General features: G+C 67.6%; 48 protein-coding genes (1 of these 48 running past the window's edge). 14 read left to right on the top strand and 34 right to left on the bottom strand.

Going from position 1 to position 57671, the window contains the following annotated elements; translation table 11 throughout:
* From AC07WJ_RS22420 to AC07WJ_RS22385, 8 genes are all read right to left on the bottom strand, one after another.
* Positions 1-420, bottom strand: partial view of a RidA family protein gene (locus tag AC07WJ_RS22420; protein ID WP_494936880.1) — the 5' portion only. 42 nt of this gene lie to the left of the window's left edge; 420 of the gene's 462 nt are visible here — the first part of the coding sequence; its start codon is at positions 418-420; the stop codon falls past the left edge of the window.
* A gap of 46 nt (positions 421-466) precedes the next feature.
* On the bottom strand, positions 467-1549 hold the full coding sequence (locus AC07WJ_RS22415; protein WP_494936879.1) for a D-TA family PLP-dependent enzyme: 1083 nt from the start codon (positions 1547-1549) through the stop codon (positions 467-469).
* A gap of 21 nt (positions 1550-1570) precedes the next feature.
* Complete coding sequence (locus AC07WJ_RS22410) at positions 1571-2275, bottom strand: ABC transporter ATP-binding protein (RefSeq protein ID WP_494936878.1); 705 nt, start codon at positions 2273-2275, stop codon at positions 1571-1573.
* Between the two features lie 3 nt (positions 2276-2278).
* On the bottom strand, positions 2279-2788 hold the full coding sequence (locus AC07WJ_RS22405; RefSeq protein ID WP_494936877.1) for a MarR family winged helix-turn-helix transcriptional regulator: 510 nt from the start codon (positions 2786-2788) through the stop codon (positions 2279-2281).
* Positions 2785-3540 carry an ABC transporter ATP-binding protein gene (locus AC07WJ_RS22400; protein ID WP_494936876.1) on the bottom strand — a complete coding sequence of 252 codons (756 nt, stop codon included), beginning with the start codon at positions 3538-3540 and terminating at the stop codon, positions 2785-2787. The genes AC07WJ_RS22405 and AC07WJ_RS22400 overlap by 4 nt, the downstream gene beginning before the upstream one ends.
* A complete protein-coding gene (locus tag AC07WJ_RS22395; protein WP_494936875.1) occupies positions 3540-4526 on the bottom strand; it encodes a branched-chain amino acid ABC transporter permease in 987 nt (328 codons plus the stop codon). The genes AC07WJ_RS22400 and AC07WJ_RS22395 overlap by 1 nt, the downstream gene beginning before the upstream one ends.
* A gap of 3 nt (positions 4527-4529) precedes the next feature.
* A complete protein-coding gene (locus AC07WJ_RS22390; protein ID WP_494936874.1) occupies positions 4530-5453 on the bottom strand; it encodes a branched-chain amino acid ABC transporter permease in 924 nt (307 codons plus the stop codon).
* Positions 5454-5858: 405 nt separating this feature from the next.
* Positions 5859-7034, bottom strand: a complete 1176-nt coding sequence (locus AC07WJ_RS22385; protein ID WP_494936873.1) for an ABC transporter substrate-binding protein — start codon at positions 7032-7034, stop codon at positions 5859-5861.
* A gap of 140 nt (positions 7035-7174) precedes the next feature.
* On the opposite strand from AC07WJ_RS22385, the gene AC07WJ_RS22380 reads away from it, so the two are divergent.
* Complete coding sequence (locus AC07WJ_RS22380) at positions 7175-7771, top strand: DNA-3-methyladenine glycosylase I (protein ID WP_494936872.1); 597 nt, start codon at positions 7175-7177, stop codon at positions 7769-7771.
* Between the two features lie 8 nt (positions 7772-7779).
* On the opposite strand, the gene AC07WJ_RS22375 is transcribed toward AC07WJ_RS22380, so the two are convergent.
* The gene (locus AC07WJ_RS22375) at positions 7780-9342 is read right to left on the bottom strand and encodes a GMC family oxidoreductase (protein ID WP_494936871.1); all 1563 of its coding nucleotides are present in this window, start codon (positions 9340-9342) and stop codon (positions 7780-7782) included.
* A 193-nt stretch (positions 9343-9535) separates the two neighbouring features.
* On the opposite strand from AC07WJ_RS22375, the gene AC07WJ_RS22370 reads away from it, so the two are divergent.
* Positions 9536-11122, top strand: coding sequence for an ABC transporter substrate-binding protein (locus AC07WJ_RS22370; protein ID WP_494936870.1), 1587 nt, complete (start codon positions 9536-9538; stop codon positions 11120-11122).
* Between the two features lie 35 nt (positions 11123-11157).
* Here AC07WJ_RS22370 and AC07WJ_RS22365 read toward each other — a convergent pair whose 3' ends face one another.
* Together AC07WJ_RS22365 and AC07WJ_RS22360 are read right to left on the bottom strand one after the other, a co-directional pair.
* A complete protein-coding gene (locus AC07WJ_RS22365; RefSeq protein WP_494936869.1) occupies positions 11158-12120 on the bottom strand; it encodes an acetyltransferase domain-containing protein in 963 nt (320 codons plus the stop codon).
* Between the two features lie 75 nt (positions 12121-12195).
* Positions 12196-12954: a helix-turn-helix domain-containing protein gene (locus tag AC07WJ_RS22360; RefSeq protein WP_494936868.1), complete on the bottom strand. Its 759-nt coding sequence runs from the start codon at positions 12952-12954 to the stop codon at positions 12196-12198.
* A gap of 177 nt (positions 12955-13131) precedes the next feature.
* Here AC07WJ_RS22360 and AC07WJ_RS22355 point away from each other — a divergent pair, with 177 nt between their 5' ends.
* The 5 genes from AC07WJ_RS22355 to AC07WJ_RS22335 all read left to right on the top strand — a co-directional run bounded on the left by AC07WJ_RS22355 (position 13132) and on the right by AC07WJ_RS22335 (position 20178).
* Positions 13132-15303, top strand: a complete 2172-nt coding sequence (locus AC07WJ_RS22355) for a marine proteobacterial sortase target protein (protein WP_494936867.1) — start codon at positions 13132-13134, stop codon at positions 15301-15303.
* Positions 15300-15908 carry a class GN sortase gene (locus AC07WJ_RS22350; protein WP_494936866.1) on the top strand — a complete coding sequence of 203 codons (609 nt, stop codon included), beginning with the start codon at positions 15300-15302 and terminating at the stop codon, positions 15906-15908. The genes AC07WJ_RS22355 and AC07WJ_RS22350 overlap by 4 nt, the downstream gene beginning before the upstream one ends.
* Positions 15909-15985: 77 nt before the next feature.
* A complete protein-coding gene (locus tag AC07WJ_RS22345; protein WP_494936865.1) occupies positions 15986-16615 on the top strand; it encodes an HD domain-containing protein in 630 nt (209 codons plus the stop codon).
* An 87-nt stretch (positions 16616-16702) separates the two neighbouring features.
* Positions 16703-17227, top strand: coding sequence for a tyrosine phosphatase family protein (locus tag AC07WJ_RS22340; RefSeq protein ID WP_494936864.1), 525 nt, complete (start codon positions 16703-16705; stop codon positions 17225-17227).
* Between the two features lie 131 nt (positions 17228-17358).
* A complete protein-coding gene (locus AC07WJ_RS22335; protein WP_494936863.1) occupies positions 17359-20178 on the top strand; it encodes a DUF2339 domain-containing protein in 2820 nt (939 codons plus the stop codon).
* A gap of 28 nt (positions 20179-20206) precedes the next feature.
* On the opposite strand, the gene AC07WJ_RS22330 is transcribed toward AC07WJ_RS22335, so the two are convergent.
* Positions 20207-21208: a WD40 repeat domain-containing protein gene (locus AC07WJ_RS22330; protein WP_494936862.1), complete on the bottom strand. Its 1002-nt coding sequence runs from the start codon at positions 21206-21208 to the stop codon at positions 20207-20209.
* A 144-nt stretch (positions 21209-21352) separates the two neighbouring features.
* Here AC07WJ_RS22330 and AC07WJ_RS22325 point away from each other — a divergent pair, with 144 nt between their 5' ends.
* Complete coding sequence (locus AC07WJ_RS22325) at positions 21353-21979, top strand: histidine phosphatase family protein (RefSeq protein ID WP_494936861.1); 627 nt, start codon at positions 21353-21355, stop codon at positions 21977-21979.
* Here AC07WJ_RS22325 and AC07WJ_RS22320 read toward each other — a convergent pair.
* The 16 genes from AC07WJ_RS22320 to AC07WJ_RS22245 form a co-directional block, all read right to left on the bottom strand.
* Positions 21972-23105 (bottom strand): CaiB/BaiF CoA transferase family protein, encoded by a 1134-nt coding sequence (locus AC07WJ_RS22320; protein WP_494936860.1) that lies wholly within the window; start codon positions 23103-23105, stop codon positions 21972-21974. The genes AC07WJ_RS22325 and AC07WJ_RS22320 overlap by 8 nt on opposite strands.
* 6 nt (positions 23106-23111) lie before the next feature.
* Positions 23112-23597: a GNAT family N-acetyltransferase gene (locus tag AC07WJ_RS22315; RefSeq protein WP_494936859.1), complete on the bottom strand. Its 486-nt coding sequence runs from the start codon at positions 23595-23597 to the stop codon at positions 23112-23114.
* Positions 23579-24160: an amino acid synthesis family protein gene (locus AC07WJ_RS22310; RefSeq protein ID WP_494936858.1), complete on the bottom strand. Its 582-nt coding sequence runs from the start codon at positions 24158-24160 to the stop codon at positions 23579-23581. Before AC07WJ_RS22310 ends, AC07WJ_RS22315 begins: the two co-directional genes overlap by 19 nt.
* The gene (locus AC07WJ_RS22305) at positions 24157-25023 is read right to left on the bottom strand and encodes a UPF0280 family protein (protein ID WP_494936857.1); all 867 of its coding nucleotides are present in this window, start codon (positions 25021-25023) and stop codon (positions 24157-24159) included. The genes AC07WJ_RS22310 and AC07WJ_RS22305 overlap by 4 nt, the downstream gene beginning before the upstream one ends.
* A 4-nt stretch (positions 25024-25027) precedes the next feature.
* Positions 25028-25495, bottom strand: coding sequence for a MarR family winged helix-turn-helix transcriptional regulator (locus AC07WJ_RS22300; protein WP_494936856.1), 468 nt, complete (start codon positions 25493-25495; stop codon positions 25028-25030).
* Positions 25492-27000 carry a 6-hydroxynicotinate reductase gene (locus AC07WJ_RS22295; protein ID WP_494936855.1) on the bottom strand — a complete coding sequence of 503 codons (1509 nt, stop codon included), beginning with the start codon at positions 26998-27000 and terminating at the stop codon, positions 25492-25494. The genes AC07WJ_RS22300 and AC07WJ_RS22295 overlap by 4 nt, the downstream gene beginning before the upstream one ends.
* A 388-nt stretch (positions 27001-27388) precedes the next feature.
* On the bottom strand, positions 27389-30142 hold the full coding sequence (locus tag AC07WJ_RS22290) for a molybdopterin-dependent oxidoreductase (RefSeq protein ID WP_494936854.1): 2754 nt from the start codon (positions 30140-30142) through the stop codon (positions 27389-27391).
* Positions 30142-31008 carry an FAD binding domain-containing protein gene (locus AC07WJ_RS22285; protein WP_494936853.1) on the bottom strand — a complete coding sequence of 289 codons (867 nt, stop codon included), beginning with the start codon at positions 31006-31008 and terminating at the stop codon, positions 30142-30144. The genes AC07WJ_RS22290 and AC07WJ_RS22285 overlap by 1 nt, the downstream gene beginning before the upstream one ends.
* Positions 31008-32723 carry a hydantoinase B/oxoprolinase family protein gene (locus AC07WJ_RS22280; RefSeq protein WP_494936852.1) on the bottom strand — a complete coding sequence of 572 codons (1716 nt, stop codon included), beginning with the start codon at positions 32721-32723 and terminating at the stop codon, positions 31008-31010. The genes AC07WJ_RS22285 and AC07WJ_RS22280 overlap by 1 nt, the downstream gene beginning before the upstream one ends.
* Positions 32724-32865: 142 nt before the next feature.
* The gene (locus AC07WJ_RS22275; RefSeq protein WP_494936851.1) at positions 32866-34905 is read right to left on the bottom strand and encodes a hydantoinase/oxoprolinase family protein; all 2040 of its coding nucleotides are present in this window, start codon (positions 34903-34905) and stop codon (positions 32866-32868) included.
* Between the two features lie 93 nt (positions 34906-34998).
* Positions 34999-35736, bottom strand: a complete 738-nt coding sequence (locus tag AC07WJ_RS22270) for an ABC transporter ATP-binding protein (protein ID WP_494936850.1) — start codon at positions 35734-35736, stop codon at positions 34999-35001.
* A complete protein-coding gene (locus AC07WJ_RS22265; RefSeq protein WP_494936849.1) occupies positions 35736-36554 on the bottom strand; it encodes an ABC transporter ATP-binding protein in 819 nt (272 codons plus the stop codon). Before AC07WJ_RS22265 ends, AC07WJ_RS22270 begins: the two co-directional genes overlap by 1 nt.
* Positions 36551-38425 carry an ABC transporter permease gene (locus AC07WJ_RS22260; protein WP_494936848.1) on the bottom strand — a complete coding sequence of 625 codons (1875 nt, stop codon included), beginning with the start codon at positions 38423-38425 and terminating at the stop codon, positions 36551-36553. Before AC07WJ_RS22260 ends, AC07WJ_RS22265 begins: the two co-directional genes overlap by 4 nt.
* A 109-nt stretch (positions 38426-38534) precedes the next feature.
* Positions 38535-39761, bottom strand: coding sequence for an ABC transporter substrate-binding protein (locus AC07WJ_RS22255; protein WP_494936847.1), 1227 nt, complete (start codon positions 39759-39761; stop codon positions 38535-38537).
* A 207-nt stretch (positions 39762-39968) separates the two neighbouring features.
* Positions 39969-40979: an asparaginase gene (locus tag AC07WJ_RS22250; RefSeq protein ID WP_494936846.1), complete on the bottom strand. Its 1011-nt coding sequence runs from the start codon at positions 40977-40979 to the stop codon at positions 39969-39971.
* 99 nt (positions 40980-41078) lie between these two features.
* The gene (locus tag AC07WJ_RS22245) at positions 41079-41336 is read right to left on the bottom strand and encodes a DUF6356 family protein (protein WP_494936845.1); all 258 of its coding nucleotides are present in this window, start codon (positions 41334-41336) and stop codon (positions 41079-41081) included.
* 127 nt (positions 41337-41463) lie between these two features.
* Here AC07WJ_RS22245 and AC07WJ_RS22240 point away from each other — a divergent pair, with 127 nt between their 5' ends.
* On the top strand, positions 41464-41943 hold the full coding sequence (locus tag AC07WJ_RS22240; protein WP_494936844.1) for an Lrp/AsnC family transcriptional regulator: 480 nt from the start codon (positions 41464-41466) through the stop codon (positions 41941-41943).
* Positions 41944-41945: 2 nt separating this feature from the next.
* On the opposite strand, the gene AC07WJ_RS22235 is transcribed toward AC07WJ_RS22240, so the two are convergent.
* From AC07WJ_RS22235 to AC07WJ_RS22210, 6 genes are all read right to left on the bottom strand, one after another.
* Positions 41946-42857, bottom strand: coding sequence for an MBL fold metallo-hydrolase (locus AC07WJ_RS22235; protein ID WP_494936843.1), 912 nt, complete (start codon positions 42855-42857; stop codon positions 41946-41948).
* Between the two features lie 114 nt (positions 42858-42971).
* Complete coding sequence (locus AC07WJ_RS22230; protein ID WP_494936842.1) at positions 42972-43883, bottom strand: FkbM family methyltransferase; 912 nt, start codon at positions 43881-43883, stop codon at positions 42972-42974.
* A gap of 77 nt (positions 43884-43960) precedes the next feature.
* The gene (locus AC07WJ_RS22225; protein ID WP_494936841.1) at positions 43961-45379 is read right to left on the bottom strand and encodes a protein adenylyltransferase SelO family protein; all 1419 of its coding nucleotides are present in this window, start codon (positions 45377-45379) and stop codon (positions 43961-43963) included.
* A 31-nt stretch (positions 45380-45410) separates the two neighbouring features.
* On the bottom strand, positions 45411-46418 hold the full coding sequence (locus AC07WJ_RS22220) for an LLM class flavin-dependent oxidoreductase (RefSeq protein WP_494937218.1): 1008 nt from the start codon (positions 46416-46418) through the stop codon (positions 45411-45413).
* 127 nt (positions 46419-46545) lie between these two features.
* On the bottom strand, positions 46546-47223 hold the full coding sequence (locus tag AC07WJ_RS22215; RefSeq protein WP_494936840.1) for a GntR family transcriptional regulator: 678 nt from the start codon (positions 47221-47223) through the stop codon (positions 46546-46548).
* Position 47224: 1 nt separating this feature from the next.
* On the bottom strand, positions 47225-48430 hold the full coding sequence (locus AC07WJ_RS22210; protein ID WP_494936839.1) for a pyridoxal-phosphate-dependent aminotransferase family protein: 1206 nt from the start codon (positions 48428-48430) through the stop codon (positions 47225-47227).
* A gap of 170 nt (positions 48431-48600) precedes the next feature.
* On the opposite strand from AC07WJ_RS22210, the gene AC07WJ_RS22205 reads away from it, so the two are divergent.
* The 5 genes from AC07WJ_RS22205 (at position 48601) to AC07WJ_RS22185 (ending at position 57475) form a co-directional block, all read left to right on the top strand.
* On the top strand, positions 48601-51555 hold the full coding sequence (locus AC07WJ_RS22205) for an FAD-binding and (Fe-S)-binding domain-containing protein (RefSeq protein ID WP_494936838.1): 2955 nt from the start codon (positions 48601-48603) through the stop codon (positions 51553-51555).
* 90 nt (positions 51556-51645) lie between these two features.
* Positions 51646-53721 (top strand): ABC transporter ATP-binding protein, encoded by a 2076-nt coding sequence (locus tag AC07WJ_RS22200; RefSeq protein WP_494936837.1) that lies wholly within the window; start codon positions 51646-51648, stop codon positions 53719-53721.
* A gap of 86 nt (positions 53722-53807) precedes the next feature.
* Positions 53808-55397: an ABC transporter substrate-binding protein gene (locus tag AC07WJ_RS22195; RefSeq protein ID WP_494936836.1), complete on the top strand. Its 1590-nt coding sequence runs from the start codon at positions 53808-53810 to the stop codon at positions 55395-55397.
* A 234-nt stretch (positions 55398-55631) separates the two neighbouring features.
* The gene (locus AC07WJ_RS22190) at positions 55632-56591 is read left to right on the top strand and encodes an ABC transporter permease (RefSeq protein ID WP_494936835.1); all 960 of its coding nucleotides are present in this window, start codon (positions 55632-55634) and stop codon (positions 56589-56591) included.
* The gene (locus AC07WJ_RS22185; RefSeq protein WP_494936834.1) at positions 56591-57475 is read left to right on the top strand and encodes an ABC transporter permease; all 885 of its coding nucleotides are present in this window, start codon (positions 56591-56593) and stop codon (positions 57473-57475) included. The genes AC07WJ_RS22190 and AC07WJ_RS22185 overlap by 1 nt, the downstream gene beginning before the upstream one ends.
* The last annotated feature ends 196 nt before the right edge of the window (positions 57476-57671 follow it).

The raw sequence follows: 57671 nt of genomic DNA, 5'->3' as shown, positions 1-57671 counted from the left end.
GCCCATGGGCAGCGAACCCATGCCGACCGCCGAGCGGGCGTGCCGGCCACGATCGCCGAGGACCGCGACGATCAGGTCGGAAAAGCCGTTGATGACGCGCGGGTGGTCGCCGAAATCGGAGACGGCGTTGACCATGCCGAGCACCTTGACGAATTCCACCTTGCTCAGGTCGCCGCCGGCCGCCGCCTTGGCCGAGGCCAGGATCTGCAGGCCGACCAGCTTGGCGTGCTCATAAGCGGTCTCGACGGTGACATCGGCGCCGACCTTGCCGGTGGCGAAGGCGCCATCGGCCTTGCGCGGCCCCTGACCGGCGAGATAGGCGATGTCGCCGACCCGCTTCCACGGCACGTAATTGCCCGCCGGCGACGGCACCGGCGGCAGTTCGAGACCCATCTTGGCGAGCTTGTCTTCGGGCGTCATTGGCGGCTCCTGAATGTCGAATGCGAACTGTGGCGCGAAGCGCCGCTCATCTCAACTTGCCACGGGCGGCGACCGGCAGGATGCCGACGATCTCGTCGCCACGCACCATCACCACCTCGTCGACCATATTGACCACCACGCAGACGTGGTTCGGCACGATGCGCACGACATCACCGACCTTCGGCCGCTCGTTGCAGCGGGTCAGGTCCAGCATGCCATGTTCCTCGGCGAAGCGGGCGATCTTGGCCTCCGGATGCTCCAGGATCAGGCCGAAGCCTTCGAGGCCACCGCCCGGATCCGCCGTGAGCGTCTTGGATCCGGCATCCAGGATGCCGCGATCGGCCGCCGCCCGGCTCACCACCGTCGAATAGACCTGCAGCGCGCAATCGTCCCAGCTCGCAACCCCCGCGGCGACCTGCATGCGGTCATTGTAGATATAGGTGCCCGGCCGGTGTTCGGTCGCGCCCTTCAGCTTGCCGACATTCGGCATGTTGGGCGAGCCGCCGGTCGAGACGATGGTCGGCTCCAACCCGAGGGCACGCACGCCTGCCAGCGCCTCGTCGTAGAAGCGCTGCGCCTCCGCCCAGCCATCCTCGGTCGGGTAGAACATGAAACCCTTGAAGGCGATGCCGGGGGAGGCGGCGATCTGCTTTGCCAGCGCGATGGCTTCGCCCGGCGTTTCGACGCCGGCACGCTTGCGCCCCGTGTCGCATTCGATCACCACGCCGAGGTCGCGGCCGGCCAGGGCGCCGGCCTGCGGCAGGCCGGCAATGACCACCGGATTGTCGGCGGCGACCGTCACCTCGGCCTTGCCGAGTAGCGCGCCGAGACGGGCCATCTTCTCCTCGCCGATCAGATTGTAGCTGATCAGGATGTCGTCGATGCCGGCTGCCGCCATGATCTCGGCCTCGCCGATCTTCTGGCAGGTAATGCCCTTGGCGCCGGCGGCGACCTGCAGCCTGGCGAGCTCGGGGCTCTTGTGCGTCTTGATGTGTGGGCGGTTGTTCACCCCGGCGGCGTCGCAGGCGGCCTGGACGCGCGCGATATTGCGCTCCACCCGGTCCATGTCGATGACCACGGCTGGTGTTCCGTAGTCGCGGGCGATCTTGGCGGCGAGCGGCGTGGTCATCACAGGTCCTCGATGCGGCGTTCAGACGTGCAGGTAGCGGTCCTTGAGGTCGGGGCTCGCGACGAAGGCGGCGCTCGACCCCTCCCAGACGATCCGGCCCTTTTCCAGGATCAGGTGCCGGTCGGCCAGTTTGACCAGAGCATCGACATTCTTGTCGATCACCAGGATCGATTGGCCGTCCTGCTTCAGGCGCTTGAGGCAGGCCCAGATCTCGGCGCGGATGACTGGCGCCAGGCCCTCTGTCGCCTCGTCGAGCACCAGCAGCTTCGGATTGGTCATCAGCGCCCGGCCGATGGCGAGCATCTGCTGTTCGCCGCCGGAGAGCTGGTTGCCCATGTTGCGGCGCCGTTCCTTGAGGCGCGGGAAGAATTCATAGACCCGCTCGAGCGTCCAGGCCGCCGGCCCCTTGGCGTCGCGCTTGGCCGAGGTGGCAATCAGGTTCTCCTCGACATCCAGGTTCGGGAAGATCTGCCGTCCTTCCGGCACCAGGCCGAGGCCCGCTTGCGCCACCCGGTAAGGTGGGCGTCCGGCCAGCGCCAGCCCGTCGACCGCGATGGCGCCGCCGCGCGGCTTCAACAGCCCGAAGATCGAGCGGATGGTGGTGGTCTTGCCCATGCCGTTGCGGCCGAGCAGGGTCACCACCTCGCCATTGGCGACGCTCAGCGACACGCCGAACAGCACCTGCACGTCGCCATAACCGGCTTCCAGATTGGTGACGCTGAGCATGGCCTACTCCGCCGCTTCGACGCGCTGCGCCAGCGCACGCGCGACCGACGCCTTGGTGCGGCCGAGCAGGCTCATCAGCACGTCGCGTTCGCCCGGTTGCAGGTCACCCAGCAGCTCGGTCATCCAGGTGCCGTGCTCGCGTGCCATGCGGGAAAAATCGGCATGGCCTTTTTCGGTCATCACGATCCGCTGCGCCCGCCGGTCGGTGGCGTCGCGGCGGCGCTCGATATAGCCTTGCTCGGCGATCCGGTCGACCAGGCCGGTGACATTGCCGTTGGTCACCATCATGCGCCGGGAGATGTCGCCGAGCGTCAGGCCGTCGGGCGACTTGTCGAGCTGGGCGAGCAGGTCGAAGCGCGGCAGGGTGATGGCGAAGCGGTCCATCAGCCGGCGGCGGATCTCGCGCTCGATCAGATTGGTGCAGGTCAGGAGGCGCAGCCAGAGCCTGAGCTCCGGACGGGCGTCGCGCGGCTGATGGGCGAGCCGGCTTTCGGCGTCGAGCGGTTCGTTCATGCGAACTCCTCCTCGCCGAGATAGGCCTCGCGGACGGCCGGATCGGCCCTGACCGCCTCGGGCGGCCCCGAGGCGATGAGCCGGCCATAGACCAGCACCGAAATGCGGTCGGCGAGGCGAAACACCGCGTTCATGTCGTGCTCGACCAGCACGATCGGATAGCGCCCCTTCAGGGCCAGCAGCAGCTCCACCATGCCCTCGGTTTCCTCGCGGCCCATGCCGGCCATGGGTTCGTCGAGCAGCAGCAGCCTGGGCCGCGCGACCAGTGCCATGGCGAGCTCCAGCTGGCGCTTTTCGCCATGCGACAGGCTTGCCGCCAGCACGCGTGCGCGCGCGCCGAGGCCGACCTGGTCGAGCGCCGCCATGGCGTCGTCATTCAGGGCGCGTTCGGCCGCGACCCGTCCGAAGAAGCGGAACGACGAACCAGCATGGGCCTGGGCCGATGTCGCGACATTGTCGATGACGCTGAAGGCCGGCAGCACCTGGGTGATCTGGAACGAGCGCGTCAGGCCTCTCAGGGCCCGGGCATGAATGGGCAGCCGGGTGATGTCCTCGCCGGCGAAGGTGACGCTGCCGGCATTCAGCGCTATCTCGCCGGTGATCTCGCCGATCAGCGTGGTCTTGCCGGCGCCGTTGGGGCCGATAATGGCGTGGAACTCGCCGTCGGCGATGTCGAGCGACACGTCGTCGGTGACGACGAGAGCGCCGAAAGCCTTGCGCAATCCCTTCAGCGACAGGATGGGGGTGCTCATCAGCGGCCCCCCCGGTCGATCAGCCGGATGATGCCGCCGCGGGCGAAGATCGCCACCAGCACCACCAGCGGCCCGAAGATCACCTTCCAGTGCTGGGTCAGCTCGGCGAGCCATTCCTCGACCAGGATGATGCCGATGGCGCCGATGATCGCGCCATGCAGCGAGCCGGTGCCGCCCAGAACGACCATGGCGATGAGCTCGCCGGAACGCGGCCATGTCATGTAGGCGGGCGCGACGAACAGGCCGAGATTGGCGAACAGGGCGCCCGCCAGCGCGCAGATCGCGCCGGATATGACATAGGCCGTCAGCCGGTAGCGGAACGGATCGAAGCCCAGCGCCCGCATGCGCCGCTCGTTCTCCTTGGCACCCCTGAGCACGCGGCCGAAGCGTGATCCGACCAGCGTCCTGAGCATGAGGTAGCAGGCGGCGAGCAGGCCCAGCACGACGAAATAGAAGCTGGTGTCGTTCTGGAGGAGACGCGCGCCGGCGACCACATTGCGCTGCGCCATGCGGAGGCCGTCATCGCCGCCATAGGCCGAAAGCGAAGTGGCGGTGAAGAAGGCCATCTGGCCGAAGGCCAGCGTGATCATGATGAAATAGACGCCGCGGGTCTTCAGCGAGATGGCACCGGTCACCAGCGCGAACAGCGCGCCGGCGGCGACGGCGGCGGGAAAGGCGATCAGGGCCTCGTTGGTGCCATGGAACATCAGGATGGCGGCGGCATAGCCGCCGAGGCCCAGGAAGGCGGCATGGCCGAAGGAGATGAGGGCGCCGTAGCCGAGGATCAGGTCGAGGGACAGGGCGGCGATGCCGAAGATCATGGCGCGGGTGATCAGCGACAGGGTGTAGCGGTCGCCCGGAAAGAACAGGGGCATGACGGCGAGGCCGGCGAACAGGATCAGCGGGATGGCCAGCCGTTTCCAGTCGGAGCCAAGCACCGGGCTGGTCGTGGTCGCGGGTGAGGCGAGGGGCGAGGCGTCGGTCATGGCTCAGCCCTTCGCCGGGAACAGGCCGGTCGGCCGGAAGAACAGCACCGCCGCCATCAGGATATAGATCGACATGGAGGCGATCGCCGGCCCGATGGTGCGGGCATCCGACGACGACAGCCCGGCCATGCGCAGCAGGTCGACCGAAAACGAGCGCAGCAGCGTGTCGGTCAGCCCGACGATCAGCGCGCCGATGAAGGCTCCCCGGATCGAGCCGATGCCGCCGATGACGATGACCACGTAGGCGAGGATCAGGAGATTGTCGCCCATGCCCGGTTCGACCGACAGGACCGGGGCGGCCATGCAGCCGGCAAAGCCGGCCAGCATGGCGCCGAAGCCGAAGACGATCATGAACAGGCGGCGGATGTCGACGCCGAGCGCCGAGACCATCGGCGCATTGGTGGCGCCGGCGCGGATCAGCATGCCGACGCGCGTCTTGGCGACCACCAGGTAGAGCCCGAGCGCCACCGCCAGGCCGGACAGGATGATGGCGATCCGCCAGACCGGATAGAGCACGCCGTCGGCAATGGCGATGGAACCGGACAGCATGTCCGGCACCGGCACCTGCAGCGGCGCGGCGCCCCAGACGATCTTCACGCCCTCGTTGAGGAACAGGATGACGCCGAAGGTGGCGAGCACCTGTTCCAGGTGATCGCGGTCATAGAGATGGCGCATGACCAGCACTTCGAGCAGCAGGCCGAAGGCCAGCGCCGAAATCAGTGCCAGGACGAGGCCAATGAGGAAGTTGCCGGTCCAGGCGACGAACATGGCGGCGAGATAGGCGCCGAGCATGTATTGGACGCCATGGGCGAGATTGATGAAGTCCATCACGCCGAACACCAGCGTCAGGCCGGCGGCGATCAGGAACAGCAGCACCCCGAGCTGCAGCCCGTTCAATGTCTGGATGATGAGAAGCGTCGAGGACATAGGCCGCCGTTGATCGATCCTCTCCCATGGGGAGAGGGTGGGGGGGCATAGCGAGGAGCGAACGCATCTCGCGTTCGCTCGATGCCACGAGCCGCCGGGTGAGGGGCGTGAGCCCCGAGATCATGCACTGACGTCACCCCCGGCGAGCGAAGCGAGGGAAGGGGGTCCAGGGATTGCAGGGCTTGGTCCTTCAGCGCCTCGAAATCCCGTCGCTGGCGTGCACTGGGAGCGCCGATGAAGCGGCCCCTGGACCCCCCTTCCCCTCGGCTTCGCCTCGGCCGGGGGTGACGTAGAGGTTCTCGTGTCTTGGTTCGCGACGCGGACAAGAGCGTCTCTATCGGCGTATGACGCCCACGCCTCAAACCGAACGCGGCCCCACCACGAAGGCGAGGCCGCGAAACGTCCTCACCAGCGCATCGGGCATTCCTGGGCGTAGACGTCGGTGTAGTTGGTGAAGATCCGCTCGACGATCTCGGTCTGGAACTTGCCGTCCGGGCGCTTGGCGGCGCGCACGGTGTAGAAGTCCTGGATCGGATAGTGATTGTTGGCGAAGCGGAAATTGCCGCGCAGCGAGACGAAGTCGGCCTTGCGCAGCGCGGTGCGGACGGCGTCGCGATTGCTCAGGTTGCCGTTGACGGCGCGCACGGCGCTGTCGATCAGCATGGCCGAGTCATAGGCCTGCATAGCGTAGGAGCCGGGCACGTAGCCGAAGGCCGCCTCGAAATCCGCGACGAACTTCTTGTTCTGCGGATTATCCATATTGGGCGCCCAGGTCATGCCGCCGATCATGCCGACAGCGGCATCCTGCTGGGCCGGCAGGGTCGATTCATCGACCGTGAAGGCCGACAGGAAGGGGATACGATCGACCAAGCCGGCCTGGCGGTACTGGCGGACCAGGTTCACGCCCATGCCGCCCGGCATGAAGGTGAACATGCCATCGGGCCTGGACGAGCCGATGCGGGCGAGCTCCGCGGCGAAGTCGAGATGGCCGAGCGGAGTGAACGCTTCGTCGACGATCTCGCCGCGGAAATGGCGCTTGAAGCCGGCCATGGCATCGCGGCCGGCCTGATAGTTCGGCGTCAGCAGGAACACCCGGCGCATGTTGCGGGCTTGGGCATAGGCGCCCAGCACCTCGTGAACCTGGTCGTTCTGGTAGGAGGTGACGAACATGTTCTCGTGGCAGGCCTTGCCGGCATAGCTCGACGGGCCGGCATTGGCGCTGATCAGGAAGGCGCGCGAATTGACCACCGGCGCCTGGATCGCCTGCAGCACGTTGGAGAAGATCGGCCCGACGACGAAATCGACCTTGTCGCGGTCGAGAAGGCCCTGGACGCGCTGGATCGCCACATCCGGCTTCTGCTCATCGTCGACGACGATGACCTGGACCTCGCGGCCGCCCATCTTGCCGCCGAGCTGGCGGATCGCCAGCTGGAAGCCGTCGCGGGCATGCTGGCCGAGCACGGCCGAGGGGCCGGACAGGGTTTCGATGACGCCGATGCGGATCGGCTCCTGGGCTTGAGACGCCGTGGCGGCCAGAGCCAAGGCCAGGCCGGCGGCCAGCGTCGACAGAACGCGCTTCATGAAAATCTCCCCACCCGTGCGCCGCCCCGGGCTTGTCCGTGGTCGCGGCCGATGCGAAGGCATTATTACGCCGGAATTTTCGCGAACAACCCCGGCAGCAAAAAATATTTTAAGTCTAAAGCAATTCGCGGAGACGGCCGATGCTCATCACCGATCACCCCGACGGCAAGCCACGCTGCGCCTGGCCGGGTTACGACCCGCTTTATGTCGCCTATCACGACACCGACTGGGGCGTGCCGGAGCGGGACGACCGGGCGCTGTTCGAGAAGCTGATCCTCGACGGCTTCCAGGCAGGCCTGTCCTGGATCACCATTCTCAGGAAGCGGGAGCACTTCCGTAAGGTGTTCGACGGCTTCCGGCCAGAGCTGATCGTGCACTACGGGCCGGAGAAAATCGAGGCGCTGATGGCCGACCCGGGCATCATCCGCAACCGCGCCAAGATCGTCGGCACGGTGAAATCGGCCGGCGTCTATCTCGACATGCGCGACAAGGGGCAGAGCTTTTCGAACTATCTCTGGGATTTCGTCGACGGCCGGCCGATCCAGCCCCGGATGAGCGAGCGCGCGCAGGTGCCGACCGAGACCGAGGTCGCCCGCAAGATGTCGAAAGAGCTGAAGGCCAAGGGTTTCACCTTTGTCGGTCCGACCATCGTCTACGCCTTCATGCAGGCCGTCGGCATGACCAACGACCACATGGTCGGCTGTTTCCGCCATGACGAGGTGGCGGCCCTGGCCTGAGCGGCGGTTCAGGCGCCGGCGCGCAGCCGGTCGGCCATCTTCTCGGCGATCATCACGGTGGTGAGGTGGGTGTTGGCGCGCACCACCTCCGGCATGATCGAGGCGTCGATGACGCTGAGACCCGAGCAGCCGATCACCCGGCAATCCGGATCGACCACCGAGCGCGGATCGTCGGCGGCGCCCATGCGGCAGGTACCGCTGGCATGCTGGGCGTCGGAGCACTCGTCGAACATCCAGTCGTCGAGTTCTCGGGGATCGAGCTCATCCTCGATCGATCGGCCGGTCGAGCCATATTCGACCCGCGAGGCGATGCCGGCCACGCTGGCGTGCAGCCCGAGCGCGCGCAGCCGGCGAACCCCGTCGCGCATCCGGATCAGATCGCGTTCGTCCGACAGCATGCGCTCGTCGACTTCGGGGTCGATGGTCGGATCGGTGGTGGTGATGCGCACGCGCCCCTGGCTGAACGCCTGGTAGACCGAGACGACCAGGCGGCCACGCGAGACGTCGCCGCCGCCGAGCGACACCAGATTGCCGGCGATGACGATCATGTCGTTGTCGCCGGCACCGCCAAGGCCGGACGAATAGCGCAGGCAGCAATTGGTGTGGCGGTGCATCATCGTGCCGACCCGCGCGTTCTCCCTGAGATGCAGGAAAAGCGGCATCATCGGATGGTCGAGCAGGTTCTCGCCGACCGGCAGATCGGCGATGACAGGCAAGCCGAGCGACGCCAGCAAGGTGGCCGGGCCGATGCCGGAGCGCTGCAGGATGGCCGGGGAATGGATCGCTCCGGCCGAGAGGATGACGCCACGTGTGGCGCGCGGGCTGAAATCCTGGCCGCCGACGCGCAGATGCACGCCGCTGGCATGGGGCCTGTTGCCCTCGACCTGCAGCCTGGAAACCAGGGCATTGCCCACGATCGTCAGGTTGGCGCGGCCGCGGGCCGGCTCCAGATAACCGTCATTGGTAGAGACGCGCGCACCCGCGCGGCTGTTGATGGCATAAGGCGATGCGCCGGTTCCCACGGGCGCATTGTGATCCTCGCACCAGCCGTAACCCAGGCCTTCGGCCGCCTGTTTCAGCGCGACATCGACGGTGCCCCAGTCGGCCACCGGCGCGCGATAGACCGGGATCGGGCCGTCGCTGCCGTGATAGGGCGCGTCGCCGAAATTGACGTCGGTTTCCAGCCTGTTGAAGAAGGGCAGCACGTCCGGCCAGCCCCACCCGGTGCAGCCGGCCTGACGCCAGCGTTCGAAATCGTCGGGAACGCCGCGAATGGCGATCTGACCGTTGATGGTGGAGCTGCCGCCCATGGCCCGCCCACGCCAGAGCAGTTTCGGCTCCTGCCGCTCGGTGCGGCGCGCCATCAGATTGGGCCACCGGTAGTCGTCGTCGCCGATGGCGCGCATCGGATTGGGGATGCGGATATGCTCGGGTGTCTCGGCGGAGCGGAAATCGCGTCCCGCCTCGACCAGCAGCACCCTGAGCCTGGGATCCTCGCTCAACCGGGCCGCCAGCACCGCACCGGCGGAGCCGGCGCCAACGACGATATAGTCATAGTCCCGATCGATCATGCGCTGCCCCATTGTCCGGCATGCCCCGGAGGACAGCCGCGTCGACCCGACGACGGCGAAGCCTAGCGGTTCGCCGAATTCAGGAGCTATGCAATTCAGCCGGGACGTCCGCGCTCGCAGCGACCATGGTGCCGCCCGCCGGCCGCCACTAGCCTCGACCGCCATGAGTGTCGCAGGCAGTGGGGGCCGTCCGATGAACCGTCGTGAACTTCTGAAGGTGGCCGGCGCTGCCGCGACAATTGGCGCCCTAGGCGCGCCGGGCATCGTGCTGGCCCAGAACCAGCGCGTGCTGAAATTCGTGCCGCACGCCGACCTTGCCGTGCTCGATCCGGTCTTCTCGCCGGCCTATGTCACGCGCCACCACGCCTATCTGGTTTTCGACACGCTGTTCGGCATGGACGCCAACCTGCGCCCGGTGCTGCAGATGGCGGAGAGCGCCGGTGCCGAGAACGACGGCAAGATCTGGACGATCAAGCTGCGCTCCGGCCTGAAGTTCCACGACGGCTCGCCGGTGCTCGCCCGCGACTGCGTGGCCAGCATCCGGCGCTGGGCCCTGCGCGACGGCTTCGGACAGGTGCTGATGTCGGTGACCGATGAACTGTCGGCGGCCGACGACCGGACCATTCGCTTCCGCCTGAAGACGCCGTTCCCGCTGCTGCCCAACGCGCTGGGCAAGGTGCCGTCCTTCATGCCGGCGATCATGCCCGAGCGCCTGGCCAAGGCCGAGCCGACGACGCAGGTGACCGAAATGGTCGGCAGTGGCCCCTATCGTTTCAAGCTGGACGAGCGCGTGCCGGGCGCGCGCGTCGTCTATGAACGTTTCGCCGACTACGTGCCGCGGGCCGACGGCGTGTCCGGCTGGACCGGCGGGCCGAAGACCGCGCATTTCGACCGCGTCGAGTGGGTCGTCATCCCGGACGCTTCGACCGCCGCCGGCGCCTTGCAGAGCGGCGAGGTCGATTGGTGGGAATATCCGCTGCACGACCTGCTGCCGATGCTGAAGCGCAATCGCAATGTACGGGTCGAGACGTCTGAGCCGACCGGCATGATCCCGACGCTACGCTTCAACACGGTGATCAAGCCGTTCGACAATCCGGCCATCCGCCGTGCGCTGCTGGGCGCGGTCGATCAGGAAGAATTCATGCGCGCGCAGGTCGGCAGCGACGCCAGCATGTTCCGCACCGGCGTCGGCGTGTTCTGTCCGGGAACGCCGATGGCGAGCGATGCGGGCATGGAGGTGCTGACCGGTCCGCGTGACTATGCCCGGGTGAAGAGCGAACTCGAAAAGGCCGGTTATGACGGTCAGAAGATCGTGCTGCTCGCCGGCGTCAATGTCGCGGATGTCAAGAATTCCTGCGACGTCGCGGCCGAGATGATGCGCAAGGTCGGCATGAACGTCGACTATCAGGCGCTCGACTGGGGCACCGTGATCCAGCGGCGCTCCAGCCGCGAGCCGGTCGAGAGCGGTGGCTGGAATTGCTATTGCTCGAGCTGGGGCGGCCTGGATCAGCTCGATCCTTCGGCGCATTTGCTGTTGCGCGGCGACGGCGGCTTTTTCGGCTGGCCGAAGAGCGACGAGCTGGAGCGCCTGCGCCATGCCTGGTTCCAGGCGCCGGATCTGGCCGGGCAGCAGGCGATCGCGGCACAGATCCAGAAACAGGCCTTTGTCGATGCGCCCTACCTGCCGCTCGGCCAATATATCCAGCCGACCGCCTACCGCTCCAACCTGACGGGCGTGAAGAGCGGCTTCGCGACGTTCTGGGACGTGCGCCGCGCCTGACGCTCCGGGGCGATCCGGATGACATCGGCGGGCGGTTAGGGCGGCGGGTTACAGGCCTGGACGATGTCGTTCAGCCGGTCGCGCTCGTCTTCGCTGAGGGTGTCGGCCAGCACCTTGGCCCATAATTGCTCGCCTTTCAGGCCATCGACCGTACAGGCGCAGGCGCGGCGGCAGACGCCGGCCGACTGGCCGCTCGCCTCGCAGCCACGTTCGCAGGCGCTGATGAACGGGCGGGTGTCGGCGACCGGAAGGGCGACGAGCCAGCCCGCCAGCAGCAGCACGCCGAAGAAGACCGGCTGGTGCAGCAGATAGATCGGCAGGCTGTGGCGGCCGCCCCAGGCGATCAGCCGGGCCGGGCCGAAGCGCGGCCGCCAGGCGAACAGCATGTCGGCGAGCGGGCTCGCGAGGCTGAGACGGGCCATCACCATGCCGCCGAGCACGCAGCCGAACCAGGGCAGCACCGGCACATAGTCGGCGGTGTTCAGGGGCAGCCGGCCGAGGCCGAGCCAGGCGAGCCAGCGGGCGTCCAGGATCGGGCTGGCGACAAGATGGGGCAGGGCGAAGCAGGTGATCGCCGCTCCGGCGACGGCGAGCACCGGCAGGCGCAGGAACGGCAAGGCTAGCACGCTGGCAAGCGCGATATGGTGCAGGATGCCGAAGAAGATATAGGCATGGGGCAGGGCGAACCAGGTGCCCAGCGTGACCAGCGCCGCCGCGCCGGCGACCAGGCCGAGCCGCCGCAGATAGGCCTTGCGATTGATGCCGTTGCGGGTGGCGAGAACCAGGCTGAAGCCGACCAGGACAAGGAACGAACCGGCGATGCAGCGGGCGAACCAGCGCCAGCCCGGCTCCAGGGCGATGTCGACATCGATCAGCCGGAACAGCGACAGGTCCCAGGCGAAGTGGAACACGAACATGGCGATGAGTGCGATGCCGCGCGCGAGATCGATGAGTTCGATCCGCCGGGACGGCGCGGGCTGCGGGATCGGCTCGGTCACTGCGATGCTCATGGCTGGGCGACAGCAAAGCCCGAGCCGGCGCGCCGCTCAAGCCCTTATTGGCGGGCAGCCGCGCTAGGCGACCGGCAGGAACCGGGCATAACCCTGGCGGGAGATGCGCTCCAGCCGTTCCCGGCAGGCGGCATAGGCGGTATCCGCCGGGTGCAGGCGTCCGGGCGCGGCGGCCGGCGCATGGCGCATCGGGATGAGGGCGAGCGGCAGGCTGGCGGGCGTCAGATGACCGCCCAATCCCGCCTGCAAGGTGGTCAGGAGGCCGTAGAGTTCCCCCTCGATCGTCGGCCGGTTGAGGATAGCCAGGCGAAACTGGCCGGATTCGTTGGTGATCAGGTAGATCTGGCCTGATTGATTGGGCAGCGACACCGATCCTTTCTGGGTGAAGGCGGCGTCGAGCCGGGACCGCTCGCGGAACACCAGATGCGAGGCGGCGTCGTCCCAGACGATGTCCATGTGATAGGCGAAGATCGCCTGCGGATCTTCGAACGACGGGCGGACGGTGAGATATTCGCCGGTCAGCCAGGCGGCCGCGGTGCGCGAATAGGCGCCGAGCGCCTCGGGTGCGAGCGCCGTCGGTTGGGGCGCCACGGGGCCGGCATCGCTGCCGAGTGAGCGACCGAGCGCCTCTTCCAGCCGGATCGTCGTGGCGAGCGTGAAGGGACGCCGGCCGGCCAAGGCCTTTTCCAGCGTCGAGATGCTGATGCGCGCCTTGTCGGCCAATGCCTGGCGCGACATGCGCCGGCGCGCCAGTTCGCCACGCACCATGGCGGCAATGCTCTGGCTGTGTTCGTGCGACAGCTCGCTCTCGGTTGTCGCCATGGCCTTCGGGCTCCGCACATTTCCGCACAGATCCGCACAATGCCAGACGGTCCGGCGGCGAACAAGGCAGGCGGTGCGGCTGGCGGCCGAAATGGCTGAAACAAGACGCTAACCGTGCGGACCGCCGCGCGCACAAAAGGAAGGTCGCCTGTCCCTTGGACTGCAGGAGACCTCACGATGATCAGCCGTTCAGCCCGCCGACCGCTATCCGCCGGGGCCATTTGCCCTTCCCATCTCGCCGCGCGCATCGAACGCCTGTCGAAGCTCGTCCTGACGACCTTGCTGGGCTTGTTCAGCCTGCTGGTCCTGGCCGGGCTCGCCCGGGCCGGCGAAACCCCGACCCCGGCATCCATGCAATCGGGTGGCCTGCTGATGCGCAATGCCGCGACGCCGGGCTTCGCCGAAGCGGTGCGGCTCGGCACGGACGTCCATCTCGCCGTCAGCGGCCCGACCGTGCGCGGGCGGGTCACCCAGGTCTTCCGCAATCCCACCGACCGGTGGGTCGAAGCGGTCTATGTCTTTCCGTTGCCCGAGAATGGCGCCGTCGACTATCTGAAGATGATCGTCGGCGATCGGGTCATCATCGGCGAGATCAAGCCGCGGGCCGAAGCGCGCGCGGTCTATGAGGCGGCCAGGAGCCAGGGCCATCGCGCCGGCCTGGTCGAACAGCAGCGGCCCAATCTGTTCACCACGGCGGTCGCCAATATCGGTCCCGGCGAGACCGTCCTGGTGCAGATCGAATATCAGGCGGCGGTACGCCAGAGCAGCGGCGTCTATTCCCTCAGGGTGCCGCTGGTCATGGGCGCCCGCTACAATCCCGCCGCCGGCGCCAATGGCGTCGATCCGGTGCCGAACCGGGCCGCCATGGCAGCCCCCGTGCTCGATCCGCGCCGCTACGGCCGGGACAATCCGGTGTCGATCCGGGTCCAGCTCCAGCCCGGCTTCGCACTCGGCGAGGTCAAGAGCGCCTATCACGCCATTGTCGACCGGCCGCAGGGCGCGGGGCGCTTCGTCATGCTCACCGACGGCGAGGTGCCGGCGGATCGGGATTTCGAACTGACCTGGACCCCGGCGCCGTTCGAGGCACCTCAGGCCTCGCTGTTTCGCGAGCGGATCGGCGGCGAGGACTACCTGCTGGCGTTCCTGACGCCGCCGACCCGCAGCGTCGCCGAGCGCGAACCGCCGCGCGAGATCGTCTTCGTCATCGACAATTCCGGGTCGATGAGCGGCGCCTCGATGCGCCAGGCCAAGCAAAGCCTGCTCTTTGCCTTGTCGCGCCTGAAGGCCGATGACCGGTTCAACGTGGTGCGTTTCGACGACACCTTGACCAAGCTGTTCCCCGATACGGTTGCCGCCGATGCGGGCCATCTCGGGACGGCGCGGGATTTCGTCTCGGGTCTCGAAGCCCGCGGCGGCACCGAAATGGTTCCGGCGCTCAGGGCCGCGCTCGAAGATCCGCGTCCCGACGATACGAGCCGTGTCCGCCAGGTGGTGTTCCTGACCGATGGCGCGATCGGCAACGACCAGCAGCTGATCGATACCATTGCCCGGGAGCGCGGCCGCTCGCGCCTGTTCATGGTCGGCATCGGCTCGGCGCCGAACAATTTCCTGATGACCCGCGGCGCCGAGATGGGCCGGGGCACCTATACCCATATCGGCTCGGTCAACGAGGTCGAGACGCGTATGCGCGAGCTGTTCGGCAAGCTCGAGCGGCCCGTCGTCACCGAATTGACGGCGCGTGTCGACGGCACCACGGCTGACGTGACGCCCGCCTCGCTGCCGGATCTCTATTCCGGCGAGCCGGTGGTCCTGGCCATGAAGGTTGGTGCGCTGGCCGGCACGGTCCATGTCGAGGGCCGGGTCGGCGGCCAGACCTGGCGTGCCGAACTGCCGGTCGATCAGGCGATCGAGGGCAGGGGTCTCTCCAAGCTCTGGGCGCGGCGCAAGATCGCCGATGCCGAAGCCGAAAGGTCGCTTCGGATCATCACCCGCGACGTCGCCGACGCCCGTATCCTGCAACTGGCCTTGACCCATGGCCTGGTCAGCAGCCAGACCAGCCTCGTCGCCGTCGACCGGACGCCGGCGCGCCCGGTCGGGACGCCGCTGACCCGTCACGACCTGCCGCTGAACCTGCCGGCCGGCTGGGATTTCGACCGGCTGTTCGGAGCGACGGCGCGCGCGACGGGGGTCGGTTCGACCAGCGCTTCGCTGGAAGCCGCCGAGAATGCCGTGGCCCTGCCGCGGACCGGTACGGATGCCGGGCTGAGGCTGATCGCCGGCGCCGGTTGCCTGATGCTCGGCATGATGGGCCTCGTCCTGGCTCGCCGCCGCCGCGGGGCGGCGGCATGAGCGCCGCGGATCGAGCTTTCAAGGGAGGCGTCATACGGCGCCTCCTGCTCGTCGCCCCGGCGCTCGCCTGCCTGCTCGCCGGCCTTGTGCTGTGCGGCCAGGGCGCCTGGATCCATGTCAAGGCGGCGACCGCCCAGGTGTTGCTCGACCATGCCTTTGCACGGTCCATTCGCGAGGGGAGCCCGGTCAAACCGTGGTCCTGGCTCGATAGCTGGCCGGTCGCCCGGATCAGCGTGCCGCGGCTCGGACGGGAGGTTATCGCGCTCGCCGGCGACAGCGGCCAGGCGCTTGCCTTCGGTCCGGGCCATGTGCCGGGAACACCGCAGGCGGGCGACGAGGGCACCGCGGTCTATGCCGCCCATCGCGACACCCATTTCGACTTTCTCGGCCAGGTGCGAACCGGCGACCGGATTGATGTCCTGCGCGCCGATGGCGCGCTCGCCCGTTTCGTCGTCGACGGCGCGCGGGTGGTCCACTGGGACGCGTCGGGCATCGATGCCAAGTCTTCGGGCCGCAGGCTGGTGCTGGCAACCTGCTGGCCGCTCGACGGCCGGACCGAGGGGCCGTTGCGCTATATCGTCTTCGCCCATGCGATCGACGATTGAACGCGACCCGTCTCGGTTGCGACGGTTTTGGCGCCGGCCGGCTTCCATTTTTCCGGCGAAGCAGCCAAAACCCCCTCATGCCGCCTCGTTCCGCCGCCTCGAAATCCGCAAAGCCTCGTGCCTGGCAGCGCATGCTGTCCGGCCGCCGGCTCGACCTGCTCGATCCCTCGCCCTTCGACGTCGAGATCGAGGACATCGCCCATGGCCTGGCGCGCATCGCGCGCTGGAACGGCCAGACCACCGGCCATCACATCTTCTCGGTGGCGCAGCATTCGGTGCTGGTGGCCGACATTGCCACGCGCCTCGAGCCAGGGCTCAGCGCCCGCTGGCAATTGGCCGTGCTGCTGCACGATGCCCCGGAATATGTCATTGGCGACATGATCTCGCCGTTCAAAGGCGTCATCGGCGGCGATTACAAGGCGGTCGAGGCGCGCCTGATGGCCGCGATCCACATCCGCTTCGGCCTGCCCGCCGCGCCGCCCCCCGAGGTGGTCGCGCTGACCAAACGGGCCGACAAGGTCTCGGCCTATCTCGAGGCGACGCAACTCGCCGGCTTCGGCCTGGACGAGGCGGCCGCGATCTTCGGCGCGCCGATCGGCGTCTTTGGCGGCGAGCGCGGCCTGCCGCCCGTACTGGTGCCCGAGGATGCCGACGAGGCGAAACAGGCCTTCCTTCGCCGTTTCGCCATGTTGGAGACACCAGGCTGAAATGCGCATGGGGGAAAACCCGGCTGGCCTGTCGCAGAATCGCTGCGAATGCATGATTTAAGCTGGTCATCGCCGAGGACCCGTCCCGTGAACGTTCATGTCTGCTCGCTTGCGCGCATTGCCGACACGGTGTCAGCCACCGGCGCGCGGCATCTGGTCACCCTGATCAACGAGGGCACCACGGTCGCGCGCCCTGCCGCGATCCGTCCGGAGGATCACCTCTTCCTCGGCATGAACGACATCGTTTCGCCAATGGACGGCTATGTCGTGCCGGGCGAAGCCCATGTCGCCCGCCTGCTCGGTTTCGTCGACGCCTGGTGGGGCAAGACGGGTGCAGCGAGCCCGCTGGTCATTCATTGCTGGGCGGGCATCAGCCGCTCGACGGCGGCGGCCTTCATCACCAGCTGTGCGGTCAACGCCGACCGCGACGAGGCCGAGATCGCCGCCGACCTGCGCGCCAAAAGCCCGAGCGCCACGCCCAATGCCCGGCTGGTCGCCATTGCCGACGGCCTGCTCCGGCGCGATGGCCGAATGATCGACGCGATCGCCCGCATCGGCCGCGGCCGCGACGCCTTCGAGGGCGAGCCGTTCTGGCTGCCGCTCGGCCGCTGACTCCAGGACGCGCCGAAACATCCGATCGCCGCACGCCATAGGCCTGAAACCTTGGCAGCGCTTGTAGCGTGTCGAACGCAGCGCGCAGGCGATGCTAATGTGACGAATCGGCCGCCGGAGACCCTGTCGCAATGGAAATCGTTCTTGCTGTGCTCGCGGGCCTTGGCCTTGTCCTGGTCATCCCGATCCTGGCGATCATCGGCTTCGTTCGATCCGGCGACCTGCAGCGGCGTTTCAGGAGTGCCGAGACGCGGCTCGCCCAGGCTGAGACCGAGCTTCGCCTGATCCGCGAGGCCATGGCCACCGGTGCGCCGATCGTGGCGCCGGCCGGCATCGATGAAGCGCAGGCCGCGTCGGCGCAACCGGCCGCCGAGACCCCCGTGGCCGAACCGCTGCCGTCGGAAACGGCCGCCGAGCCTGTCGCCGGCCTGGAGCCGGCCGGCGAGGCTCGGTCCGCGCGCGGCACCGTGCCGACGCTCACCAGTTCCGAGCCGCTCGCGCCGATCGATCCGATCGATGCCCCGCCGGCTCCCCCTGCGCCGCCGGCCAATCTCGGTGGTTTCGAGGAAACCATCGGGTCGCGCTGGGCGGTCTGGGTCGGCGCCCTGGCGCTTGGCCTCGGCGGCATCTTCCTGGTCCGCTATTCGATCGAGCAGGGCCTGGTCGGGCCCGGCATGCGCATCGCGCTCGGCACGTTGTTTTCCATCGCGCTGCTCGCCGGTGGCGAGTGGTTGCGGCGCACCGACAAAGGGCTGCCGACGCTGCCGGTCGCCGACATCCCCTCGGCGATCACCGGGGCAGGCGCGGTCGCCGCCTTCGGCACCATCTATGCGGCCCATGGGCTCTACGATTTCATCGGGCCGGCCACCGCTTTCCTCATGCTCGGCGCGGTCGGCATCGGCACGCTGGTGCTTGCCGGCCTGCACGGACCGCTGCTCGGCGGTATCGGGCTTGTCGCGGCCTTTGCCGCGCCGTTCCTGGTCGCGACCGAGAATCCGAACCCCTATGTCTTTCCGCTCTATGCCGCTGTCATCACGGCCGCCTGCTTCACGCTCGCCTGGCTCCGCGGCTGGGCGTGGCTGACGATCGCCGCGACCGCTGCCGCCGTCGGTCTCAGCAGCCTTGTCGTGATTGGCGGCAGTGGCGGCTCGACCGCCACGCTGGCCCAGGCCGCGGCCGGCATTCTCGCCGCCGCTTTGCTTCTGGTGCCGGGCATCCGTTTCGTGCCGCCGCGCGATCGCGGTCTCGCCCCGCTCGCCAGCGCGGTCCTCATCGCCTTCACCTTCCTGGCTGCGGTCGCCGTGCTCGACGCACGCCAGGAGACCTTCGCGCTGCTGATCTTCGCGGCGCTGATCGTCGCGATCATGGCCCTGGTCTGGCAGGCGCCATGCGTGGCGCCAGCTATTCCTGGTGCCGGACTGTTCACGCTTCTCGTCATGCTCGCCTGGGTCGCGGGCCTGAGACCCTCGCTCAATCTGGACGCGCTCGCCATTCCCGATCCCTTGCCGGCCGTGCTGTCGCGCATCGTCTGGGCCGGTCTCGGTTTCGCGCTGCTCTACGGCATCGGGCCCGCCGTGCTGGCGGTCTATCGCCGTCAGGCGGAAGCTCGCACCGTGCTGATCCTGGCCAGCACCTCGGTGATCATGCCGCTGGCGCTGCTGGCCATCGTCTATGGCAAGGTCGAGGGCTTCATCATCTCGCCGCGCTTCGCGGCGCTGGCCATGGTGCTCGCGGCGAGCTTCGGTGCCGCGACCGAAGCCGCGCACCGGCTGCGCTCGGGCCGTCGCCCGGGGCTTGCCAGCGCCTCGGCCATCTATGCCGTCGGCGCGCTGGCGGCACTTGCCTTCGCTTTGACTCTGCTTCTCGAAAAAGCGTGGCTGACGCTGGCGCTCGGCGCGCTGATCGCCGGCATCGCCTGGGTCTATACACAGCGGCCGCTGCCGGCGCTGCGCTGGGTCGCGGCGCTGACCGCGCTCGGCGTGCTGGCGCGTCTCGTCTGGGATCCCGCCATCAACAGCGGCGATGTCGGCCAGACCGTCATCCTCAACTGGCTGCTGCCCGGTTATGGCGTGCCGGCGCTGAGCGCCGCCCTGGCAGCGGTCCTGCTGCGCCGCCGGCGCGGCGAGGATAATCCGGTCAGGATCCTCGAGGCGCTTGCCATGGTGTTCACGGCCCTCCTGGTCATCGTCGAGGTGCGCCATGCTTTCGGGGCCTATGGCCAGCGCCTGTTCACCCGCGACATGGGCTTCGCCGAAGCCTGCACCCATACCGTCACCATGCTGGCTTTCGGTCTTGGCCTGTCGCGGCTCGCCGCGGTGCGCCCAGGCGCGCTCTGGCAGAATGCCCTGCTGATCGTGCGTTACGGCTCCTGGGCCTGGATCGTGGTGACCATGGGCATCATCATGAACCCCTGGCGGACCGGTTATCCGATCGGCTCCCATGCGGTGTTCAACTGGGCGCTGCTCGGTTATGGCGGCGGCGCGGTCCTGGCGATCTTGGCGGCGCTGTTCGAGCGCCGGGCCGGCCGCGACACCGAGGCGCGTGTCATGGCGCTGATGGCGCTCGGGCTGGTCTTCGTCTGGCTCAACACCACGATCGGCGCGCTGTTCCGCGGCACCGACCTGACCGAGGGCGAGATCTCCAATGGCGAGCTCTACGCCTATTCGGCGGCCTGGCTGGTGCTCGGCATCGCGCTGCTCGGTGCCGGCGCCGCTTTCGGCAGCCGGACGCTCAGGCTCGCCTCCGCCGCCCTTGTCGCGCTCACCGTGCTGAAGGTGTTCCTGCTCGACATGGCCGGCCTGACGGGCCTCTGGCGGGCACTGTCGTTCATTGGCCTCGGCCTGGTGCTGCTGCTGGTCGGCCGCATCTATCAGCGGGTTCTGGGCATCGCCCAGGCGCGGCCGCAGGCGTCGCCGCCGCCGGCGGAGGACCAGAGTCCGCGCGGCGCGTGAGCCGAAGCCCGCGCGGCGCCTGAGCCTCCTAAAGCGTCGCGAGGCCGGCCTTGCCGGCTTCGGTGCCGAACACGATGGCCTTGCCGTCGGCGCGCCAGGCAATGGCCGTGACGGGGTCGCCGTCCGGTTCGCGCAGCAGGATCTCGGCGCCGTCATCGATGCGGGCAAGCAGGATCAGCCCGTCGGCAAAGCCGACCGAAACCACGGGAGAGGTCGGATGGCCGGCGACTGTCGTGACCCGTACACCCGCCTTGGCCGACGGCGCGACCATGGTCGGATTGACACCCATCGGGCCGTTCTTGCCGCTGAACGGCCAGAGGATGGCCTCGGTCGCGCCGGCGGTCGCCAGGAATTTCGCACCGCTGGTCCAGGAGAACGACTTCACCTTGCCGGGATAGCCGGACATGCGCATGTGCTGGCCGTCCTCGATCCGCCAGCCATGCAGTTGCGGTTCCTGCATGGTGGTGACGACGAAGCGCTGGTCCGGGCTGATGGTGACGCCGAGATGCGACCCCTTCCAGGTCAGCGTGGCCGGCGCCGCCTCGCTGTTCGGGTACCACAGGCTGACCCCGCCATAATGGGCGACGGCCAGCCGGAACCCCTTGGGGAAGAAGGCGAGCCCGCCCGCGGCCGAGACCAGGTTCAATGGCTTGGGTTCGCCCTTGCCCTGGGTCGCGAAGGCCTTGCGGCCGGCGCTCCAGGCCGTGGCGCCATTGGGACCGAGCGCGACCCGGTCGATCCAGGTGCCGCCGCTGTCGTGAAGCATCGCGGCGCCGGTCTTCAGCGTGAAGCGGACCACCTTGCCATCGTCGCCGCCGGTGACGAGCGTCGTGCCGTCGGCAGCGCTGTCCAGGATGCCGCCGTCATGCAGGCTCTCGCGCCGGTCGGTCTCGCCGGCGAGCACGATCTCGCCGGAAACCAGCGCCAGGACGGCGGTATCGCCAAGGAAATGCGCGGCGAGAACCGGTTCTCCGGCATCGACGGGCCGGACGCGCTCACGAACCGAGGGGCGGGCAGGGGCAGTGCTCATGGCGTCTTGCTAGCCGATGCGCGCGATCATGGCGAGAGGCAGCTGCGCGGGAGCTGATTGCACGGCAGCCCCTTTGACTCTTCCGCCACACTCGGTCATTGCAGCGCAAAATCCGCAACACAGCCCAAAACCCGGAGCAAAGCCTTGGCCGCAGGCACCCCGACGCAAGTTGCCCCGACACTCGGTTACGAAGCGATCCAGGATCTGACGCGGACGATTCCGTTTCGTCCGCGGCTGACCCGCTTCATCTTCCTGCGCCACGGCGAGACCGAGGGCAATCGCAAGGGTATCTATCAGGCCGCCGATGTACCGTTGAACGCCGCTGGCGAGGCCCAGGCGGCGGAAGCCGCCGACCGGCTGGCGCTGGCCTCGATCGCCCATGTGGCAGCGAGCCCGATGATGCGCGCCTGGCGCACCGCGGCCATCGTCACCGACGGCCGCGGCCTGACGCCGGAGCCGGACGGCGGCCTTGCCGAGCGCTATTTTCTCGGCCTGGTCGGCACGACAGTCGGCCGCATGGATTGGCGCGACGATCCGCCGGCCTGCGAGACGCTGGCCGCCTTCGTCCACCGCAGCGGCAATTGCCTGTCGCGCTGGCTGTCGCAGGAGGACAACCCCGACGGCGACCTGATGCTGGTTTCCCATGGCGGGCTGCTGCTGGTGCTGGCGGCGCTGACCGGCGTCGATCTCAATGTAGAGCTGCGCCGCAACGCCACGCCGATCCTGTTCAGCCGCTCGACCGCCGGCTGGGAGGCCGTCGCGGTCAGCTGAACTCTTTTTTCAGCCGGTCGGTATGGGCACCGAGTGCCGGCACTGGCCCGAATTGCGGTATCTCGCCGTCATGCAGCGCGCCGGGCGCCAGCATGCGCTTGCGGCCGGCCGGCGTGTCGACCTCGATATGGCGGTTTTGCGGGTGATTGCGCAGGTCGTCCAGCGAGGAAACCCGGCCATAGGCGATCTTGGCGGCTTCCAGCCGTTCGGCGATCGTTTCGCGCGGTGCATCGGCAAAGGCCCGGACGATGATCCGGTCGAGTTCGGCGCGGTTCTTCACCCGCGTGACATTGTCGATGAAGCGGGCGTCACCGGCGATCGATGCATCACCCAGCACCTCGGCGCAGAGCGAAGCCCATTCGCGCTCGTTCTGGATCGAGAACAGGATCGGCTTGCCGTCACCGCAAGGATAGGCGCCATAGGGCGCGATCGTCGGGTGGTTGAGGCCCGAACGCGGCGGATAGATGCCGCCATAGGCATATTGCAGATAGGGAACGTTCATCCAGTCGGCGAGCGCATGGAACAGCGACACCGCGATGTGCCGGCCCTCGCCGGTAATGGACCGGCCGATCAGGGCCTGCAGGATGGCCTGGAAGGCGGTCATGCCGGCGGCGATGTCGCAGACCGAGACACCGACGCGGGCGCGCGATTCGCCGTCACCCGTGACTTCCGCGAGCCCGGCCTCGGCCTGGACCAGCAGGTCATAGGCCTTCAGGTCCTTCCATGGTCCTTCTTCGCCGTAGCCGGAGATCGAGCAGGTGATCAGCCGGGGATATTGCCGGCGCAGGGTCTGCGGGTCGAAACCGAGGCGGTCGAGCGCGCCGGGCGCGAGATTTTGAATGAACACGTCGGCCTTGGCGATCATCTTGGCGAGGACGGCCTGGTCGGCCTCGTCCTTCAGATCCATGACGACCGATTCCTTGCCCCGGTTGAGCCAGACGAAATAGGCGCTTTCGCCATCGACGGCGCGGTCGTAGCGGCGGGCGAAATCACCCTCCTCGCGTTCGATCTTGATGACGCGCGCGCCGGCATCGGCGAGCCGGCTGGCGGCATAGGGGGCGGCCACCGCCTGCTCGACGGAAATGACGAGCAGACCGGAGAGATCGGTTTGCGAGGCGGTCGGCATGGGTGGTCACTCCGGCAACAGGGTCTTCTCCATAAAGACGCTGCCCGGGCTTGGTCTATAGGAGCCGAAGGGGCCGCATTGCCTGTATCCCTGTTTCGCATAGAGTTTCAGGGCGGCGGCGTTGCGCGGCCCGGTCTCGAGCTGAACCAGCCTGACGCCTTCACCTCGCGCCAGGTTTTCGATTGATGCCATGAGAAGGCCGCCAATGCCGAGGCCGCGGGCGTCATCATGGACGAACATCCGCTTGATCTCCGCCTGGGCGCCGCTGACCACGAGGCCGACGCAGCCGAGCGCGCGGCCGTCGCGGCGCGCCACGAGAAAGCGGGCATCGTCCGCGGTGAGCCGTTCGACGCCGACGGCGTGGCGATGCTCGGCCGCGTAGAGCGAGGCGGCAAAGGCGTCGGAGGCGTCGATCAGCGCCAGGATTTCCGGCTGCAGCGGCGTTTCGAGGGCGATGCCTACGCCGCTCGCCTTCACCGCAACCCGTCCCACTTGGCAATCGCGTCCTGGGTCAGTCCGCCCATCCGCGCATGCGGCCGGCCGCCGGTGGTCATGGCCAGGGCGAACAGGATCTCGTCGGCGCGCGGCGCGTCGGCCACCGAAAGCGTGATGCCGTCGAAATGGCTGCGCACATAGGCCGCGTCCTTGTGGTGGATCGGCACGTCGAGGATCGCGCCCATGGCGCCCATCTTGGTCATGGACGGCACGATGGAGAGGGCCTGGCCGAGCAGTTCGCGCATGGCATAGCCGCCCGGCACGTGCCAGAGCGCGCCATGCTCCAGCTCGCCGTCGGCGCCGACGATCGAACCCTTGCCATAGGCCTCGATGGCCTTCGGGTCGCCGCCCAGCGCCGCCAGCAGCTTGGTCGAGCATTCCAGGCCCAGCGGCTTCAATTCCTCCATCATGCCGGTGACCTCGGCCTCGTAGCGGCCCGCGAAGGGGTTCTTCAGCACGCAGGCGACGAAGCCTTTCAGGATCGGCTTGTCGCGTTTCGGGCCGCCGTCATGGCGCACCTCCTCGACCCCGACGACGATCTTGCGGACATTGACAATCATGGTCTCAACTCCCTGAGGCGTGTGAACGGCCCGATGGTGATGGTCTCGCCCTTCAGGCAAAGGGCCGCGTCACGGATCAGTCCGCGCTTGCGCAACTGGTCGGCGCGCGCCCGGCCGGCGTCGAGCGCCAGCGCGATGTCGGCGGTGCTGAGGTCGCCGACGCCGACCGTCACCAGCCGGTCGCCGAGATCGCTGTCCGGGTCGAGCTGCTGCGCCGGCCGGCGCTGGATGGCGGGGTGGTCGAGGTCGACGGCATTGGCGATGAGCGTCGCTGCGGCATCCGCGGAGGCGGCATCCCGGGCGAGCACCGTCACCGAATCGGCGATCCCGAGCGAAAACGACCGGCCTTGTGCACCCGAGGTGGCGATACCGCCGATGCCGTCGCTATAGCCGAGCGTGATGCGGCCATTCAGGGCCGGGATCGCGCCGCGCGAGAAATCGGCGGCGAGCGCCACTTCCATGGTCTCGCCCTCGGTCAGGAAGATCGCGATGTCGCCGCCGTCATTGACGAAGGCGCGGTCGAGCGGGGCAGCCTCCGTCATGACCTCGATGAGTTCGTCGGCAACCGCCCCGGCGACCGCCGCCATCGGGGTCAGGAAACCGCCGGCATGGGGCCGGCAGGCGGCCAGCATGCGCTTGGCCACCGGCGTTTCGACCTGTGGCCGCTCGCTCATCGGCTTGCGCAATTCGGACAGCTCGCCGGCAAGCTCCGGCAGGATGGTCCGGAACCGCGCAATCGCGGCCTCATAGGAATGTTGCACCGCGCTCGTAGCGCCCCAGGCCCGGGTCACGACGTCGATCGGCCCATGCTGCAGATGCAGCCGGTCGCCGGTCAGCCATTGCACGGAGGGAGCGTCCCACATGGTCTCAGCCGAGCTTGGCCAGGAGCCGGACCAGCGTCTCGGCTTCGTCGCGGCTGAGCGGGGCCAGGGTCTTGTCGGTCACCTCCAGGCCGCGCGCCTTCATCGCTTCGACGGTCTCCCGGCCGACATCGGTCAGTTCGAGCAGCACCAGGCGGGCATCATTCGGGTCGACCGAGGGCGTCACCAGGCCACGCTTGGCGAGCCTTCCCGCGACCCCGAACATGGTCGCGGGATCGATGCCGACCATCCGGCCGAGGGCGTTCTGCGAGGTTGGCCCGAGATCATGCAGCTTGGCGAGCGCGGCATATTGCACCGGCGTCACCTCGAAACCGGCCATGACCTGCTCGAAGATCGCGGTCGCCCGCTGGTGCGAACGCCGGATCAGGAAGCCGATCTGGTCTTCCAGCACATAACCCTTCACCGATGCCGGATCGGCGCCGAGCGGTGATGTCGCCTGCCTGTTGGCCGTCATGCACGGGCTCCCGGAAAAGGCCAGGGATTGTCGCTGTCCCAGCCGTCGATACGGGCCTGGGGCGCCACATCGCGCAGGATGTCGCCGATCGACACGACATCCTCCATATGGCCGCCGAGCTTCTCGTAGAGTGCACGCGGCAAGGTGAACTCGATCGGTGCGACGATGGCCGGTGTCGGCACGTAGCCGAAGGCGTTTTTCGGCAGTTTGGTGACATCGGCCATGACGGTGATGCCGCCGCCCGGCCAGAGATAGACCGGCGCGCCGCCCATGGTGACGCGTGTCTCGCCGCTGGCCACCGAGCGGGTCAGCAGAACGGGATTTTCGGTGACGCCGGCGCGCAGCGAGCCGCCGGCGCCGGCCATGAACAGCACGGTGCAGAGCGAGGGCTCGCAATTCTCGCCGATACGGTCGACGACTTTCATCACGGCATCGGGGATGGGAGCCGGCACCGGCACCAGATTGTCGTCGAGCACGCAATAAAGGAAATGCTCGCCGGTGGTCGAGGTCATCAGCAGGCGCAGGCCCGGCCAGGCCGTTTCGGGGTCGATCTTCTGGATGATCGACAGGGGATCCTCGATATCCGTGCCGCCCCAGCCGATGCCCGGATTGGCCACCTGGAAATAGCGGCCGGGCGTCGACTTGCGTCCGCGCACCCGGATGCCCGCCTGTTTCATGTCGAGCACGCGGCCGGCCTGATGCTCGGTCAGCACGCCGGTGATGTGGTCGTCGACCACGATCACCTCGTCGACATGGCCGAGCCATTGCTTGGCGAAGATGCCGACGGTCGCCGAGCCGCAGCCGACGCGCATGCGCTGCTCCGGCTTGCCGTCGACGACAGGCGCGGCATTGGCTTCGACCACCACCTCGTGGCCGCCGTCGATCACCATGGTCACCGGCTCGCCCGCGCAGAGCTTGAGCATGGTGTCGCAGGTGACGTTGCCTTCCTTCTTGGAGCCGCCGGTCAGGTGTCGGACGCCGCCGATGGACAGCATCTGCGAGCCATATTCGGCGGTCGAGACATGGCCGACCTGTTCGCCATTGACCCGGATCGGGGCCGCTTCCGGGCCGAGATGACGGTCGGTGTCGATCTTCACCTTGACGCCGCAATAGCTGAAAATGCCTTCGGTCACGACGGTGACCGTGTCGACGCCGTCATGCTCGGCCGAGACGATGAAGGGGGCCGGCTTGTAGTCGGGATAGGTGGTGCCGGAGCCGATGCCGGTGACGAAGGTCCGGTTCGGATCGAGCGCCTGGCCGTCCCAGTCGTTGCGGCCGAATTCGACCAGCCTGCCGCCGTCCTCCACGGTCTTGGCGAGCAGCACGACGGGGTCGGTGCGGATCAGTTGGCCGTTCTCATTGGCATAACGCGAGCAGGCGCCCGCGCGGCCCGGCCGGATCCGGCAGAGCACCGGGCAGGCGTCGCAGCGCAGGATGCCGTCGCCTTCGGCGGCGCCGAATTTCTTCGAACGCGCTTCCCGCGAGAGCTGGTCGGTGGCGGTCATGAGGACCTCCCGATGGGTTGGGCGACAATCTTCAGTATCGGGTCGCGTTGTGGAGACGCGGCCCGCCGAAAGAACCCTCTCCCATAGGGAGAGGGTGCCCTAGCAGAAGCGAGAGCTTCTGCTGGCGTCAGCGGGCGGGTGAGGGGACGTCCATATCCGGAGAAGTCTGGCCTCGGCCGGTCTCTACCGCTCGGAAGCAAGAGGTCCCGAGCCCGTTCTGTGGGCTTACGCCCCTCACCCGGCGCCTGACGGCGCCACCCTCTCCCTATGGGAGAGGGGCGGCTTGTCAGCGTCCTTCTCTCCTCCCATGGGAGCGCCGCAATCGGCTGCGGCAGAACGCAATCGCCCAAGCACCGACTGCTCCCAGCATCAGTCACGGTCGCGCGCCTCATTCCGCGGCCTCCCGCTTCTGCATGGCGTCCCAGAGCTTGTGCGGCAGTACCGGCACCTCGTTCATGCGCACGCCGGTGGCGTGCCGGATCGCCGAGAGAATGGCCGGCGCCGTGGCGACCAGTGCCGGCTCGCCGACGCCCTTGGCGCCGAACGGGCCTTCCGGCTCGGTATCCTCGATCAGCTTGACCGCGACCTCCGGCATGTCGCCGGCGGTCGGGATCAGATAGTCGTGCAGGTTCTCGGTGCGGCCCGGCAGATATTCCTCCATCAGCGCCAGGCCGAGGCCCTGGGCGATGCCGCCATGGATCTGGCCTTCGGTCAGCGTCGGGTTGATGGCACGGCCGACATCATGGGCGGCGACGATGCGGGTGACCTTGACGGTGCCGAGCACCCGGTCGACGGCGACCTCGGCGACCTGGGCGGCAAAACCATAGGTCGCATAGGGAATGCCCTGGCCCTTGGCGTCGAGCACGGTGGTCGGCGGATCGTACTGGCCTTCGCCCGCCAGCACGATACCGGTCTCGCCGGCCTCCAGCGCGGCCAGATCGATCACCCGTCCGGCCTCGCCGTCGGTCACCGTCAGCCGCGCGCCTTCCAGCTTCAGCTTCGCCTTCGGCCCGGCATTGGCAAGCGCCAGGATCTTGGCGCGCAGGTCGAGGCCGGCGAGCCTGGAGGCATTGCCCGAGACGAAGGTCTGGCGCGACGCCGAGGTCTTGCCGGCGTCATAGGTCCGGTCGGTGTCGCCGATGACGAACTCAAAATCGGTGGTCGGCAGCCCAAGGGCATCGGCGGCGATCTGCAGCAGCACCGTGGTCGAGCCCTGGCCGATATCGACGGCGCCGTTCAGGAAGGTCAGCTTACCGCCGGCCGTCAGCGTGATGCGCATGCGTGAGGGGTTCGACATCGCGGTATTGCCGCAGCCGTACCACATGCAGGCAACGCCGACACCGCGCGCGATGCGGCCGCCTTTGGCGTTTTCGGCTTCGGCGGCCGCGACCATGGCGTCATAGTCGGCCTTCACCGCGTCCAGGCATTGCGGCAGGCCGGCGGAGGCATGCAGCACCTGGCCGGACGGAGTCCGGTCGCCATGGTCGATGGCATTGATCCGCCGGATCGCCCAGCGGTCGAGCCCGAGCCGTTCGGCGAGATCGTCGATCAGCGTTTCGCCGGCGATCGCCGCCTGCGGCACGCCGAAGCCGCGAAAGGCGCCGGCCGGCACCTCATGGGTGTGCACGGCGCGGGTGGCGTTCTTTACATGCGGCACCTTGTAGGGGCCGGTGGCGTGGACCGGCACGCGGTTCGCCACCGTCGGCCCCCAGGAGGCATAGGCGCCGGTGTTGAAATCGCCGGTCATTTCATAAGCGGTGAAACGGCCTTGCGTGTCGGCCGAGGCCTTGGCCCAGATCTTCGAGGGGTGGCGCTTGGTGGTCGAGGCCATGCTCTCGGTGCGCGAATAGATCACGCGCACCGGCCGCCTGATGAGCCAGGCGGCGACCGCGATCAGCGGCTGGATCGATACGTCGAGCTTGCCGCCGAAGCCACCACCGCAGGCGGTCGGCACGATCCGGACATCGCTCATCGGCACGCCGATGACACGGGCGACCTCTTCCTGGTCCATGACCGCCGCCTGGGTGCAGGCGGTGACCTCGATGCGGTCGCCGACGCGCACCGCGTAACCGGCTTCCGGCTCGATATAGGCATGTTCGACGAAGCCGGTGCGGAAATGGCCCTCGGCGGTCGCGGCGCCGAGGCGGTGGCCTTCCTCGACATCGCCGGTTTCGAGATAACCGCGGGTCAGCACATTGTCGGGAATATTGGCGTGCAGCGGCGCGGCGCCCTCGGCGAGCCCGGCCTCGACGCCGATCAAGGCGGCATCGACGGTCCAGGCGATCGGCAGCGCCGCATCGGCAAGGCCTTCCACCGCTTCGCGCGAGCCGACCAGTGCCAGCACGGCTTCGCCGCGATAGCGCACGAAACCGGGTGCCAGCACCGGTTGGTCCTTGATGGTCGGGAAGATGCCGAAGGAGTTCGCTCCGGGAATATCGGCGGCGGTCAGGATGGCGACGAGGCCGGGATGGGCGGCCTTCACCGCGTCGAGATCGCCGAGCGCGAAGCGCGCATGGGCGTGGGGCGAGCGCACCGCGCGCAGCCACAGGGCATCGGCCGGCGCGTTGTCGGCGCCGAACTTGTCGGTGCCGCAGACCTTGGGCATGCCGTCGGCCCGGGCGATGCGGGCGCCGACGGCTTCACCGGCTTCGGCCAGAGGCGCGAGGCTGTTGGCGCCGCGCGCTACGTCGGCAATCGCCTCGATGATCTTGACGTAGCCGGTGCAGCGGCAGAGCACGCCGCCAATGCCGTCCTCGATGTCCCGCCGGCTGGGGTTTTGTTTGCGGCCGAGCAGATCGGCGGCGGCCATGATCATGCCCGGCGTGCAGATGCCGCATTGCGCCGCGCCATGGGCCAGGAACGCGCCGCGCAGGCGGTCGACGACAGGGTGCTGCGCCTCGATGGTGGTGATGGCCTTGCCTTCGGCCTGGGCGGAGGAGATGAGGCAGGAACAGACCTGTTCGCCGTCCATCAACACGGTGCACGCACCGCAGTCGCCGGCATCGCAGCCGATCTTGGTGCCGGTCAGGCCCATGCGCTCGCGCAGCGTATCGGCGAGCGAGGCGAAGGGCGGCGCGGCCACCTGATGGGCTGTCCCGTTCACCGTCAGCGTCAAGATGATGTCGCTCGGCTTGTCGAGCATCAGGCAGCCCTCCGAAGGCTTTCCGCGGCAAGATCGGTCAGGCAGTCGCGCACCAAAGTGAGCGCCGCGGCGCGGCGATAGGTTCCGGTGGCGCGCACGTCGTCGATGGGGCTGAGCGCGTCGGCATGGGCTGGTGCGACCAATGTCGCGGCCGAAGCCAGCGGCGCGCCGGCCAGTGCCGCTTCGAGGGTGGTCAGCCGGGTCGCCACCGCCGAGCAGGCGCCGACGGCGATCCGCACCTCACTGATCCGGCCGGCGCTGTCGAGGGCGACGATACCGGACACCATGGCGATGGAGATGACCAGATATTTGCGGGCGCCGAGCTTCTTGAAGCAGGAGCGCGCATTGGCGAGCTTCGGGACGGTGAGTGCGGTGACGATCTCGTCGGCGCGCATCGTGGTGCGCCGATAGCCGCCGATAAACGCACCGAGCGCCAGGCTGCGGGTGCCCGCGACGCTCGCAAGTTCGACCTGCGCGTCAAGGGCCAGGAGGTTCGGAATGCCGTCGCCGGCCGGCGAGGCCGTGACGATATTGCCGGTCAGCGTGCCCAGGTTCTGTACCTGGACGCCGCCGACCTCGCGCGCGGCCTGCCGGTAGGCGTCGAATTGCGGCGGCAGGTCGGCGCGGATCAGGTCGGTCCAGGTGGTCAGGCAGCCGAGCCGCCAGTGGTCGCCGCGGTCGGTGATGCCGCGCAAGCCTGGAATCGCGGTGAGGTCGAGCACGTCCTTATGCGTGGGGTCGCCCCAGGCGCGCCGGGCGGTGCGCACCGGATAGATGTCGGTGCCGCCAGCCAGAACGGCGACGTCCTGGGAGGCCCGGATCTCGAGCGCTTCGGCCAATGTCCGCGGACGGTGATAGGCGATCATCAGGCCCTCCATCCCCAGAGCCTGGCCGCCTCGTCGGCCGCGTAATAACCGCGGGCCACGTCGCGGGCGACGAGCGCCGGGTCGCGTTTGGCCGGGTCGCCATAGCCGCCGCCGCCCGGCGTCATCACCTCGACGCGGTCGCCGGCGCGGATCGCGATGTCCTGGTCCTTGGACAGGTGCTCAGGGATGGTCGTGGTGCCGTCGCGATGGATCTTGACGACATTCGGCGCGCCGTCGCCGCCGCCCAGCACGCCGGGCGGTCCGAAGCGGCCGTGATCCATGACGAAGGAGGCGCGCGCCTCGCCACGCAGCAGCTCCATCTCGTAATGCACGCCGAAACCGCCCCGTCTTTCGCCGGCGCCGCCCGAGCCTTCGCGCAATGCGAAGCGGCGGAACAGCACCGGGTAATATTGCTCCATCACCTCGATCGGCGCGGTCTTGGAAATGCCGATGGTCGAGCAGCCATTGGTCAGGCCGTCCTGGGCTGCATTGCCGCCGTAACCGCCACCGGTGATCTTGTACATGACGTAGCTGGCTTGCTTGGCGGGATCGAAACCGCCGAGCGCGAAATTGCCCGAGGTGCCGGCGGGCGCCGCCGTTACCTTGTCGGGAATGGCCTGGACCAGCGCCAGGAACACCGCCTCTGCAATGCGCTGCGACACCTCGGCCGCGCAGCCCGAGACCGGGCGCGGATAGAGCGCGTCGAGGAATGTGCCGATAGGACGCTGGATGGTCAGCGGCTCGAAGGCGCCGGCATTGATCGGCACGTCGGGGAAGATGTGCTTCACGCCGAGATAGACGGCCGAATAGGTGGTCGCGACCACCGAATTCATCGGCCCTTTGCAGGGTGGCGACGACCCGGTGAAGTCGAAATCCAGGCTCTCGCCCCGCTTGGTCACGGTGAGCGCGATCTTCAGCGGCTCATTCACCACGCCGTCGGAATCGACAAAGGCTTCCGAGCGATAGACCCCGTCGGGGATCTGCCGGATCTCGGCGCGCATGCGTTCGGCCGACCGCGCCCGGATCGCCTTGATCGCGACGTCGAGCGTGCAGGTGCCATATTTGGCGACGAGATCCATCAGCCTGGTCTCGCCGACCAGAAGCGCCGCGGCCTGGGCCTTGATGTCGCCGATGCGCTGCTCGGCGATACGGATATTGGACGAGATGATCGCGAAGATCTCGGGATCCATCTCGCCTTTCTTGAACAGTTTGACCGGCGGCAGGCGCAGGCCCTCTTGCTCGACCTCGGTCGCCTTAGCCGAAAAGCCGCCCGGCACCATGCCGCCGATGTCGGGCCAGTGGCCGGTATTCTGCAGCCAGCAGAACAGCTCGCCCCCGACAAAGACCGGCTTGGCGAAACGCACGTCCATCAGGTGCGTGCCGCCCAGATAGGGGTCGTTGACGATGTAGATGTCGCCGGCCTCCGGCTTGCCCGCCTTGCCCTCGCGGATCAGCCGGATGATCTCGCCCGTCGAATATTGCATCGTGCCGACGAACACCGGCAGGCCGAACTCGCCTTGGGCGATCAAGGCGCCGGTGTCGCGATCATAGATGCCGTCGGCGCGGTCGTCGGCCTCGGCGATGACGGGCGAGAAGGCCGAGCGCGAGAAGGCGATGTCCATCTCGTTGCAGACCTGCTGCAGGCCGGCCTGAATGACCGCCAGCGTCAGTGCGTCGATGGTCGGAACTTCGGCAGACTTGGCGTGAACGTTCACGGCAGGGTCCTCCGGATAGGCTGTTTCCTCGTCATGGCCGGGCTTGTCCCGGCCATCCACGTATTTGACGGCGCGATCATTCGTGGATGGCCGGGACAAGCCCGGCCATGACGTCGTGAAGCGTCGAGAGTCGACACTCGTCTCATACCTTCACCCTCAGATTGCCGATGGGATCGACGGTCGCGACCGCGCCGGGTTCGATCACAGTGGTCGCGTCGATCTGCTGGACGACCGCCGGGCCTTCGATACGGGCGCCGGCCGGCAGCTTGTCGCGGGCATAGACCTTGGCGCTGTGCCAGCGGCCGTCGGCATGGAGATCGCGGCTTCCGATCACCGCCTCGCCCGATGTCGCCACCCGCGCCGCGGGATCGAGCAGCGCCGAGAGCGGGAAGGATTTGCGCCGGCCGATGACGCTGGTGACCAGGTTGACCAGCACGGCCTTGATCTCCGGCAGGCGCACCTGGAAGCGATGGAAATAGGCTTTCTCGAAAGCGGCCTGGATCTCCTCGCGCGTCACGCCCGCGCCCGGCAGCGCGACCCGGATCAGATGGGTCTGGCCGCGGAACTGCATGTCGGCGCCATGCAGGATGACGATTTCCTCGATCTCGGCCTTTTCCTGCTCGACCACGGCGAGCGCGCTGTCGCGCTGGGCAGCGATCAGGCGCTGAACCTCGGCCATGTCGGCCTGGTCGAGCGGCTTGTTGACCGTATTGACCCGGTCCTGGCGGAGATCGGCGACCAGGCAGCCGAGCGCATTGGTCAGGCCGGGCCTTGCCGGCACCAGGACTTCGGGGATGCCGAGCTCGCGGGCGAGCGCGACCGCGTGCAGCGGGCCGGCGCCGCCAAAGGCGAACAGCACGAAATCGCGCGGGTCATAACCGCGCGACAGCGACACCATGCGGATGGCGCCGGTCATATGGACATTGCCGAGCCGGATGACGGCGGCGGCCGCCTCCTCGATGCCCATGCCGAGGGGGGTGGCGAGATCACGCTCGAACGCCGCACGGATTTCGGCGAGCGACACCTTGGACTGCACCGCGGTCAGTCGTTCCGGATCGAGCCGGCCGAGCACCAGATTGGCGTCGGTGATGGTCGGGCGGGTGCCGCCACGGCCATAACCGATCGGGCCGGGTTCGGAGCCTGCCGAATGCGGGCCGACCTGCAGCATGCCGGCCTTGTTGACGCTGGCGATCGAGCCGCCGCCGGCGCCGACGGTTCTGACATCGACCATGGGCAGGTGGATCGGCAGGCCATAGTCGATGGTCAGTTCCGCCGAGACCTCGGGCACGCCGCCATGGATCAGCGCGACGTCGGTGGAGGTGCCGCCCATGTCATAGGTAATGGCATTGGCAAGACCCGACTGGGCGAGCGTCGCAGCAGCCGCCATGACGCCGGAGGCCGGCCCCGACATGACGGTCTTGGCCGCTTCGCGGGCGACGAGCGTTGCCGGCACGGTGCCGCCATTGCCGTTCATGACAAGCAGGTCGTGCCTGAAGCCCTTGGCGCTCAGGTCGTTCTGCAGCCGCTGGACATAGCGGTCGAGGATCGGCTGCACCGCGGCATTCACGCTGGCCGTGGTGCCGCGCTCATATTCGCGGAACTCGGAGAGGAGCTGGTGGCCGAGCGTGACATAGCCGTTCGGCCAGAGACGCGTGGCAATCTCGCCAGCGCGGATTTCATGGGCCGGATTGGCATAGGCATGCAGGAAATGGATGACCAATGCCTCGCAGCCTTCGGCAAGCAGCGCGTGGATTTCGCTGATGACCGCCGCCTCGTCGAGCGGGGTCACGACCTCCCCCTGGGCATTCAGCCGCTCCGGCACTTCGCGCCGCCATTGCCTGGGGATCAGCGGCTCGAAACTGCCGGTCATGCCATAGGCGCTCGGCCGGGTGCGCCGGCCAAGCTCCAGCACGTCGCGGAAGCCTTGCGTGGTGATCAGGCCGACCTTGGCGACCTTGCGCTCCAGCACCGCATTGGTGGTGGCGGTGGTGCCGTGGATGATCAGGTCGAGATCGGCCGGGCCGACGCCTGCCGCCTCGATCGCCTTGACCACGCCGACCGCCTGATTGGCGGCGCTGGTCGGAACCTTCGCGAGTTTGACGCGAACGCCCGCGCCGTCCGCCTCGGTCAGGAGGAGGTCGGTGAAGGTGCCACCCACGTCGATGCCGGCTACGCGCCTCAAGGTCTTCTCCACATCACCAGGTCGTCGAGGACGACATGCGGGTCATTCGTCTACGAACGGTTGCGGCGTGCCATGCCCGCGCGCGTCCGGCCGTCACATGCTCAGATAGGCTTCCCGGATCTCGTCATTGGCTTCGAGGTCGGCGGTCGTCCCCTCGTAGCGGATCGCGCCTTTTTCGATGACATAGGCGCGGTCCGACACGGCGGAGGCGAAATAGAGGTTCTGTTCGGAGAGCAGCACGGCGATGCCTTCTGCCTTCATGGCGAGCACCGCATCGGCCATCTGCTCGACGATGACGGGCGCGAGGCCTTCCGACGGTTCGTCCAGCAGCACGGCATGGGGATTGCCCATGAGCGTGCGGGCAATGGTCAGCATCTGCTGCTCGCCGCCCGACATGGCCGAGGCTTTGCGGCCCTTCATCTCGGCAAGGTTCGGAAAGATCGAGAACAGCTTGTCGGTGGTCCAGGCGGTGACACGGCCATCGCGCTCGCTGGCCGCCGCCTTGCGGCCGACCTCCAGGTTTTCATAGACCGTCAGGTCGGTGAAGATGCGCCGCTCTTCCGGCACGTAGCCGAGGCCGAGCCGGGCGATCCTGAACGGGCTCATCCGGCTGATCTCCTGGCCCTCGAAGGTGACCGTGCCGCCACGCGGCGGCACCAGGCCCATGATCGCCTTGAGCGTGGTCGACTTGCCGGCACCGTTGCGGCCCATCAAGGCGACAACCTCGCCCGCATGCAGCGCCAGATCGACGCCGAACAGCACCTGGGCGTGGCCATAGGCGGCCGACAGGCCCTTGGTGTCGAGAATGGTGACCGGAGCGGGCGCGCGCATCAGGGCACCCTCGCCTGGTTCTGCGAGGAGGCCGTCTCCGCCGCCTTGGCCTTGCGGGCGCGCAGCGCCGCCTGCACGCCGTGCTCGCCGAGATAGACCTGCTTCACGCGCGCATTGCCGCGCACCTCGTCCGGCGTGCCGGCGGCGATGATCTCGCCGCGGACCAGCACCAGAATGCGGTCGGAATGGGCGAAAACCGAATCCATGTCGTGCTCGGTGAACAACACGCCGATCTCATGGGTGCGGGCGATCTCGGCGGTCAGCTCCATCAGGGCGGCACGCTCCCTGGGCGCCATGCCGGCGGTTGGCTCGTCCATCAAGAGCAGCTTCGGATCGGAGGCCAGCGCGATGGCGAGCTCGACCCGCTTGACGTCGCCATAAGCGAGTTCGTTGACCGGCTTGTCGGCGACATCGGCCATGCCGACCCGCTCGAGGAAGCCGCAGGCCGCCTCGCGATGCAGGCTGGCGGTGCGCGGCACCACCGCGCGGGTCTCGCCATGGAACGAGATCAGCGCCATCTGGACGTTCTCGACCACGCTCATCGACACGAAGGTCTGGGCGATCTGGAAGGTGCGGCCGACGCCCTTGCGCCAGACCAGGCGCGGCGGCAGGCCGGTGATGTCTTCGCCGGCGAGCCGGACGCTGCCCTTGTCGGGTTTGAGCTGGCCGCCGACCATATTGAAGGTGGTCGACTTGCCGGCGCCGTTCGGTCCGATAATGGCGAGCAACTCGCCCGCCGCGAGCGAGAACGATACGTCCTTGGCCGCGTGCACGCCGCCGAAGCGCTTCTGCAGGTTCTCGACGACAAGCAAGCTCATGCCGCCCCCCTCGGCGCGAAGCGCGCCTTCAGGCCTTCCGCCGCACCGACCAGGCCGCGCGGGAACAGCAGCACCATGGCGATGATCGAGAGGCCGAGGAAGAACCGCCAGAAATCGGTGAGCGGCATGAAGAAGTCTTTGATCGAATGGAAGAAGGCGGCACCCACCAGCGGGCCCATGACGGTCTGGATACCGCCGGTGAGGATCATCACCAGGAAGTCGATCGACATGGGCAGCGAGATCATGGTCGGGTCGATGGTGCCCTTGGAAAAGGCGTAGAGGCCACCGGCGAGTCCGGCCGCCGCGCCGGCGAGCGTGAAGCCGAGCCAGCGATGGGTGCGCACGTCGATGCCGATGGCATCCGCCCTGACGGCCGAGTCCCGGGCCGCGCGCAGCGTGTAGCCGAAGGGCGCGTAAATGACGTGGCGGAGCGCCGCGATGGCGAGCAGCGCCAGCACCGCGACCACGTAGAAATAGACCTGCCGGGAGCTCGCCCAGGCCGACGGCCAGACGCCGACCACGCCATTGTCGCCGCCCGTCACCTCGACCCACTGGAAGCAGATGGCATAGGTGATCTGGGCGAAGGCGAGTGTCAGCATGGCGAGATAGATGCCGGAGAGCCGGACGACGAAATAGCCGAACAGCGCCGCCGCCAGGCCCGCGGCGACGGGGGCCGCGATCAGCGCCAGTTCCATCGGCAGTTTCATCGGGCCGACGACCAGGAGGCCGGCGGCATAGGCGCCGACGCCGAAATAGGCGGCATGGCCGAAGGAGACGATGCCGCCATTGCCGATCAGGAAGTTCAGCGAGAAGGCGGCGAGCGCGAAGACCAGGATCTCGATGCCGACCTTGACCTTGTAGGCATCGCCGATGAACGGGATGGCGAGCAGCGCCGCCACCACCAGCGCGATGATGACGTGTTCGATCCGCGCCAGGCTCTTCAGGTTCAGGATGCCCTCGGGCAGCACGGCGCGATTGGCCGCCGCGTCGGGCCGGCCGAGCAGGCCCCAGGGTTTCACCACCAGCACCACGGCCATCAGCAGGAACACCAGGACCAGCGTGATCTTCGGGAAGATCAGGATGCCGAACGCCTGCAACAGACCGATGATCAGGGCCGCGATGAAGGCGCCGGGCACCGAGCCCATGCCGCCGATGACCGTCACCACGAAGGCATCGGTGATGATCGAGATGTCCATATGCGAGCTTGCCGGGATGCGCGGGATCTGCAGCGCTCCGCCGAGCCCGGCCAGGAAGGCGCCGAGGAACAGTGTGCCGGTGAACAGCATGGCCTGGTTGACGCCGAGCGCCCCGAGCATTTCGCGGTCCTGGGTGGCGGCGCGGATCAGGATGCCGAAACGGGTCTTCTGCATGATCAGATAGAGCAGGCCGAGCACCGCCGGCCCGACGAAGATCAGGAACAGCTCATAGGCCGGGAAGCGCTGGCCCATGATCGCGACGCTGTGGCGCAGGCCCGGCGCGCGCGGCCCCGGCAGGTCCATCGGCCCCCAGAGCTTGAGCACGATGTCCTGGACGATCAGCACGACGCCGAAGGTGGCGAGCAACTGGAACAGCTCGGGCACCTTGTAGATACGCCGGAGCAGCAGCACTTCCATGATCACGCCGAGCAGGCCGACGACGATGGCCGAGATCAGCACGCCGACGAAGAACAAGGTCGGCGAGCGGTCGAAATCGAGCAGCCAGGGCACGATGGTCACCGCCAGATAGGCGCCGAGCATGTAGAGCGAGCCATGGGCGAAATTCACGATGCGCGTGACGCCGAAGACGATCGTCAATCCCGACGCGATCACGAACAGCGCCGAGGCGCTGGCGAGACCGGACAAGGCCTGGATGACGATGAAGGAAAGGTCCATGGCTGAAGCGTTCTCAAGACAAAATCCGAGCGGGGGCCGCCGTGACCGGCAGTCCATGCGCATCGCTTGATGCCCGGGGCGGACAGCCCCGGGCCGCTGAACGGATCGATCAGGCCTTGCGTGCGGCGAGCACTTCGGCCTCGGGGAACATGTATTTGGCGCCGTCCTCGTAGCGCCAGTTCTTCATCGTGCCGAGCTTGCCCTTGAGCGTGGTCTCGCCGACCCAGGCGCCGAGCGTCGATTGCTGGTCGATAGCGCGCATCTCGACGGGACCGGCCACTGTGTCGCTCTTCAGGCCCTTGAGGGCGGCGATCAGCGCTTCGGTCTCGGTCGACTTGGCCTTGTTGAACAGGTCGCGGATCATGTAGCCGACGACATAGCCGAGCAGCGAGCCGAGCCGGGGCGTGTCGTTGAAACGCGCCCGATAGGCTTCGGCAAAGGCCTTATGGCCATTGGTCTCGACCTGTTCCCAGGGATAACCCGTGGTGATCCAGCCTTCCGGCGTCTCCTCGCCGAGCGGCAGGATATATTCCGGTTCGCCAGTGAGCAGGCTGACGACGGTCCGGCCCTCGAACAGGCCGCGGGTATTGCCCTCGCGCACGAAGGCCGGCAGGTCGGCGCCGAACAGCACGTTGAAGATGCCGTCGGGCTTCATCTGCGCCAGCGCGCCGACGGTTGCCCCGGCGTCGACCCGGCCGAGCGCCGGGAACTGTTCGCCGACCACCTCGAAGCCCGGCACGGCCGCGCCCATCAGCTTCTTGAAATTGGCCGCCGCCGACTGGCCATATTCATAGTTCGGCGCGACGATGGCCCAGCGCTTGATGCCTTTGCCCTTGGCGGCCTCCACCAGCATCTTGGTCTGCATATAGGTGTTGGCGCGGACCCGGAAGGTGAAGCGGTTGCCGCTGCCCATGGTCAATGCGTCGGTCAGCGGCTCGGTGGCGAGATAGAGCACCTTGCGCTGGTTGGCGAAGTCGGCGAGCGCCAGGCCGACATTGGACAGGAAGGCGCCGGCGATGAACGAGACGTTCTCGCGGGTCACCAGTTCTTCGGCGACGCGTACGGCATCGCCCGGCGTCGAGCCGTCGTCGCGGAACACGATTTCCAGCGGCCGGCCGCCGAGGCCGGCGAGACCGCCGGCGCGGTTGATCTCGTCCTGGGCAAGCTGCATGGCATTGCGATAGGGCACCGCGAAAGCGGCCATGCGGCTGTAGGAGTTCAGCTCGCCGACACGCACCGGCGCGCCCTGGGCGGCGCCTTGCCCGGCAGTCATCGCGACACCGGTCGCGGCCAGTCCACCGACGACCGTGCGGCGGGACAGGTTCAGCTTCGTCATGGAAGATTCTCCCCTCGAGAATGGCTGGCGGAGAACCGCCGTTCTACCTCTGGTGACGCCCCCCGTTAGGATGTTCCCCGGGAGATCATTCGTAAGCGAACGATACCGCGTCCATCACCGCTGGCAAGGGGGCATTTGGAATTTATTGAATGGTGCCGGCGAGCCTCGCGCAAGATCCTGACATCGGGGGAGAAGGCGTGTGCATGATCAGGCGAGCAGCGGACCCGCGGCGCGGATCCGGCCGACCTCGATGCCGTTCCAGTTGGTCATGACGGGCCCGGAGAAACGCGCAAAGGCCGCTTGCTCGGCTTCGTTCATCGGCACGAAGCGCTGGATCAGCGCCGCCATCATCACCTCGGAGGCGCGTGAGGTGCCGTCGGCGCATTTGAGCGCGATGCCGAAACCCTGCTCGGGGAAGGTCGCGCAGAACACGCCTTCGGCGCCGGTCTTCACGAAGACCCTGGCGCCGAACAACGTCATCACCTCGGTGCAGAAGCGTCCCGTTCCGGCGACCATGAAGGGTTCGGCGGCGCAGGCGGCGCGCAACCTGGCAAAGGCCTTGGCTCGCTCCGGGCCGACGCCCTGGCCGGTGCCGAGGCGGGCGAAGCCGCGGGCGAGATGGGTCAGCGGAATGGCATAGGTGGGGATCGAGCAGCCGTCCGTGCCGATGGCGGTCGAAGCGTCGAGTTTCGTGCCGGTGACTTCGCTCACGGCCTCGGCGACGAAGCGTTGCACCGGGTGCTCGCGGCCGACATATCCCCGCGGGTCGATGTCGCTTGAACAGGCGAAGCAAACGAAGCCCGCATGCTTGCCGGAGCAGTTGTTGTGGAGTGCGCTGGGGGTGCCGCCGGAACGGGCCAGCGCCTGGGTGGCCACGGCATTCGACGGCCAGTGGGTGCCGCATTCCAGCGTCTCGACGCTGCGCCCGGCCTTGGCCAGCATGGCGGCCGAGGTCGCAGCATGGCGCGGTTCGCCGCTATGGGAGGAACAAGCGAGCGCCAGTTCGGCCGGACCGAAGCCGTAGCGATCGGCCGCACCGCTCTCGACCAGCGGCAGCGCCTGCAGCGCCTTGATCGCCGAGCGCGGATAGACCGGCCTGTCGATATCGCCACACGCGAAGGCCGCTTTGCCATCGGCATCCACGACCACCGCGGCGCCGCGATGGGCGCTCTCGACGGTTTCGCCGCGCAGCACTTCGACGAGGACAGGATCGGTCATGGACGGGCGCCCCTGAGATGAGGAGCGCGTCTTAGCATCAGCGGGCGCGGCAGGCGACCGGCCAGCCACGCGCGGCTGCGTGGCGTAGGCGCATGAGGCTTATTCGGCGGCCTGGGGCGCCGGCTCGACCTTGCCCTGCGGCGCATGCATGCGGGCATCCATGGCGGCGACCATCTTGCGCACCGTGGTGGAGGCTGTCTTCTCGAACAGGAAAGGCAGGAAAGCGTGGACGAAGGCGCAGAAGGCACAGAAAAGGAAAGTGCCGGAATAGCGCATGGCCGCACCGAAATGCTCGAAATAGCTTTCGCCGACGGCATGCGGATGGGTGGTGAAGGCAGTCTTTGCGCGGTCGAGCATGGCAGCCTCAGGATCAGGAGCGAAACGGCTTCAAGGGTAGCCCGGCGCGCGCGAGACGGGTTCCCAATCTGCGAAGAGAAAAACCTTCTCTTGTGGACAAGATCCCATCATTGCGTAGAATGTTGGGATGTCTTCTCAGATCTCTCCGCTCGATGCCTACGACAAGTCCATCATGCGCGAGATTCAGCGCGATTCCAGCCTGTCGATCGAGGCGCTGGCCGAGCGTGTGCATCTGTCGCGCAATGCCTGCTGGCGCCGGCTGAAGCGGCTGGAGGAGGAGGGCTTCATCAAAGCGCGGGTGGCGCTGGCCGATCCGGTCAAGCTCAACCTGGAACTCACCGTCTTCATCGCCGTGCGCACCAGCCGGCACGAAGCCGACTGGGCCGAGCGCTTCCATGCAGCCGTCCAGGACATTCCCGAGCTGATCGGGGCCTATCGCACCGCCGGCGAGATCGACTACATCCTCCACGCCCGCGTGCCCAATGTCGCGGCCTATGACCGGCTCTACAAGAAACTCACCGCCCGCATCGAAATGCAGGATGTCTCGGCGAGCTTCGTCATGGAGGAGATCAAGGAGGTGACGGCGCTGCCGCTGGATTTTGTTTGATCTCAGACGGGCCGAAACACCCCGTCCAGCGCCGGCGCACCGTCCGTCCTCACCAGGCCACGCCCCACCAGGTCCTCCAGATGAGCAAAGACGCTGAGGCCGGCCGCGCCGGTCAGGCGTGGGTCGAGGCCGTCATAGATCGCCGCGACAATGGCCGGGATCGTCGTATCGCCGGACGCGACGCGCTTCATGATCGAGGCTTCGCGCTGCAGGCGATGATGGGCGAGCGCCCGCATGAAGCGCTGCGGCTCATGCACCGCGCCGCCATGACCGGGCCAGAAGATCGCCTCGGAACGGGCACGCAGTTTTTCCAGTGAGGCCATGTAGTCGCCCATCGAACCGTCGGGCGGCGCGACGATCGAGGTCGACCAGGCCATGACATGGTCGCCTGATAGCAGTGCGTTTTCTTCCCTGAGCGAGAAGGCCATGTGATTGGCGGTATGGCCTGGGGTGAACACGCTCTCTACCGTCCAGCCGGTGCCGTTGATCATCTGGCCGTCGACGACAGCGACATCAGGGGTGAAATCCCGGTCGCCGGATGAATCGAGCACATTGGTTTCGCCGAGATTGAGCGCCCGGGCCGCCCGGTGCGGTCCTTCGGCATAGACGGTCGCTCCCGTCGCGGCCTTGATCGCGGCGGTCGCCGGCGAATGGTCGCGATGGGTATGGGTGACGAGGATCGCCTCGACGGTTTCGCCCTTCACCGCCTCCAGCACGGCGGCGATATGGTCCTGATTGTCGGGGCCGGGATCGACGATCGCGACGCGCCCGTGGCCGATGACGTAGGTCACCGTGCCCTTGAAGGTGAACGGGCCGGGATTGGGGCAAAGCACCCGGCGGATCAGCGGCGACAGCGTCTGCGGACGGCCGGGAACGGCATCGTCCTCGCGTTCGAAGGGAATATCGTCGGCCATGTCTTCTCTGTCGAAACGGGGCAAGGGATGTCTCGGGTCATCCGGTGCCGCAATTGGGTCGGCTAAACGATCACCCCGGGGCGGCAATGGCAAGCCGTCCGTCCGGCGGGCGCTTCAGTCGATGATGAAACCGCCGTCGAAATAGCAGGCGATACGGGCGAGCGCGGCACGTGTGGCTTCTCGGCCGGGTTCCGCATGCGGCGGCAGGATCGCCGCCAGATCGGCCGCTTCCATGGTGTTGAGACGGGCAAAGCAATCCGGATCGATCAGGCGCGCCAGGCCATGGTCGGGATGGGAAACATCCTGATGGGCCGGCCCATATTCGCCGAGATGCAGCACCGCGTCCCAGGCGGTCGGCGCCTTCGGCAGGCGTGTCGCGAGGTCGAGACCGTCTTCGGGCATGTAGAAGCGGTTGAGATTGTCGAAATAGACCTCGCGATAGCCGGCCCCGGTCAGGATCGGCGCGAAGCTTGCCGAGGCGTCGGCCATGGTCCAGGGCGTCACGGCCTCCAGCAGGATGACGCGCGGCCGGAAGCGGGCCCAGTCATTGCCGGCGAGAACCTCGGCCTCGGCGCCCTCGACATCGATCTTCAGGAAGTCGATCGCGGTTGGCGCGTGGGCGGCGCAGAGTTCGGCGAGCGTTACGGTCGGCAAGCGCCGCCGGGTGGTCGCGATCCCCGCGGCCGCCGCGGCCTCGGCATTGGCGCTCGACGTGGTCGACAGGCCGTGGAAACGGTTGGCCTCGAAAAAATCGGTCTCACCCGGCACCCGGCCGCACAGAGCTTCAACAACGACGTCGCGCGGGCGAACCTTGCGATAGGCCGAGGCCAATGCGGGCTGCGGCTCGACCACGATGCCGCGCCAGCCCCGCTCGTAGAAGCCGAAGCTGACATTGTCGGCGACCACATGGCCGCCGCCGACATCGATGTAAAAGCCTTCGCTCTGGTCCGCGAAGATCAGCGCCAGGTGATAGTCTTCGAGGTTTTGCGCATAGGACAGGAAGGCCGGGGCGGCGCGAGCGGTCATGGCGATCCTGGTTGCGTTCGGCTGACGGTTTCAAGCCTCGCGTGCGCAAGTCCGAGCGTCAAGGCGGCGGCTGGTCGCTAGCGCGTCGCGATGATGCCGAAGGCGAGCCGCGCCTGTTCGATATGGGCGAGCTTGGCCTGGAACAGACCCCAGTCGTCGCGCTCGGCGATCGGCGCCCAGAGGCCTTCGACCTCTTCGATCAGCAGGGTCGCCGGCCCCTCGCTCTCGAAATAGGCCGATGCCTCCGGCGTCCAGTCGCGCGGCGCATGGGCTTCGAGCGCCGCCAGCAGCCGGTCGAAGGGCTCGCCGGCATAAAGCGCCTTTTGCGGTCCGGCGAGGGCGAAGGCGCGCCGCGCGGCGCCACCGTGCCAGTCGAAAATGGTCCGTTCGAACCCGGCCTGCGACTTGTGCTGGAACTGGAAAAAGGCGGCGAGCAATTCGTCGTCGGTTGCCTCGTCCACCGGCTTCACGCCGAGCCTCAGGCAGACCATGCGGCGCAAATGGACGTTGAAGGCCGGGCCATAGGCCTTCAGCGCATCTTCGAGCTCGGCGATCGGCGCGACCAAAGTCAGGCATTCGGCGAAGCGTTCCAGGTTCCAGGCAATGGCGCCCGGCTGGCGGCCATAGGCATAAAGGCCGTTCTCGTCGAAATAGGCAGCGGTGAAGCCGGGCTCGTAACGTGGCAGGAAGCGCCAGGGGCCGTAATCGAAGCTCTCACCCGTGATCACAGTGTTGTCGGTGTTGAGCACCCCGTGGACGAAGCCGGCGAGCATCCATTCCGCCACCATGGCGCCCGACGCCTTGGCGACCGCTTCGAGCAAAGCCGGCGCCTCCTTGGCGGCGTCGCCGTCGCGTGCGGCCTCCGGGTGGTAATATTGGGTCGAATGGGCGACCAGACGCGCGATGCGCGCCGCGTCGTTCTCGGCCAGCAGGCGCTGGAACGTGCCGAAGCGGATATGGCTGTGCGACAGGCGCACCAGCACCGAGGACCGTGTCGGCGAAGGCTCGTCGTTGCGGGCAAGTGCCTCGCCGGTTTCGATCAGCGAGAAGCTCTTCGAGGTATAGACGCCGAGCGCTTCGAGCATCGCGGTCGCCAGCACCTCGCGCACGCCGCCCTTCAGGGTGAGCCGGCCGTCGCCGAAGCGTGAATAGGGTGTCTTGCCCGAGCCCTTGGTGGCGAGGTCGAGCAGCCGGCTCTGGTCGTCCAGCACCTGGGCGAACAGGAAGCCGCGGCCGTCGCCGATCTCGGGATTGTAGGAACGGAACTGGTGGCCATGATAGCGCAGCGCCAGCGGTTCCGGGATATTGCCGGGAAGCGGCTCGAACCGGCCGAAATGCGCGATCCACTGCTCCGGCGTCAGCCCGCCGAGGCCGACCTTCTCGGCCCAGCGCTGGTTGCGATAGCGCAGGATCGTTTCGGGAAAGGCTGCTGCCGCCACGGTGTCGAAGAAGCCGGGGCCGAGCTCGGTATGGGCGATCGAAGGACGATAGGTCATGGCTTTGCCATCATGGACCGACGGCCGCCGGTCACGCCACCGCCTTTTGGGTTTTCAGGCTTTTCGCCACTTCGGCCAGGATCTCGTAGGAGCGCAGTCGCGCCTTGTGGTCGTAGATGGCGGCCACCACCATCAATTCGTCGACCTTGGTATTGGCGATGAAATGCTCCAGCCCGCGCCGCACCGTCTCGGCCGAGCCGACAAAGGAATAGGTCAGCGTCCGCTCCGCCTGGATCTTTTCCGAAGGCGTCCAATAGGTCTCGATATCGTCGATCGGCGGCGCCAGCTGGCCACGCGTGCCGCGGAACATGTTGGCGCGCTGCTGCTGCGACGAGGTGAACAGGCGTCTCGCCTCGGCATCGGTCTCGGCGGCGATGACGTTGATGCCGGCCATCGTATAGGGCTTGTCGAGCTGCTCCGAGGGCGCGAACTTGGCGCGATAGACCTCGAGCGCCTGCATCAGCGCATCGGGCGCGAAATGCGAGGCGAAGGCGTAGGGCAGGCCCAGCATGGCGGCAAGCTGGGCGCCGAACAGGCTGGAGCCGAGAATCCAGATCGGCACATTGGTGCCGGCGCCGGGCACCGCCTGGATCGCCTGGCCGGGCTGAGCGGGTGCCAGGAAGGCCTGCACCTCCAGCACGTCCTGGGGGAAATTGTCGGCCTCCATCGGGTCGACGCGTAGCGCCCGCAGCGTCCGCTGGTCGGTGCCGGGCGCGCGGCCCATGCCGAGATCGATGCGGCCGGGATAAAGTTCCTCCAGCGTGCCGAACTGCTCGGCGATCACCATGGGCGCATGGTTCGGCAGCATGATGCCGCCCGAGCCGACCCGGATCGTGCTGGTGCCGCCGGCGACATAACCGATCGCCACCGCGGTCGCGGCGCTGGCGATGCCGACCATGTTGTGGTGTTCGGCAAGCCAGAAGCGCTTGTACCCGAGGCGCTCGACGTGGCGGGCGAGATCCAGCGAATTGCGCAGGGCATCGCCCGGGGTCGCTCCCTGGACGACGGGGGCGAGGTCGAGAACCGACAATTCGGCCATGCTTGATGTCTCCGGGCTGGCTGCGCCCTCGGTCAGATAGGCGCGGCGCGCGGTCATCACAATGCGCGCCGGGCGCAGACGAGCCCGGCAGTGAGGGCTGAGGTCGAGCGAGGCCCGCCCGTTTGCGTCAGACCTGGCCGCCGTCCAGCTGGCGCAGCGCCTCATGCACCATGTCGGCCTTGTGGCGCAGGTGCTCGCGCATGACAGCCGACAGCGCCGCGCCATCGCGCGCCCGCAGCGCGACCATCATCCGCTCGTGGTCGTCGACCGCTTCGGCCCAGCGTTCCGCCGATTTGCGCGCGACGAAGCGTACCGCATGGATGCGCACGACCAGGTTCTGGTAGAGCGTCGACAGGGTGGCATTGCCGGCGACCTCGAAGATCGCTTCGTGAATCTCGCGGTTGAGCTTGGAATAGGGCACCCATTCGCCGGCTTTCCAGTGCCGCACCATGGTCGTGTGCATGGTCTCCAGCCGCTTCAGCGCGGCCGGCGTCAGCCGCTCGCAGGCGAGCTCGCCGGCGAGCGCCTCCAGCATGCCCATGATCGGGAACAGCTCCTCGATCTCGCCGGGTTCGATGCGCGCGACCGTCGCGCCGCGGTTCGGATTGAGCTGCACCAGCCCTTCCGCCGCCAGCACCTTCAGGGCTTCCCTGAGCGGTGTGCGCGACACGCCGAACAGGTCGCAAAGCTCGGGCTCGGAGATCTTGTCCCCGGGCTTCAGCGTGCCTTCGACGATCATGTCGCGCAGCCGCCCGACCAGTTCGGTCGACAGCGAGCGGCGCGCGATGAGCGGGTGTTCGTTCATGTCACGCGGCTTTGGCCGCCGCCCCCTTCTTGGTGCCCGCCAGATAGGCCATGGCTGCCGCGACGCCGCCGGCTTGGTGCGGCACGCCGGCAAGACCGAGGCCCATTTCGACGCCGGCCAAGGCGCCCACGATGGTCAGGTCATTGGTATCGCCGAGATGGCCGATGCGGAACACTTTTTTGGCGACCTTGGACAGGCCGGTGCCAAGCGACATGTCGAAGGCGTCGAGAATGACGGCGCGCAGCGCGTCGGCGTCATGGCCCTCGGGCATGACCACGGCGGTCAGCACCGAGGAATAATATTTCGGGTCACGGCAGAGGATGTCGAGGCCCCAGGCGCGCACCGCCCGGCGGGTCGCCTCGGCATGGCGGTCGTGGCGGGCGAAGACGTTGTCGAGGCCTTCCTCGTGCAGCATCTGGATCGCCTCGTCGAGGCCGTAGAGCAGGTTGGTCGCCGGCGTGAACGGGAAGTAGCCCGTCTTGTTGGAGGCGATCATGTCGTCCCAGCTCCAGAAGCTCCTGGGCAGCTTCGAGGCCCGGGACACGGCGAGCGCCTTGTCCGAGACGGCGTTGAACGACAGGCCCGGCGGCAGCATCAGGCCCTTTTGCGAGCCGGCGACGGTGACGTCGACGCCCCATTCGTCATGGCGATAGTCGATGGAGGCGAGCGAGGAGATGGTGTCGACCATCAGCAGAGCAGGGTGGCCGGCCGCGTCGATCGCCCGCCTGACCTCGTCGATGCGCGAGGTGCAACCGGTCGCCGTCTCGTTATGGACGACGCAGACCGCCTTGAAGGCGTGGGCCTTGTCGTCGCGCAGCGCCGCTTCGATCGCGGCCGTATCGGCGCCGATACGCCAGTCCGAGCCGATGAAGGTCGGCTCGATGCCGAGCTTTCCCGCCATGGTCTTCCACAAGGTGGCGAAATGGCCGGTCTCGACCATCAGCACCTTGTCGCCCGGCGACAGGGTGTTGGCGAGCGCCGCCTCCCAGGCTCCGGTGCCGGAGGCCGGATAGATCACGACATGGCCCTGGGTCTTGAAGATCGTCTTCATGCCGTCGAGCACGCGCTGGCCGAGCTTGCCGAAATCCGGTCCGCGATGGTCGATGGTCGGCATGGCGATGGCGCGCAGGATGCGGTCCGGCACCGGCGTCGGGCCGGGGATCTGCAGGAAATGCCGGCCGGCGATGCGGGGGGCGTTCTGGGCCATGGGGGTCTCCTCGAGCGAGGGTGGCTGATCAATCCCTCTTGCCAGAATGAATAATGAATGCAAAATTCAAGTCAAGAACAAGGTTGAGGTCGCCGACCGGCGATCTCGGTGAATGGCTTCGGCCTGGCCGGCTGCCGGATGGCGGAGGGCCGGCCCATGGGACGGAACGCATGGCAGGCTCGACGGCGCCTTCGGCTGGAAACCTGGAAAAGCGCCTCGCCGCCGAGGTGACGGGCAGCGTGCTGTTCGATGCCTTCTCGCGCGGCCGCTACGCCACCGACGCCTCGATCTACCAGATCATGCCGCTCGGCACCGTCATTCCCGAGACCGTGGACGAGGCGATCCGCACCATTGCCATTGCGCGCGAGGCGGGCGTCACCGTACTGCCGCGTGGCGGCGGCACCTCGCAATGCGGCCAGACGGTCAATTCCTCTCTCGTCGTCGACTGTTCGAAGAAGCTGAACCGCATTCTCGATCTCGATGTCGCCGGCCGCACGGCGCGGGTCGAACCGGGCATCGTGCTCGACGATCTCAACCGCCAGCTCAAGAAGCACGGCCTGTGGTTCCCGGTCGACGTCTCCACCGCCTCGCGGGCCACCATTGGCGGCATGACCGCCAACAATTCCTGCGGCGGCCGGTCGCTGCGCTATGGCACCATGCGCAACAATGTCGTGCAGGTGGAGGCGGCGCTGGCCGACGGCACGCGCCGCTGGTTCGGCGAGGTCAGCCGCGCCGAAGCGGCGCGCAACGATGTCGATCTCCTGACCCGCGACCTGCTGGCGCTGGGCGAGCGCGAGGCGGGCGAGGTCGCGGCGCGCTTCCCGAAGGTGCAGCGCCGGGTCGGCGGCTATAATCTGGACGCGCTGGCGCCGAACGGACCGACCAACAACATGGCGCATATCCTGGTGGGGTCGGAGGGCACGCTCGCCTTCACCACCGCCGTCGACCTCAAGCTCTGGCCGCTGCTCGGGCCGAAGGTCTTCGGCATCTGCCATTTCGGCGCCTTCCTCCAGGCGATGGACGCCGCCCAGCATCTCGTCACCTTGAACCCGATCGCGGTCGAACTGGTCGATCGCACCATGATCGGCCTTGCCCGTGACATCGCCATGTTCCGCCCGACCGTCGAACGGGTCGTGCGCGGCGATCCCGACGCGCTGCTGGTGGTCGAATTCGCCGAGGCGAGCGAGGCTGAAAATCTCGCCAAGCTGAAGGACCTGGAAGCCCTGATGGGCGATCTCGGTTTCGGCTGGGACAAGTCGGGGGCGCAATTCGGCGGCGTCGTTGCGGTCACCGAGCCAGCCTGGCAGGCGGCCGTCACCGAGATGCGCTCGTCCGGCCTCAACATCATGATGAGCATGAAGGAAGCCGGCAAGCCGGTCTCATTCGTCGAGGATTGCGCGGTGCCGCTGCCGGATCTCGCGGCCTATACCGCTGGCCTCACCGAAATCTTCAAGGCCCATGGCACCACCGGCACTTGGTATGCGCACGCTTCCGTCGGCTGCCTGCATGTCCGCCCCGTGCTCAACATGAAGCTCGAGGTCGATGCCAGGCGCATGCGCTCCATGGCCGAGCAGGCCTTTGAACTGGTGCGCAAGTACAAGGGTTCGCATTCCGGCGAGCACGGCGACGGCATCGTTCGCTCGGAATTTCACGAGCAGATGTTCGGCACCCGGCTGGTGCGCGCCTTCGAGGAGGTCAAGGACCGTTTCGATCCGGCCGGCCTGTTCAATCCGGGCAAGATCGTCCGCGCCCCGCGCATGGACGATCGCAGCCTGTTCCGCTACCCGCCGGATTATCGCGGCGAAGAGATCGAGCCGGTTCTCGACTGGTCGGCCTATCCCGGGGCGTCCCAGGGATTCCTGGGCGCCATCGAGATGTGCAACAACAACGGCACTTGCCGGAAGCTCGACGGCGGCGCCATGTGCCCGAGCTATCGCGCGACCCGCGACGAGCAGCATGTCACCCGCGGCCGCGCCAATACGCTCAGGCTGGCACTGACCGGCCAGCTCGGATCCGGCGCCTTCACCTCAGCCGAGATGAAGGCTAGCCTCGAGCTCTGTGTTTCCTGCAAAGCCTGCAAGCGCGAATGCCCGACCGGGGTCGACATGGCGCGCATGAAGATCGAGGCGACCGCTGCCCGCTACGCGCTCTACGGCGCCAGGCTGCATGACCGGCTGGTGGCGCATCTGCCGCGCTACGCGGGTCTCGCCGCCAAGGCCCCCTGGCTCCTGAACCTGCGCGACCGCATTCCCGGCCTCGCCAGGCTCTCGGAAAAGCTCGCTGCCTTCTCCGCCCGCCGGTCGCTGCCGAAATGGCGCTCCGATGTCTTCCAGCCGGCGCGGACGAGCGAGGGCGCCGAGGCCGGCCGCGAGGTGGTGCTGTTCGCCGACACCTTCAACCGCGCCTTCGAGCGTGAGAATCTCGACGCGGCGGTGGTGGTGCTGAAGGCCGGCGGCTATCGTATCCATCACGCCGTCCCGGCCGATGGCACGAAGCGCAACCTCTGCTGCGGCCGCACCTATCTCGCCACCGGCATGATCGACAATGCCCGCCTGGAGGCCGAACGCCTGGTCTCGGCACTCGCGCCTTTCGCGGAGCGCGGCGTGCCGGTCATCGGCCTCGAGCCGTCCTGCCTGCTGACCCTGCGCGACGAGATCCCGGCGCTGCTGAAGACCGCGGCCAGCGACACCGTCTCGCAAGCCGCAGTGCTGCTCGAGGAATTCATCGCGGCCGAAGCCAAGGCCGGCCGGTTGTCGCTGCCGCTCAAGGCCTTGCCGCAACAGAAGGCGCTGCTGCACGGCCATTGCCACCAGAAGGCCTTCGACGCCATGGGGGCGGTCGAAGGCACGTTGCGGCTGGTGCCGGGTCTCGAGGTCGAGACCGTCGAGAGCGCCTGCTGCGGCATGGCCGGCGCCTTCGGTTATCACCGCGACACCATCGACGTGTCGCTCGCCATGGCGGAACTGTCGCTGCTGCCGGCGGTGCGCAAGGCCGATGCGAATGCCATCATCGTCGCCGACGGCACCTCCTGCCGCCACCAGATCGCCGACGGTGCCGGCCGCGAGGCCATCCACGTGGCACGCGTTCTGGCGCAAAGCCTCGCGGCCGGCGAGGCGGGGTCATGATGTCGACGAACCAGTCATTTGAATTCCGGGTCGGCGGATCTAGAATCCGATCAACAAAACAAAAAACAACTTCCAGGCGAGGACAATGCGATGGCTCTGGCCGAGACCGCGGCTCCTGATGCGGGCGGCGTCGCAACCGTTGCCCGCGAAAAGGGCGACGAGGCACTTTTGTCGGTGCGCGACCTGCACGTCCATTTCCATACCTCGCGCGGCGTCGTGCGCGCGGTCGAAGGCGTTTCCTACGATGTGAGGCCGGGTGAGATCCTGGCGATCGTCGGCGAAAGCGGCTGCGGCAAGTCGGTGTCGTCGCTCGCCGTCATGGGACTGCTGGCGAAACCCGCCGGCCGGGTCGAAAAGGGCGAGATCATCTTCGACGGCCGCGACCTCCTGAAGCTCTCGGGCGAGGATATGCGGGCCATTCGCGGCCGCGACATCGCGATGATCTTCCAGGAGCCGATGACCTCGCTGAACCCGGTGCTGACCATCGGGCTGCAGGTCATGGAGCCGCTGCTCATCCATCTGAACATGACCGAGGCCGAAGCGCGCGCCCGCGCGGTCGAGCTTCTGACCCTGGTCGGCATTACCGATCCGGATCGCCGGCTCGACCAATATCCGCATCAGATGTCCGGCGGCATGCGCCAGCGCATCATGATCGCCATTGGGCTCGCCTGTAATCCCAAGCTGATCATCGCCGACGAGCCGACCACCGCGCTCGACGTCACCATCCAGGCGCAGATCCTGGAGCTGATGAAGGACCTGTCGCGCCGGCTCGGCATCGCCATGGTCATCATCACCCACAATCTCGGCATCGTCGCCCGTTATGCCGACCGCGTCGCGGTGATGTATGCCGCGCGGATCGTCGAGACCGGCTCGGCCGACGACATCTTCCTGGCGCCCCGTCATCCCTATGCGGTTGGCCTGATGCGTTCGGTCCCGCGGCTCGACCGGCCGCGCGGCGCCCGCCTCCAGACCATCGAGGGCATGCCGCCGGACCTGCGCAATCCGCCGGTCGGCTGCCGTTTCGCGCCGCGCTGCCCGTTGAAGATCGCGGTCTGCGAGGCCGAGGCGCCCGATCTCCTGAGCGTCGGTCCGGGCCATCGCGCCCGTTGCCACCGCTCCGCCGATCTCGCCGCGGGCCTTGCCGTCTTCGCCGAGGACGGTGCCGCGCCAGCCCCGGCGATCGATTACGCCGGCACCCCCATCCTCGCGGTCGGCGGGCTGAAAACGCATTTCTGGGTATCGCGCAAGACCTCCTGGTTCTCCTCGGAGCTGGCGACCGTCAAGGCGGTCGACGACGTCTCCTTCGCCATCCGCAAGGGCGAGACGCTGGGGCTGGTCGGCGAAAGCGGCTGCGGCAAGACCACCGTCGGGCGCAGCGTGCTCAGGCTGGAAAATCCCACCGAAGGCGCCATCCTCTTCGAGGGCCAGGACATTGCCCATCTCTCCCAGAAGGAGCTGCGGCCGGTGCGCCGCCGCATGCAGGTGGTGTTCCAGGATCCGTTCTCGTCGCTCAACCCGCGCATGACGGTCGGTGACATCATCGCCGAGCCGATGCTGGTCCACGGCATCGTCGCGACCAAGGCCGAGGCCAAGGCGCGGGTCGACGACTATCTCACCCGTGTCGGCCTGTTTCCCTATATGGCCGAGCGCTATCCGCACGAGATGTCGGGCGGCCAGCGCCAGCGCATCGGCATTGCCCGGGCGCTCGCCTTCGAGCCGCAGCTGATCGTCTGCGACGAGCCGGTCTCGGCGCTCGACGTGTCGATCCAGGGCCAGGTGATCAATCTCCTCGAGGACCTGAAGCGCCAGTTCGACCTGACCTTCCTGTTCATCGCCCACGACCTGGCGGTGGTGCGCCATATCTCCGACCGCATCGTGGTCATGTATCTCGGCCGGATCATGGAGGTGGCCGACCGCGACGCGCTCTATGCCGAGCCGCTGCATCCCTACACCCGGGCGCTGCTCGACGCCGCTCCGGTGCCGGATCCGGTGAAGGAGCGGGCACGCCAGCCCCGCGCGCTCGCCGGCGAGATCCCGTCACCGCTCAATCCGCCCAAGGGTTGCGTGTTCCATACCCGCTGCCCGCTCGCCGACGACCATTGCCGCGCGGTGGTGCCGGTCGCGCGCGAGCTGGCCGGCCATATCGTCGCATGCCACAAAGCCTGAGGTTCACGCGTTTACCGATCCCGCCCAACCATCCATCATCCCGACAAGACGGCTTCAAGCCGCTGAATTCTGGAGGAAGACATCCGATGATCCGACATCTTGCCCTGGGGCTCGCCCTTGCCTTGACCACCGCCACGGCGGCCTTCGCGCAGACGCCGCAGCCGGCGCGCGGCGGCACGCTGAATTTCGCGGTGGTCTCCGATCCGCCGAACTATGACTGCCACGCCCACGAAACCTATGTCGTGGTGCAGTCGGTCGGACCGTTCTATTCGACCCTGCTCAAGTTCGACATGTCACGATATCCGGAGGTGAAGGGCGACCTGGCCAAGGCCTGGAACGTCTCGGCCGACGGCCTGACCTATACGTTCGAGCTCAATCCCGGCATCACCTTCCATGACGGCTCGCCACTCACCTCGGCCGATATCAAGGCGACCTATGAGCGGCTGCGAAATCCGCCCGCCGGCGTGGTGTCGCTGCGCCAGGCGACCTTCGCCGATATCGCCTCGATCGAGACGCCGTCGCCGACCCAGGTGATCTTCAAGCTGTCGGCCGCCAATCCGGCCATGCTGCAGAATTTCGCGAGCCCCTATAACTGCGTCTATTCGGCCGCCAAGCTCGCCCAGGACCCGCGCTTCCCCGTGCAGAATATTCTCGGCTCGGGCGCCTTCCGTTTCGTCGAGCATGTCCGCGGCTCGCATCTGGTCGGCCAGCGCTACGACAAATATTTCGTCGACGGGCGGCCCTATCTCGACGGCTTCCGCATCGCCTTCATTCCGCAGGCGACCGCCATGCTGAACGCCATGCAGGGCGGCCAGATCCAGGCCGAGTTCCGCACCGTCGGCCCGGCCGACCGGACCCGTCTGGAACAGGCGCTGGGCAACAAGGTCAAGTTCTACGAGGCGACCTGGTCGACCGGGCTGATCGTCGCCTTCAACACCGAGAAGCCGCCGTTCAACGACGTCCGGGTGCGCCGCGCCTTGTCCATGGCGATCGACCGCAATGCCGGCAGCGCCGGTCTGCGCCGGACCTCGATCCTGCGCGCGGTCGGCGGCCTGGTGCGTCCCGGTGCGCCGTTCTCGGCTTCCGCCGAGGAACTCGCGGCCTTGCCGGGTTTCGGCCGCGACATCGCCGCCTCCCGCGCCGAGGCGCGCAAGCTGCTCGCCGAGGCCGGCGTCTCCAACCTGACCTTCGCCTTGGTCAACCGGGCGGTGCCGCAGCCCTATACGCCCGCCGGCATCTTCCTGGTCGATCAGTGGCGCCAGATCGGCGTCACGGTCGAGCATCGCCAGCTCGAGACCAGCCCTTATGTCCAGGCCGTGCGCTCGGGCAATTTCGATGTCGCGCTGGATTTCCAGAACCAGGTGCTGGAAGACCCGACCTATACGCTGCTGCGCTATATTTCGGCGGACAAGTCGCCGGAAAACCCGTCCAAGGGCATCGACCGCGAGCTTGACCAGACCTTCGAGCGGATCACCCGCGAGACCAATGTCCAGGCCCGCACCCAGTTGATCCGCGCCTTCGAGAAGCGGGTGATGGAACAGGCCAACCAGGTGCCGTTCCTGTGGTGGAACCGGCTGGTCGCCATGGATGCCCGGGTGATGGGCTGGAACATGTCGCCGAGCCATGTCCACGGCCAGGACCTGGTCGACGTCTGGCTGGCGCCGGCGACCAACTGAGCATGGGACTATCCCTCCCCCGCGCTTGCGGGAGAGGGGGCGCCGCATGGCGAGTGCGAACGCATCTTGCGTTCGCTCGACGCGATGGAGGCGCCGGGTGAGGGGGACGGGTCGGCGCAGATATCAGGCCGTCCGTTCCAGCCCCTCGCCTTGCAATGGGACGACCCCTCACCCGGCAGCATCCGCGGCCACCCGCTCCCTCTGGGGGCGGGTCGATTGGCAGGACCGAGATCCATGGGCGCCTATCTCGCCAAACGCATCCTGACCATGATCCCGACCTTGCTCGGGGTGGCGGTGCTGATTTTCCTCATGCTGCGCGTGGTGCCCGGCGACATCGTGGAGCTGAAGATGCGCGGCGACGGCGGCGCACCGACGGTCGAGCAGGTCGAGGCCGAACGCGTGCGCCTCGGCCTCGACAAGCCGCTCTATCAGCAATTCGGCGGCTGGATGGTCGGGCTGGTCACCTTCGACCTCGGCAAGTCCATGTGGACCGAGCAGCCCGTGACCCAAGAGATCGCCGGCCGCCTCGGCCTGACCCTGCAGGTCGCGATCATGGCGACCATCATCGCCATTCTCATCGCCTTGCCGCTCGGCACCTTGTCGGCGCTCTACAAGGACACCTGGATCGATCAGGCCATCCGCATCGTGACCATCGGCGGGCTGGCGATCCCGTCGTTCTGGCTCGGCATGATGATCATCGTCGGCCTGCTGTTCGCCTTCAATTGGATCCCGCCGATGCAATATGTGCCGATCTGGCAGGATCCGCTGGCCAATCTCTCGCAACTGATCTGGCCGGCGCTGGCGGTCGGCTACCGTTTCTCGGCGGTGCTCGCCCGCATGGTGCGCTCCTCCATCGTCGAGGTCATGCGCGAGGACTATATCCGCACCGCCCGCGCCAAGGGCGTCTATGAGCGCCTGGTCGTCGGCCGCCACGCATTGCGCAATGCCATGCTGCCGGCGGTCACCGTCATCGGGCTCGAATTCGCCTTCCTCATCGGTGGCCTCGTCGTCACCGAGCAGGTGTTCAACCTGAACGGCCTCGGCCGTCTCTTCGTGCAGGCCGTGACGCGCTCGGACTTCACCATGGTGCAGGGCATCGTCATGGTGATCGCGGTGGTGTTCATCGTGACCAATCTGATCGTCGATCTCGCTTATGCCTGGCTTGACCCGCGCATTCGCTACGGAGGCAAATGATGACCCTCGCCATCCCGCAGGTCGCGGTCCGCCGCCCCAACGCGCTGCTGGCCTTCGCCAAGGCGCAACCGGTCGGCGCGGCCTGTCTCGCCTTCATCGCCGTGCTCATCCTGGCGAGCGTCTTCGCCGACTGGATCGTGCCCAACGATCCCTTCAGCCTCGACTTCGGCGCGCTGCTCATGCCGCCGAGCTGGCAATATCCGTTCGGCACCGACAATATGGGCCGCTGTGTGTTCTCGCGGGTGGTCTATGGCGCGCGCACCGCGCTGGTGATCGGCATCCTGTCCTCGCTGCTGGGCTCGATCATCGGCGGCCTGATCGGCGTGGTGCAGGGCTATTTCGGCGGCCGGTTCGACTTCTATGTCAGCCGCTTCATCGACGTGCTCCTGTCCTTCCCGATCATCGTGCTCGCCGTGGTGGTGGTGGCCATGCTCGGCAAGCGCAGCGTCGGGGGCGTCGATTTCAACCTGGTCGTCGCCATCGCCATCCCGATCATCCCGAAGGTCGCGCGCGTGGTCCGCTCGGCGGCACTGTCGGTGCGTGAGATGCCCTATATCGACGCGGCCCGCGCGGCCGGCTTCACCCACCAGCGCATCGTGCTCAAGCACATGGTGCCGAATGTCTTTGCCCCCTTCATCATCATGTTCACCGCCTTCGTGGCGCAGGCGATTCTGCTCGAGGCATCGCTGTCGTTCCTCGGCCTCGGGGTCACCGAACCGACGCCGGCCTGGGGCCTGATGCTCGCCGGCAATGCCGCCGACTTCTACCGCGAGGCACCCTGGATGATCATCTTCCCCGGCCTCGCCATCTCGCTCTCGGTCTTCGCCTTCAACCTGTTCGGCGACGCCCTGCGCGATCACCTGGACCCGCGCTTCAAGCTGTGAGGAAGGGGTGCCGGCGTCGCGGCCTGGCGCTGCGCTGGGTGCATGGTGTCTGCCAAGCAGCCTGTCGATCCGCGCCGACCGGCTGCCAGCACATCCTCTACGTCACCCCCGGCCGAGCCCTACGGCATGCACATATCTCTGGAGAGGAAGTGCGGCGGATTGACTCGGGTGTGCGGCGGGGCTGGCCATTGCGGCT

It is taken from the genome of Phreatobacter sp. GW821-FHT04C01, from assembly GCF_059420385.1.
Note: the sequence above shows the minus strand (reverse complement) of the source record. Positions and strands in the feature narration are given on the sequence as shown.

Coding starts and splice junctions, on each gene's coding strand:
- AC07WJ_RS22415 (WP_494936879.1), bottom strand. CDS start 1,549: ATGACCACGCCGCTCGCCGCCAAGATCGCCCGCGACTACGGAACACCA.
- AC07WJ_RS22410 (WP_494936878.1), bottom strand. CDS start 2,275: ATGCTCAGCGTCACCAATCTGGAAGCCGGTTATGGCGACGTGCAGGTG.
- AC07WJ_RS22405 (WP_494936877.1), bottom strand. CDS start 2,788: ATGAACGAACCGCTCGACGCCGAAAGCCGGCTCGCCCATCAGCCGCGC.
- AC07WJ_RS22400 (WP_494936876.1), bottom strand. CDS start 3,540: ATGAGCACCCCCATCCTGTCGCTGAAGGGATTGCGCAAGGCTTTCGGC.
- AC07WJ_RS22395 (WP_494936875.1), bottom strand. CDS start 4,526: ATGACCGACGCCTCGCCCCTCGCCTCACCCGCGACCACGACCAGCCCG.
- AC07WJ_RS22390 (WP_494936874.1), bottom strand. CDS start 5,453: ATGTCCTCGACGCTTCTCATCATCCAGACATTGAACGGGCTGCAGCTC.
- AC07WJ_RS22385 (WP_494936873.1), bottom strand. CDS start 7,034: ATGAAGCGCGTTCTGTCGACGCTGGCCGCCGGCCTGGCCTTGGCTCTG.
- AC07WJ_RS22380 (WP_494936872.1), top strand. CDS start 7,175: ATGCTCATCACCGATCACCCCGACGGCAAGCCACGCTGCGCCTGGCCG.
- AC07WJ_RS22375 (WP_494936871.1), bottom strand. CDS start 9,342: ATGATCGATCGGGACTATGACTATATCGTCGTTGGCGCCGGCTCCGCC.
- AC07WJ_RS22370 (WP_494936870.1), top strand. CDS start 9,536: ATGAACCGTCGTGAACTTCTGAAGGTGGCCGGCGCTGCCGCGACAATT.
- AC07WJ_RS22360 (WP_494936868.1), bottom strand. CDS start 12,954: ATGGCGACAACCGAGAGCGAGCTGTCGCACGAACACAGCCAGAGCATT.
- AC07WJ_RS22355 (WP_494936867.1), top strand. CDS start 13,132: ATGATCAGCCGTTCAGCCCGCCGACCGCTATCCGCCGGGGCCATTTGC.
- AC07WJ_RS22350 (WP_494936866.1), top strand. CDS start 15,300: ATGAGCGCCGCGGATCGAGCTTTCAAGGGAGGCGTCATACGGCGCCTC.
- AC07WJ_RS22345 (WP_494936865.1), top strand. CDS start 15,986: ATGCCGCCTCGTTCCGCCGCCTCGAAATCCGCAAAGCCTCGTGCCTGG.
- AC07WJ_RS22335 (WP_494936863.1), top strand. CDS start 17,359: ATGGAAATCGTTCTTGCTGTGCTCGCGGGCCTTGGCCTTGTCCTGGTC.
- AC07WJ_RS22330 (WP_494936862.1), bottom strand. CDS start 21,208: ATGAGCACTGCCCCTGCCCGCCCCTCGGTTCGTGAGCGCGTCCGGCCC.
- AC07WJ_RS22320 (WP_494936860.1), bottom strand. CDS start 23,105: ATGCCGACCGCCTCGCAAACCGATCTCTCCGGTCTGCTCGTCATTTCC.
- AC07WJ_RS22310 (WP_494936858.1), bottom strand. CDS start 24,160: ATGATTGTCAATGTCCGCAAGATCGTCGTCGGGGTCGAGGAGGTGCGC.
- AC07WJ_RS22305 (WP_494936857.1), bottom strand. CDS start 25,023: ATGTGGGACGCTCCCTCCGTGCAATGGCTGACCGGCGACCGGCTGCAT.
- AC07WJ_RS22300 (WP_494936856.1), bottom strand. CDS start 25,495: ATGACGGCCAACAGGCAGGCGACATCACCGCTCGGCGCCGATCCGGCA.
- AC07WJ_RS22295 (WP_494936855.1), bottom strand. CDS start 27,000: ATGACCGCCACCGACCAGCTCTCGCGGGAAGCGCGTTCGAAGAAATTC.
- AC07WJ_RS22290 (WP_494936854.1), bottom strand. CDS start 30,142: ATGCTCGACAAGCCGAGCGACATCATCTTGACGCTGACGGTGAACGGG.
- AC07WJ_RS22285 (WP_494936853.1), bottom strand. CDS start 31,008: ATGATCGCCTATCACCGTCCGCGGACATTGGCCGAAGCGCTCGAGATC.
- AC07WJ_RS22270 (WP_494936850.1), bottom strand. CDS start 35,736: ATGCGCGCGCCCGCTCCGGTCACCATTCTCGACACCAAGGGCCTGTCG.
- AC07WJ_RS22265 (WP_494936849.1), bottom strand. CDS start 36,554: ATGAGCTTGCTTGTCGTCGAGAACCTGCAGAAGCGCTTCGGCGGCGTG.
- AC07WJ_RS22260 (WP_494936848.1), bottom strand. CDS start 38,425: ATGGACCTTTCCTTCATCGTCATCCAGGCCTTGTCCGGTCTCGCCAGC.
- AC07WJ_RS22255 (WP_494936847.1), bottom strand. CDS start 39,761: ATGACGAAGCTGAACCTGTCCCGCCGCACGGTCGTCGGTGGACTGGCC.
- AC07WJ_RS22250 (WP_494936846.1), bottom strand. CDS start 40,979: ATGACCGATCCTGTCCTCGTCGAAGTGCTGCGCGGCGAAACCGTCGAG.
- AC07WJ_RS22245 (WP_494936845.1), bottom strand. CDS start 41,336: ATGCTCGACCGCGCAAAGACTGCCTTCACCACCCATCCGCATGCCGTC.
- AC07WJ_RS22240 (WP_494936844.1), top strand. CDS start 41,464: ATGTCTTCTCAGATCTCTCCGCTCGATGCCTACGACAAGTCCATCATG.
- AC07WJ_RS22235 (WP_494936843.1), bottom strand. CDS start 42,857: ATGGCCGACGATATTCCCTTCGAACGCGAGGACGATGCCGTTCCCGGC.
- AC07WJ_RS22230 (WP_494936842.1), bottom strand. CDS start 43,883: ATGACCGCTCGCGCCGCCCCGGCCTTCCTGTCCTATGCGCAAAACCTC.
- AC07WJ_RS22225 (WP_494936841.1), bottom strand. CDS start 45,379: ATGACCTATCGTCCTTCGATCGCCCATACCGAGCTCGGCCCCGGCTTC.
- AC07WJ_RS22220 (WP_494937218.1), bottom strand. CDS start 46,418: ATGGCCGAATTGTCGGTTCTCGACCTCGCCCCCGTCGTCCAGGGAGCG.
- AC07WJ_RS22215 (WP_494936840.1), bottom strand. CDS start 47,223: ATGAACGAACACCCGCTCATCGCGCGCCGCTCGCTGTCGACCGAACTG.
- AC07WJ_RS22210 (WP_494936839.1), bottom strand. CDS start 48,430: ATGGCCCAGAACGCCCCCCGCATCGCCGGCCGGCATTTCCTGCAGATC.
- AC07WJ_RS22205 (WP_494936838.1), top strand. CDS start 48,601: ATGGCAGGCTCGACGGCGCCTTCGGCTGGAAACCTGGAAAAGCGCCTC.
- AC07WJ_RS22200 (WP_494936837.1), top strand. CDS start 51,646: ATGGCTCTGGCCGAGACCGCGGCTCCTGATGCGGGCGGCGTCGCAACC.
- AC07WJ_RS22195 (WP_494936836.1), top strand. CDS start 53,808: ATGATCCGACATCTTGCCCTGGGGCTCGCCCTTGCCTTGACCACCGCC.
- AC07WJ_RS22190 (WP_494936835.1), top strand. CDS start 55,632: ATGGGCGCCTATCTCGCCAAACGCATCCTGACCATGATCCCGACCTTG.
- AC07WJ_RS22185 (WP_494936834.1), top strand. CDS start 56,591: ATGACCCTCGCCATCCCGCAGGTCGCGGTCCGCCGCCCCAACGCGCTG.